Source organism: Xylanibacter ruminicola, from assembly GCF_900107775.1.
GTDB classification, from domain to species: Bacteria; Bacteroidota; Bacteroidia; order Bacteroidales; family Bacteroidaceae; genus Prevotella; species Prevotella ruminicola_C.
This window is the reverse complement of the sequence record NZ_FNRF01000003.1, coordinates 576,713-634,383: the sequence shown is the minus strand read 5'-3', so window position 1 is coordinate 634,383 and position 57,671 is coordinate 576,713. Positions and strand designations below refer to the sequence as shown.

Here is a 57,671-nt window from a genome sequence, read left to right as displayed (position 1 = left end):
AATTTCCCTGACTGTTTGGAAATCACAGCCGTTTCTGACGAAGGGCAGATTATGGCCTTGCGCCACAAAACGATGAACATCCGCGGCATACAGTTCCACCCAGAGAGCGTACTGACACCCGACGGCAAGAAAATGCTGCAAAACTGGATGTTTCTTTAACATTGAACATTGAATATTGAACATTGAACTTTAAATAATATGGCACAAACAATGAAGGACATCCTGAATAGGATGCTGAACCACGAGGAATTATCTCGTGAAGAAATGAAAGAAATTCTGATTGGTATCACCCAGAGCGAGTTTCCCAACGAGCAGATTACTGCCCTGCTCACCGCGCTGCAGATGCGTGGCGTAACAGTCGACGAACTGTTGGGTTTCCGCGATGGTATCTTGGAAACAGGCGTGCCAGCCATTCTGAATGCCGACCGCTACATCGACGTGGTAGGTACAGGTGGCGACCGCAAGAACACCTTTAATATCTCGACCACCAGCTGCTTTGTGATTGCTGGTGCTGGCTACAAGGTAGCTAAGCATGGTAACTACGCAGCCACATCGGTATCGGGTGCCTCGAATGTAATTCAGCACCATGGCATTAAGTTTACCGATGATATCGACAAACTGAACCGCAGCTTGAACGAGGCTGGCATCGTGTATCTGCACGCCCAGCTGTTTGCCAAGGCCATGAAGTTTGTAGGCCCTATCCGCAAGGCCCTTCAGTTCCCTACCATCTTTAATTTGTTAGGTCCACTGGTTAACCCCTCACAGCCACAGTGCCAGTTGTTGGGTGTAGCCAACCTCGACCAGATGCGCCTGTACAACCAGGTATACCAGAAGATTGGTATCGACTACGGTATCGTGAACTCTATCGATGGTTACGACGAGATCTCGCTGACAGGCGACTTCAAGGTAACCACCAAGCATTACGAGCGTATCTTTAAGCCCAGCGACCTTGGCTTTGAAATTGCCAAGCCCGAGGAGTTGGTTGGCGGTGCTACCGAAGAAGAGGCAGCACAGATCTTTGACAGCGTACTGGAGAACCGTGCCCTGCCCGCTCAGAAGAATATCGTACTGGCCAATGCAGCCTTCGGTATCCAGGTTCTGGAGAAGGGCGAGAAGAGCATCGAGGAGTGTGTAGAGATTGCCCGCGAGAGTATCGACAGCGGTGCCGCCCTCCGCACCTTCAAGAAGTTCGTTGAGTTGAACAGTTAATATTTTTCGCAAAGATAACACGGATTAACTTATGCAAGACATATTGCAAGAGATAGTAGCGAACAAGCGCGTGGAAGTTGAGGCCGCTAAGATGGCGGTGGCTCCAGCGGTGCTGCACAAACAAGTGGAGGCGATTCTCGACTTCAGCGTGGTCTCGATGAAGAACGCCCTCACCGAATCCGACTCAGGCATCATCGCTGAGTTCAAGCGCAAGTCGCCATCAAAGGGTTGGATTAAGGAGGAGGGGCAGCCCGACATCATCCCATTGAGCTACCAAAAGAATGGCGCTGCTGCACTGAGCATACTTACCGACCAGAAGTATTTTGGCGGTTGCGACGACTTTATTCGCACGGCCCGTCACAGCGGTGTAAACATCCCCATCCTTTACAAGAACTTTGTGATAGATGAGTATCAGCTGTTCCAGGCACGCTTGTGCGGGGCTTCGGCTGTACTGCTGATTGCCGCCGACTTGTCGATAGCCGAGTGTAAAAGTCTGCTGAACACCGCCCACCAATTAGGCCTGGAAGTTCTTTTAGAGATGCACTCCAACGAAGAATTGGAATACGCTGGGTTAGAACCAGATATGTACGGTATAAACAACCGCAATTTAGGTTCGTTTGTGACCGACGTAGAGAACTCATTCCGCTTGGCAGAGCTATTACCAAAGGATGCCGTAAAGGTGAGCGAGAGTGGTATTTCGAACCCTGATACGGTGAAGGCTTTACGTGAGGTTGGTTTCCGTGGTTTCCTGATTGGCGAGAACTTTATGAAGACAGCCGATCCAGGATCAGCATTACGTGAATTTATTGAGAAGCTATGATAATCAAGGTTTGTGGTATGAGAGAGGCGGAGAACATCCGCGAGGTTGAACAATGTTCAATGTTAAATGATCAATGTTCAATTGATTGGATGGGCTTCATCTTCTGGCCTAAGTCGAGTAGGTTTGTGAGCCAAGTGCCAGCTTACTTGCCAGAGCACTGCCAGCGCGTGGGTGTGTTTGTTGATGCCAGCATCGGCGACATCATGTCGGCCGTTGATAGCTTTGCACTCAACTATATCCAGTTGCATGGTCAGGAGTCGCCTAGCTACATCATTCAGTTGAAGCCACACCTGCCCGCCGATGTAAAAATAATTAAAGCATTCAACATCGCCACTACCAACGACCTGGCGCAGACCAAACCCTACGAAGGATTGGCAGATATCTTTCTCTTCGATACGAAAGGAAAGTGCGTGGGTGGCAACGGTGAGAAGTTCGACTGGACAGTACTCGATGCCTACACAGGCAGCACACCTTTCTTGCTGAGTGGTGGTATCGGTCCCGATGATGCTGAGCGTGTTCGCAACTTCCAGCACGATAAGTGCATAGGTATCGACTTGAACTCACGTTTCGAATCAGCCCCTGCTCTCAAGGATGCCGAAAAACTCAAGGCATTCTTTCAGAATGTAAAAATGTAAAAATGAGATAATGTAAAAATGTAACAAGATGAATAAGATCAATCAACTTTTCGCAAACAGTCAGGACCAGAAACTCCTGTCGCTGTACTTTTGCGCAGGCTGCCCCACACTCGAGGGCACAGGCGATGTGATTCTCGCCATGCAGCGTCGTGGTATTGCCATGATTGAAGTTGGCATTCCGTTCAGCGATCCATTGGCCGACGGTCCTGTTATTCAGACTGCCGCCACCCAGGCCCTGAAAAACGGTATGAACCTGCATATCCTTTTCGATCAGCTGAAAGCCATCAAGGATCAGGTGCAGATTCCACTGGTACTGATGGGCTATCTGAACCCTATTCTGCACTACGGTATCGAGGATTTCTGTCAGAGTTGTGTAGAGGCTGGCGTGAGTGGTGCCATCATCCCCGACCTGCCATTCAAGGATTATCAGGAAGTAATAAAACCCATTGCTGATAAGTACGACCTGCGCATCATCATGTTGATTACCCCCGAGACCAGCGAGGAGCGTATCCGCTTTATCGACGATAATACCGACGGCTTTGTATATATGGTATCGAGTGCTGCCATCACTGGTGCCCAGCAGAGTTTCGACGATGCCAAGCAGGAGTACTTCCGTCGTATCAACGCCATGAATCTGCGCAACCCACGCATGATTGGTTTCGGTATCAGCAACAAGCAGACGCTCGAAGCCGCCCAGCAGAATGCCGCAGGTGCCATTATCGGTTCAAAGTTCGTAACCTTGCTAAGCGAAAGCAAGAACGCCGACGAGGCCCTCGACAAACTGTTTGACGCCCTTGAAAGATAACGTTTACGTAGAATTTTACGTATTGATTAGTTTGTAGTTTAGCGCTTTTGTTGTATATTTGCAGCAAAATTGCGAGACTGCAAACTAATAAACGTTACTAAATACAGATGATTAAAAGAATTTTTCAGATTGCGATGCTCTGTGTGCTGACACCCCTGTTAGCAGCAGCTCAGCAGTGGGACGAGGCTCAGTACCGACAGATTGAGCAGAGTATCCGCACACCGCATTTTGCCGACAAGGCTTATGTGATTACCCAGTATGGCGCCAAAACTACCAACACAGCCGCCAAGAACCAGAAGGCTATCCAGAAAGCCATCGACCTCTGCTCGAAGAAGGGCGGCGGCCGCGTAGTAATTCCCGCAAATCAGAAGTTCCTGACAGGTGCCATCCAGCTGAAGAGTGGTGTGAACCTGGAGGTGCAGGAAGGTGCCGTACTCGAGTTTGCCTTCCAGCCCGAGCTCTACCCCATTGTAGAAACCTCATGGGAGGGTTTGGAGTGCTTCAACCTCTCGCCTTGCGTATATGCTTTCAAGGCTAAGGATATTGCCATTACCGGTAAGGGTACGATTGATGGTGGCGGCAGCAACGACACCTGGTGGCCTTGGAATGGCAATCCCCGTTTTGGTTGGAAAGAGGGCACCATCAGTCAGCGTGGCGGCTCACGTGCGCGCCTGCTTAAGAATGGTGAGGACGGTGTACCTATGTATAATGAGAAAGGTGAGCGTACCCCCGAGCGCGTGTTTACAGCTCAGGATGGTCTGCGCCCACAGCTGGTAAGCTTTAACAAATGCGAAGGCATTCTGTTGGAGGATGTTACGCTGTTGCGTTCGCCGTTCTGGGTGATTCACCCCCTGCACTCTACCGATATCACCGTTCGTCGTGTGAAAATGATTAACGACGGACCTAACGGCGACGGCTGCGACCCTGAGTGCTGCGACCGCGTGCTGATTGAGGACTGTTTCTTTAACACCGGCGACGACTGTATCGCTATCAAGAGCGGACGTAACCGCGACGGTCGTGAGCGTAACATGCCATCAAAGAACATCATCATCCGCAACTGCGAAATGAAGAACGGACATGGTGGTGTGGTAGTAGGCTCAGAGATTTCGGGCGGTTGTCAGAATGTGTATGCCCACGATTGTGTGATGGATTCGCCAGAGCTGGAGCGCGTGCTGCGTATCAAGACCAACAGCTGCCGTGGTGGTATCATCGAGAATATCAACATGCGTAACATTACCGTTGGTAAGTGTAAGGAGAGCGTGCTGAAGATTAACCTCGACTACGAGCACAACGAGATTTGCTGCCGTGGCTACTACCCCATTGTACGTAATGTATATATGGAAAATGTTACCAGTCAGCAGTCGCAGTATGGTGTGCAGATTATCGGACTGGACGAGGATACATTTGTTTACGACATCAACGTTAAGAACTGTCACTTCAACGGCGTAAAGAGCGGCAACTTTATGAGCGGCAAGACCCGTAACGTAAACTTCGACCGCTTGTTTATCAATGGTTCGCTAGCACTGCTCAAGACACCTTACCAGAACTACTCGGAGTGGATGACCTACAGCGAGATACAGCGCAACCCCAAGAGCTACCTGCTTGACTTTTCACAGAAACCCAAGTGGAGCTACGTGATGGGTATCGAACTGGAAGGTATGCTCGACACCTATCTTAAATATGGTGGTGAGGATATCCGCAAGTACTGTCAGGAATATACCGACACGATGATTAACGCCAAAGGCGGCATTCGCAACTATGATATCCTGGATTACAACCTCGACAACGTGCGTACCGGTCATTTCGTTACCCGCATGTATCAGCAGTGGCCCGAGGCAAAGAGCCTGGCTGCCATGAAGACCATGATGAAGCAGTTGCAGAACCAGCCTCGCACCATCGCCGACAAAGTATTCTGGCACAAGGCCATCTACGCCTATCAGGTATGGTTGGATGGCATCTTCATGGGTCTGCCCTTCCGCACCCTTACCGCACCTATCACCACCACCGCCAAGGAGGCAAAGAAAGGTGCCATCAACAAGATTTACGACGATGCTGTAAATCAGCTGAAGATAACCTACGAGCGTACACTCGACCCCAAGACAGGTTTGAACCGTCATGCTTACGACGAAACCCGCAACACCTTCTGGGCCGACAAAACCACCGGTCTTTCACAGCACTGTTGGGGCCGCGCGCAGGGTTGGTATTCGATGGCACTCATCGAGGTGCTCGATGCCCTGCCCGAGGATTATGCCCGTCGCCAGGAAGTAATCGACCTGCTGAAGAAGGATCTGGATGCCGTTATCAAATGGCAGGACAAAAAAACAGGTGTTTGGTATCAGGTAATGGATCAGCCTGGTCACGAAGGCAACTACTTAGAGTCGACCTGCTCGTCGATGTTTGCCTACGTGCTGCTCAAGGCCTACAACAAAGGTTACCTGGGCACAAAATATCGCGATGCCGGTATCAAAGCCTATAAAGGTATCATCAATAACTTTATCCGCATAAACGAGGATAAGACCATCTCGCTCACTCAGTGTTGTTCGGTAGCAGGACTCGGTCCGGCAGCCACACCCGAGGTACAGGCGGCCTTGAAGAAGATAAACCCCAAAGCAACGGTAAATGAGAATACCCGACGTGATGGCGGTTTCAACTATTATCTGTCGGAACCTATTCGCGACAACGATGCCAAAGGTGTTGGCCCGTTTATCTGGGCCTCGCTCGAAATGGAACAGTTAGGATACAATATCAACAACGTGACGGCCTCTATAGACCGTCACGCTGTTGTTAATCGCAATAACCCAATTATCACCCAAGCCGATGCCCTGTCGTCGTTATCTGTGGGTAACGGCCACTTTGTAACTACCGTAGATGTAACCGGTTTGCAGTCGTACCCCGAGGCATACAAACAAGGTGTGCCCCTCTGCGCCATGAGCGATTGGGGCTGGCACCAGTTTCCGAACACCAAAGGATTGAAACCCTCGGAGTCGGAGAAAGCCTTTGATTTCGGACATGGTCATCAGGAGGTGTATGCTGTAGAATACAAGAAGGCCGAGGACGGTCGCCACAAGGAGGCCACTGAGTTTTTTCGTGTCAACCCGCACCGTTTGAACTTAGGCACTTTGGGCTTGCACCTTACCGATGCCAACGGCACACCTGTCGCCTTGAATCAGCTTACCAACATCCGTCAGGAGCAGAAACTGTTGGATGGCGAGATTGAATCGGTGTTTACAGCCGATGGTCAGAAGGTTGAGGTGACTACAGGTGTTCATCCTGCCAAGGATGCGGTGTATGCCCGTATCGTGAGTCAGTTGCTCAAGAACCAGCGTGCCACCATCCGTTTACGTTTTCCCTATCCCACCGGCAAGCATGCCGATGATGCCAACGACTGGAACCAGCCCGACAAGCACCAGTCGGAGATTGTAGAGCAGAGCGCACAGAAAGCCCTGATTAAGCGCACCCTTGATGCCACCACCTATTACGTGCTGCTGCAGTGGGAAGGACTGGCTACACTCAGTCAGTGTGATAATCATGAGTTTGAGCTGGCAGCCAATGAGGATGTGCTCACCGTATCAGCCGAATACCTGAACGCCTTACCCGCCACCCAGGCTTTAGCTTTTGAGTACGACCAGTACCATAAAGCCACGTTGCGCCATTGGAATGCCTGGTGGAAAGCAGGTGCCATTGTAGATTTCTCGCAGTGTACAGATCAGCGCGCCAAGGAATTGGAGCGCCGCGTGGTACTCTCGCAATACCTTACTCAGATCAACTGTGCCAACAACATGCCCCCACAGGAAACCGGACTTACTTACAACAGCTGGTTCGGTCGGCCACACTTAGAGATGACCTGGTGGCATGCCGTAGATTTCACCCTCTGGAACCGTCCCGAGGTAGTAGCACAGATGCTGCAGTGGTATAACCAAGTGGCCTATCCTGTGGCCCGACAGATAGCCCAGCGCCAAGGTTTCAAGGGTGCACGCTGGATGAAGATGACCGACCCCTGGGCGGGCGAAGCCCCCTCTAACACCGGCTCGTTCCTGATCTGGCAGCAGCCCCACTACATCTATCTGGCCGAGGAGATGTATCGCGCCAATCCTACCGCCGAAACACTGAAAGCCTACGGTGAGCAGGTAGAAGCCACCGCCGAATTTATGGCCGATTACGTTACCTACGATGCTAAGCAGAAGTGTTACATCCTGAAAGGCGCCACCGCCATGCAGGAGTGCATGACCAAGGATATCTCCTACAATCAACCCTTCGAACTGGCTTATTGGCAGTACGGTTTGAAGGTAGCCAATGCGTGGCGCGAACGCCAAGGCTTGGCACGCCATCAGAAGTGGGATGACATCACAGCCCACCTGTCGCCCCTGCCCGAAGCAGATGGTGTCTATACCGCAGGCATACAGATTGGCAGCAACAAGCATCATGAGGCTTTCGACCCCTTTGATGCCACCGGTAAGAAAGTGGAGACCTTTGCCGACAAGTGCCGCAACGACCACCCTGCCGTGCTGGGTGCCTGTGGCATGCTGCCATACACCGATTTATATAATAAGGAGAAGATGCAGCGCACTCTGGACTGGGTGATGCAGAACTGGAACTGGCAAACCACTTGGGGCTGGGACTATGGCATGATAGCCATGACCGCCGCCCGTCTGGGTCAGCCCGAGACAGCCCTCAAAGCCCTGCTCATCGATACGCAGAAGAACACCTATCTGCCCAGCGGTCATAACTTCCAGACTGCCGACCGCTTGCGCATCTATCTGCCCGGAAACGGGGCACTGCTCACAGCCGTGGCCATGATGTGTGCCGGTTGGGATGGATGCAGCAATCCTCTGAACCCAGGCTTCCCTCAAGATGGCAGTTGGAACGTACGCTGGGAAGGTCTGCAAAAAATGCAATAATAAGTCACAAAAATCAGTCGCACCGTGCTGTGTGCGATAACACCCCTGCACAACGTAAACGTTTGCAGGGGATTTTATATAAAAATGTATACAACATTTCACAATTAATAATACTTTTGCAACCGAAAGTTCCTCAGTGAGCTTAAAAAACGCTAAATATTTAACTCTATAAAAATAACTTTAAGTACAACTAAAACTTACGTTCGTATGAATCATCAAATCAAAAGAGCCTCTATGGCTTTGCTTTTATCTGTGTTCTGCTTCGTAGCTTATGCTCAGAAGACTATCACAGGTACAGTGAAGGATGCATCAGGTGAACCAATGATTGGTGTAAGCGTTATTGTCGATGGTACCACTATCGGTGGTGTAACCGACTTCGACGGTAATTTCACCATTCAGAACGTATCTGAAAAGGCCGTCCTGAAGATTTCTTACATCGGTTTCAAGGAGCAGAAGATTTCTGTAGCCGGTAAGAACAGTTTTAACGTTACCATGCAGGAAGATGCTGCTGCACTCGACGAGGTGGTAGTAGTAGGTTATGGTACGATGAAGAAGAAGGACCTGACCGGTTCGGTTGCTTCGGTTAAGACCGAGGATCTGGCTAAGGTGGCAGGTGCCAACGCCCTTTCGGCCATGCAGGCCAAGGTGCCTGGAGTTGACCTCCAGCAGAGTGGCGGTGGTGAGGCCGGTGCCGGTGTGAGCATGACCCTGCGTGGTAACCGTTCACTGTTGGCAGGTAACGGTCCTCTGGTTATTGTGGATGGTGTAGAGTATGGTTCTACCCTCGACATCCCAGCTACCGATATCGAGTCGATGGATATCCTGAAGGATGCTGCCTCTACCGCTATCTATGGTACCAAGGGTGCTAACGGTGTTATCCTGATTACCACCAAGCGTGGTTCTGCCGGTAAGACCAAGGTAAACTTCAACGGCTACCTCTCATTCAACGGTGCCACAGGTATTGTTAAGCCAATGTATGGCGACAAGGAAGTTCAGCGCCTGATTGACAAGAAGAACTACGAGACTGCTGCTGCCAACGATTGGAATTTCACCAACACTGCAACTGCAGCCGATGTTCTGACATTCACACTCGACGATCTTACTGAGACACTTGACATCTATAACAATAAGAGCTATACCGACTGGCTCGATATGATTCTCGATAACAGTGTATCGCAGAACTACGAAGTTTCAGTACAGGGTGGTAACGAGAAGACCAACTTCAACGTTTCTCTTTCTGCTATGGATGATAAAGGTTTGATGAAGGGCGATGAGTATAATCGTTATACCGGTCGCGCCAATATCGACCATCAGATTAACCGCATCGTAAAGATTGGTGCTAGTCTGTCATACGCTTATAAGAGCAACGACAAGCGTAACGGCGGTGTTTACAACCAGGCACAGAAGATGACAACTATCACTCACGCTTATCTGAACGATGGCGAAATAAACTATCAGCCCAACCCCTGGTATTCAGCTCACTGCTCTCCACTGCTTGATGAGAATGGTGCATACCAGAAGAACATTGAGAGTACTCGTTTCTTTGGTAGCGGTTACTTACAGTTGAATCCTATCAAAGGTCTGACTTTGAAATCACAATTCACTGCCGACCGTAGCGAGTCACGTACAGGTTCGTACGAGGACTACCAGTGTCAGTCTCGCTATCAGGAAAATAAGGGTAGTTACATTTCAAATTCTCGTAGCGTAAGCACAAAGTATGTATGGCAGAACACTGCTAACTACAATAAGACCATAGGTAAGCACGACATGACTTTCCTGCTGGGACACGAGATGTCTCAGTCGGTATCTGAGTCACTTTCTATCGCTGGATATGCAGGCTATGAGCACTACTACACCAGTTCTTTCTATGATGTAAGTAAGATTGATGATCCTAGCAAATCTTCAGGTTATACCAAGACCTCTATGCTGTCGTTCTTTGGTCGTGCCAACTACTCTTTCGATGGAAAATATCTCTTGCAGGCTTCTGTTCGTGCCGATGGTTCTTCAGTATTGGCCGAAGGTCATAAGTGGGGTTTCTTCCCATCAGTAAGCGCCGGTTGGCGTATTTCAGAGGAAGGTTTCATGAAGAACACCAAGTCGTGGTTGGATAACTTGAAATTCCGCGTATCATGGGGTCTCTCAGGTAACTCAGCAATTTCTGCTTATCAGACATTGGCAACAATTAAGAGCATTGTACCAAACTCTACAGACAAGGCTCCTATGACCATGGCAAATCCAAACCTGACATGGGAAAAGACAGCCGCTCTCGACTTCGGTCTCGACTTCTCATTCCTGAATGGTCGTATCTATGGTAGCATCGACTACTATAACAGTAAGACCTACGATCTGTTGTACTACAAGACCGCTCCTGCCTCATCGGTATTCACCAGCACTATCTCTAACGTTGGTAAGACCAAGGGCCACGGTCTCGAGATTTCACTCGGTGCAGTACCCGTTAAGACCGACGACTTTACTTGGGATTTGAGTGCCTCTGCTACCTTTGCCCGCGACGAGGTTTCTGAACTGGCCGACGGTATCGAGCAGGTGGTATCAGGCACCAGTATCCTGAAGATCGGCGAACCCGTATCTGCTTACTATACTTATGACATGGACGGTTGCTGGGGCATCGGTGAGTTTGAGAAGTACATGGCCGAACATCCAAACTTTGTAAAGCCATTCTCTGACTACGGCGATCCTGGTACACCAAAGGTTATTGATACAAATGGTGACGACCAGATTGACGATAACGACAAGATTGTTTACAATCGCAGTCCTAAGGCTATCCTTGGCTTGAGCACATCGTTCACCTATAAGGATTTCTCACTGAGCATTCAGACAATGGCTCGCTTGGGTGGTTACCTGAACTACAGTGGCTATGGCCTCTACCTGTACGACAATGCCAACTGGGGCGACCTGAGCTACTGGACACCTGACAACCAGGGGGCCGACATCCCATCACCAGGATGCGCAGGTTCTACACCTACCTATTTCAAGAGTGCCATCCAGATTCAGAAGGCCGACTACTTCAAGATTAAGGATATCACATTGGCCTACAATCTGCCGAAGAGTCTGATAAAGAAGGCTTACATAAGCAATGCTCGCGTATATTGCTCACTGAAGAACTACTTCACATTCAGTCACTTCGACAACTACGACCCAGAGCGTGGTGGTTCGGTCAACTTCCCACTGATGAAGCAGGTTGTAGTAGGTCTTAACGTAACTTTCTAATCAAATAATTGATCATTGATATGAAAAAGATATATAGTATGTTATTTGCTGCCGCAGTGATCGGCTTCGGCGCAACCTCCTGCTCAGACTTCCTGGAGGAGGACAACAAGACCGGTGAGACTGCCGACCTGGCTTACAACACCGTATCGGGTATCGACGGACTGATCCAGTCAGCTTACACCTACACACACGGATGGTGGGGTAAGGAACCATCACTGGGTCTTGCAGAAATGGGCTCAGACCTGTTCTACTTTGGCTACGACAACAAGCAGAAGTCGATGCTGAAGTACGATATCTCGGCCGAGGCTCTTGGTAGCAACACAGCCGACAACCCCTGCTTGGACGAGTATTGGGAGATGTTCTACGCTGGCGTAGATGTATGTAACAACGCCCTGAAGTATGTTCCCGAGTGCAGCGTTATCGACGATAACAAGAAGGCCGCCTACCTGGGCGATGCTTACTTCCTCCGCGCTCTGTACTACTCGCAGATGGTAGCATTGTGGGGACCTATTCCTTACAACGCCGAGCCCGTTAGCTCTATCAACAACAATCCTGTTCGTGTACCAGAGGCTGAGGTTTACGGCAACATTTTGGCCGACTTGAAATTAGCTATGGAAAATTACAAGAAGGCAAATGTTATGGAGGTAAATTCTGCTACTGCCGGACGTGCATGTTATTATTCTGCTGAAGCTCTCTACGCTCGTGTAGCTCTGTACGCAGCTTCATGGTTGGGCGCCAATGCCGTTAGCGGTTATGGCAACCTGTATACTGAGGCTCTCAACGCTGCTACCGATGTTATCAATAACTCTGGTGCCAAGTTCTACAGCCGCTACAGCGACACATGGAATATGAAGAACGAGGAGGCAACAGTCAATACTGAAAATCTGTATGCTGTTCATTATTCCAACACCCTAACATCTGGTTTCGATAACTGCGTACCTTATCGTTATAGTGGTGGTGGTACCGATGAGTATAACAGTTTGATTACTCGTACTGGTTATAAGAAGAATGGTGGTAGTGCATCATTGCTGATGTTTGTATCTCTTTGGAACAACGGATGTGATGATCTCGGCAATAGCGGTCAGAAAAACACTCAGGTATTCTGGCGTGTAGCTGCAGGCAAAACTACTATCAAGAGTAAGATGACAGGCAAGGATGTTGAGGTTGGAAAGTACTACTCTCCTTACGGACGTGGATTTACCCGTTACCTGCCCTCACTCTATCTCTGGCAGATTCTTGATGAGATTAAGGAAACCGACCAGCGTTACAACGGCACTCTGCTCACCAGCTATCGTATTCCTTACGAGTTGTCGCAGAATGCAGCCAAGTATCCAAAGATGAGCGAACAGGAATTCAAGGATTATGACGAGGCTTATGCTGAGGATGGCAACTACTTCAATGGTGGTGGTGTTGCTATTATGTACAGTCTGCTTGACGGTAACTCTGATGAAGGTAAGGCTCTGCAGGAATATGCTAAGGATCGTTTCCGTCTGCAGTTTGCGTTCGGTGGTGATATCCCAGTTTACACCTCGGGCGATCCTGCTACAGCTCTGCCAACAGAAGGTGGTAAAGCAAAATCTGACGTTTATGGCGATGCCCGTTACAAGAGTGAGAAGATTGAAGGTCGCCGTTCATACCCTGGTATCAAGAAGTTCCTCGACGATCAGTATGAGGAGGATTATCCAACATACGAAATCTCTCATCGCGACATCATGGTACTGCGTCTTGCTGAGATGTACCTCATCAAGGCCGAGGCTGAGCTGGCTACTGGCGGCGATGCCCTGAAGACCATCAACCAGCTGCGTGCAGCCCGCGCCATCACTGGCAAAGACAACAGCATCAGCGGTACTGTAACCATCGAGACTATCCTGAAGGAGCGCGCTATCGAGCTCTGCGGTGAGTACCAGCGCTGGTTCGACCTGAAGCGTACCCACACCCTGATCGACCACGTGAAGAAGTACAATGCCCAGGCCAGTGGCAACATTGCCCTGAAGCACTACTACCGTCCTATCCCACTCACCGAGCTGGAGTCGGTAACTAACCGTGGCGATGTAGCTGTAACACAGGATGCCAACGGCGTACTGCAGTACAGCGCAACACAGGAAACCATGTGGCAGAACCCAGGTTATTAATCCAATAATAACCCTCAAATAAAAAGTAGCTTTCCGACTATCGGGAAGCTACTTTTCGTTTATCAATAAGTTACTTTTTACTGATCAAAAAGTTACTTTTCAGGGCTGCAAGGTTACGGCCATCAATCCGATCACCACATCGTTGGATAGCGTTCGGATGGTGAGCGACTGCAAGCGTTTCTGCGCATTGAGCGGCATCTCTAACATCTGACCAGCACCACCGGGGATTTCTCTACCGTACTCACCACCAAGTTGGATGATGCTACCTAAGTTACGACTTACATCGCCCGTGCTGAAACAGACACGATACGGACGGGGCTGCGGCGCATTAAACGCCATGCCGTCAACATAGTAATCCTGCTCGATGGAGCACCAGTTATCTGGGTTGCGCAAGGCGAGTGTGTCGGCCGTGCCATCGGTATAGGTCACAATCACCAAGCCATTGTCAATCCTGCTCTGCATGTGGTTGGTAGAACCAGCCATCAGCAGATAAGCCTTCTGAGCCTTGCCCTTCAAAGGGATGGTAACAGCATCGGGGTAGTTATCCCACAAACTGGTGTAGATGATATTTTGTCCCTTTTGCGGGGTACTGAAGGGGATGCCAGCCATGTTAAACACACCGTTCACGATCTTGGTACGGAACACCGAGTCGTTAATCTCGGCTGTCTTTTTAGGATGGCACCACTCGCCAATGCCCTGAACGGGTATCTGCAACGTGGTGGTTTGTGGACGCGGACTGAGATATTGGTTCTTGAAAATATCAGTCACATTGGCATTGTAATACTTCGCAAGCTTGACGGGATTCATCTCCACATCATATTCAAGAACCTGCGTTTTGGCTGTTGAACCAACCACATCCTTGAACGCGCCACCACCTAAGTTCTGACGGAAGATAATTTGCAGAGGCTGACGGAAGTTCTGGGTGATTTCAACACGCACCTTGCCATTCTTTCGCGTGTACTTGTACGACAGGTAGGGCGTTTTTACGCTGGCACTATCCCACTCTGCAGGGAATCCCGGACGGATGATGCACTTGCCATCGAGCGCCTGCGGGATGATGCCAAACAAGCCCTGCAACAGTGTTCGACTGCTGATGCCGATACAATCTCCAAAGTCGCGATAGCACTCGCCACGGGCCGCATCGTAATGACTAATCTGACCGAAGTTAGCCGGACTCTGTCCGTAGTACATCTGATCCATGATGTTAGCCTTCATCAGCTGGTAGCCCTCGTCGGCACGCCCGGCCTCAAAGTAAGCCAATGCCGTGTGCATCACCTCCGCAGCAGCCACGTTGTTAATGCTCCAACTGTAGGGCATCCAGTTGCTGGTGGCTATCGTTTGCAACCCCGACTGCTCCACGGGGATATGCGGGATGTTACGGGTTACCCAGTCGGTAGTCTGGTAAGCCTGTTCAGGGGTGCAGGCACCACAATCGATGGGGGTGTAGATGCTCCACACAGCAGGATTGTCGTGGGTGCGTTTTAAGCCCATCGCATCCTGATACTCGGCCCACACGCCTGCTTTCGACAGCCACAAACGCTGGTTCATGGCCTGCAGGATAGCTTCGGCCTCATCGCGATAGGGCTGCGCATCCTCGCCAATGATTTCGGCGATACGGGCAGCCAACTTGTTGCCACGATAGTTGTAGGCCGAACTGTGAGTAACGGCACCACCACTATAGTAGAGTGCATCGCTGGCCCAGATGCAGCAATAAGCATCGTAAAGATGATCGCCATCGGCATCGTAGTTGCGTTTCTCCCATGCCAGATGCGACTTGAGTACAGGCCACATCTTTCGCATATAAGCGGTATCGGCATCGTATTGGAAGTGCCACAGCAACTCATCGATGTAGTTCAGGTTCATATCGTAATGGTGCATCTGATCGTTACGTTCAGGGTTTCTACAGATGTAGCCATCGCTATACATCTGCGTGCCCCAACGCTTCTCGGCACGAGCCATGTTTAACGTTGAATCTTGTGAGGGATGCGAGATAGTAGCAGGCACATGGGTTACCTGACTCTTGGCGTAGGCATCGAAATGACTCACGGCCCTATCCTGCCAACCCAACACATCGCCCAAGTAACCGGCACGCCAACCAGCCAGCGGCATGCGCCAACCGATACAACCGTGCAACCATGTCTGTCCGTCCCAATCGCCATCGGCAGCCAGCACCAGAGCGCCACCTAAAGTATTGATGTAGGCATCGGGCGTATCAAACTGTATGCGATCGGCCAACTGCTCGTAATACTGCTGGGCAGCGGCAAACTGCTTGGCGCCATCAGCAGCCGCCAGCGGTTTCATCACGTTCACATCTACCAGCATGTAAGCTGTGTTGCCATCCAGCACCACTTCGGCGGTTTGCAGCACCTCGCCTTTGGGTTCCAGCACGCCTGGCTTATCGGCACCGATATCGCCATTGCGACTGAGCTTAGGCTGAGCAATCTCGCACACCAAAGCTTTGATACGAGCCCTGCCAGCCAATGCAGGCGACGAGAACTGCCAGATGGCCGCCTCGCTATCGGGCAAGGCGATAACACGGATGGTTAGCTGCGCCCCACCCCAGCCCGTAAGCTGATAGGTGCGCTGACCATCTACATAGCTGGCCGTACAAGGACTCATCTGTTCCAGCGGATAGTCGATGCCATCCACCTCTGCCACTAGTCGTATGTTGCGATGATAGCCTTTCTTTACCACGGCAAAGATGGGACGGTCGCTGGTTTCCAGGCGCCAGTCGGTATGACTGCCGTAGAGAGCACGCGTGTAACGGTTGTTACCATCTGTACAAACAAAAGCGCCCCCCGCACCTGGCTGGTATTGCAAGGTGCGAGGAGCGGGTGTGCCATGGGTTTGGCACATAGCGGATAGCGGGACCATGCCCACTAGTCCGACTATAGCTATCTGTAGCTTATTCATTAGCAGGGGCGCTTCTTGGGCAGATTGAATGCGTCCTGCACTTCCTTCATCTGTGCATCGGTCATGCCATCGGGCTCCGAGCCCATCGACTTGGCACACATATAGATGTTGGCTGCCTTACAGAGCACGTCGGTCTGGTCGAAGGCATCCATAATGTCGGTACCAACGGCCACGGTGCCATGCTTCTCCCACAGCACCACGTCGTGGGTCTTAATCTGCTCGAGTGTAGCCTCGGCCAGTGCTACCGATGATGGCATAGCGTAAGGTACGATACCGATGCCGAGTGGTGCGAATGCCAGTGTCTCGGGAATCATCGACCATAGCACGCGTGTCATCTCATCGCCCTTCAGGAAACGCTGGATATGACTCATAGCCACCAGCTCGATGGGGTGCGTGTGCAGGGTAGCCTTGTAGGTAGACCCCGTCTCCAACAGATAGTTGTGCAGAGCCAAATGTGTAGGCAACTCGGATGTAGGCGCTACTGGCTCGTCGGCAATAATCTCATAGCTAGCACAATCATCGCAGATGCGAATGATAGAGCCATTCTGCATGGGCTGCTTAGCCAGGTCGCGCATACGCTTACCAGTACCTTTGCAATAAAAATACTTACCCTTAAGCTGAGGCAGTACCATGCCTATCTGTTTAACAGGAGCGATGGCAGGCATCTGCTTGCAGGCATCGTCCATATACTCTGTGACGTTTACGGTAATGTTACCACCGTTACGCTCAGCCCAACCTTTCTGCCAAAGATAGCCTGTTACCTCGGCTATCTGGTCAACAACCGCTTTCAAACCTTCGCGGCCTTCCAATATACTTTTCATATTTCAAAAATATTAATTCTAAATTAAATACTCTCTCCATAACGCTCCTTGGTAATCTGATCGAGCGATTTACCACGAGTGTTAGGCATGCCTATCAAACCTACCACGAGCGAGGCTAACAACAATGCCACCATACAGTAGGCTGCTAAGGTAAAGCCCTCGCCGTTGTCGCCATAGATAAAGGTGAACACCAGTCCCCATACTGCCGACAAGCCACGAACAATGAAGAACATCAGACCCTGAGCACCGGCACGGAACTTGGCAGGGAACAACTCCGAGCCCCACAAGGCGTAGAACACCTGTACCGAACTACCGTTGTTAACACCCCATAGGATGGTGAATACCCAGATACCAGCGATGGTTGATACGCCACCACCAATAATCAGTATCCACGCGGTGAGTGCCGCAGCCAAACCGAACACATAGAAGAAGCGATGTGCCACCTTATCAACCATAAACGAGATAATAAACGTGGTGACCACCACAAACACCCAACTAATACAGCTCAGCATGTTGGCTGCCTCGTTGCTCAGTCCACCAGCGGTTTCGTAGATGTGAGGCATAAAGAATCCCATCACACTGGCCACCAGGTTCCAAGTAAGGTAGATGGCTGCCAGGAAAGCCACTGTCTTTACCGCAATCTTATTGGTAAAAAGCAGCTTGATGTTATCAACTATGCTACTTTGGTCTTTCTCCTTATTGACAGTAAACTCGGCACTCTCCTCCAGTTGGCGCTGCAGGTTCCAGGCAATGAAAGCCACCACAAACAGGGTTGCAAACACCACACGCGAAGAGAACACCTCGACAGCAGCCTGAGCGGCATCGGCGCCGATGATATCGTGGGCGATGGCCTCGACCGGACCGTACAGATAACCGCCCGGCGCAAACAGCATACCAAACAGCAGGATACACATTGGACCTACGCCCCACGACATCTGCGAGATACAGATGTTACGACCGCGGTTGTTCACCTCCGAACTCTCAGAGATATAGGTCCACGAGGCGGGCACACCAATACCTACCGAGATACCCGTTACCAGGAATCCTGCCAGCAGCATGGGGAAGTTCATCGACAGCATGATGATGAGCACACCCGTCATATATACCAGCAGGTTGTAGGTAAAGATAAACTTACGACCGAACTTATCGGCCAGGAAACCACCAATGATGGCGCCGATGGCGGCACCCAATGCATTAGCACTGAGCGCGTTTAGCCAACCTAAGTGAATCTCGCTCAAACCGAGATAGTTCTGCCACAGCGTAACACCACTGGCACCAGCTACGATGGCACCTGCATCGAGATAGTTATTAAGAGACACAGCTAGCGTGCTCTTCAAACTTCCACTTTTAGCCATAATTCTATCTGCAAACTACGTCACACTCAATATTAAAGATCTTAGCCACCTTCAGGATGGTATCGATATGATGACCTACAGCAGCAGCCATGTGGTGGGTAGGACCAGCCTCGCTCCACTTGTTAACGAACTCGCGACAGCTCAGCGAGAACTTGGTGCGCATGTTGGTATCGCCGAAGGTAAAGATCTCACCATCTTCATTCACACCCTCAGCAACCACGAACTTGAATACGCCATTCTTGTCCTGTGTGATAGCCAGATAGGTAACAGGTCCCGTGGGAGGATAGAACTGGGTGAGGTATCCACCACCAGCCTTGCCGTGGAATACAGGCACAATCTTCATGGTTGGCTTCTTGGCCTGAGAGATATCAAAGTCGCCAGAGCCTGAGTGACCGATGATACAGATATCCTTGGGGAAGTCGATAGAGTACATCTCGGCCAGTGTGCCTGTACCAGAGATAGTCTTCAGAATCGACATGGCCATAGCCACCTTCATGTCACCCTCAACGGCACAAGCGGTATGCTGCTTGATGAGCATAGAGAAAGCAGGAATCAGCATCGAGTCGAGTTTGCCGGCAACACCCTGTGCAAAGCCATCGTAGTGCGAGGCAATCATACCCAGTTTTTCGTCCTTTACCCACTGTTCAAAGGCTACTACATATTTGGCCATATCCCAAACCTTCTCGATAGTACCACCACCCTCGATATCGAAGGTTGCCAGAATATCCTCAGCCTTGGCACGGATGGCAGCCTCGTCGGTAATATTGTCGGCAATAGCCCACATCTTCTCCCAATCGAACTGCTTGGTATAAACAAACATACGATGGTAGAGGTTGGTCTCGTCGATATAAAGGTCCATCATACCTGGATATGGACGACCAATCTGGGCGATGTTGGTATCGCGGAAACGACGACGTACCTGAGCAGCACGGCACCAGTCCTCGATCTCAGCCTGACAAGCAGGGTCGCCACCTTCAACCACGCCTGTAATCACAGCCGAACGCTTGCCGGCACGATTCAGGTCGGCCACCATCTCACCGATGGCACCGCAGGCATAAAGCTCGCCCAACCATGTGGGGATGTCGGTCTTGGCATAATCTGGAGCCAACTTCTTCTGCAGGTTCACAATCACTACAGGTACGTCGAGGTCGCGAACGGCAGGCAACATATTATAAGATGTACAATAGGTTAGCATCTGCAGGATAACCAGATCAACGTCGGCTGCACGGAACTTATCACCTGCTGCCATCGACTGCTCCTTGGTGGTTACCATACCGCCATCGATAATCTCGATGGTATCGGGCAGTGTTTTTTTGAATGCCTCATACTGAGCCTCAAACTCTGGAACGAGCTGAGGGAACTGTGGCAGGTAAGCCTGAAGGGCTATACTGAATACACCTACCTTTGCTTTAGTTTCAACTAATGGTTTTGCCATAATTCTGTTTGTTTTTTATTTATTATTCGTTATTCTCAAATATTTCTCGTAAGCCTCATCCCAAGCAGCCTTATCTGCTGGTTCATACTTCACCAGGTCGAGACTGTTAGCGATGATACGACGCATCTCCCAGATATCTTTTACCAATCCGGCAGCCTTAGCCTGCAACATGATGTTACCGATAGCGGTACCCTCCTGTGGACCAGCCAGTACGGTTGCACCGGTGGCATTGGCGGTAAACTGGTTCAGGTACGTGTTCAAGCTACCACCACCAATCACATGCAGCGTCTTTAATTCGAATGGGGCGAATTCCTGCAGCCACTGGAACACCTGCTTATAGCGCAGAGCCAGCGAGTCGAAAATACAACGGCAGATTTCGGCCGGTGTCTCGGGCACGGGCTGGTTGGTATCGCGACAATACTGCTGGATGGCACCAATCATTGATTTGGGCGATGCAAACAGCTGGTCATCGGGATTGATGAGCGAGCGGAAGGGCTCCACCTGCATAGCCGAACCTTGCAGTTCAGGATGCGATAATTTTCGAACCTCCTCAGGCCATTCCAAACGGCAGCGCTCATACAGCCACATACCACAGATATTCTTCAGGAAACGGGTGGTACCTTCTACGCCACCCTCGTTGGTAAAGTTGCGCTCGTAGCTCAAGTCGTTAATGATAGCATCCTTGGTTTCGATACCCATCAGGCTCCAGGTGCCACTGCTCAGGTAGGCAAACTGCTCGTTCTTGGCAGGCACGGCGGCCACAGCCGAACCTGTATCGTGACCAGCCACAGCTATCACGGGCACGGCGCCCAGTCCTGTCAGTTGCTGCACCTCTTCGGTCAGTACACCAATCTGGGTACCAGGCATCACCATCTTACCAAACTTTGAACGATCGAGTCCAATCGATGCCAACAGGCGCTCGTCGAGCTGCTTGGTGCGTGGATCGAGTAACTGCGAGGTAGATGCGATGGTATATTCGCACACAGCCTCGCCCGTCAGCATCCAACTCAGTGCATCGGGCACAAAAAGTATCTGCTTGGCGTGCTTCAGCGCGCTGTTATCCTCCTTGCGCATGGCGTAGAGTTGGAACAGCGAGTTAAAGAACATAAACTGTATGCCTGTTACATCGTACACCTCTTTCTTAGTGACGACGTTCTGCAGATAATCGTCCATCGCCTCGAAGGTGATAGGGTCGCGATAGGCACGCGGATTACGCAGGATAGCGTTATCCTCGCCAATAAACACAAAGTCAACACCCCACGTATCGATACCGATGCTCACGATATCCAGATGGCGGCGTGCCACCTCTTTCAGGCCCTTGATAATCTCGAAATACAGGGCGTAGATATCCCAGTAGTAATGACCGCCCTGCACAATCAGATTATTGGGGAAGCGAGTTACCTCTTCTAGTTCGAATTTATTATCGTTGATACAGCCGATGATGGTTCGACCGCTGGTAGCACCAAGGTCTACCGAAAAAAAGTATTTTTGATTATTCATATATCATATGTTGTAGTTGTTCTTTCGAAACGGGGTTCTTGGCAAAGGCCAGTGGCTTGCCGTCGATAGTAAAATCTACCAGCTCGTACTTATCCGATGTCTTCACGTCGTAAGGCGTCGGGGTGTCCACCTGAATGTTACGCATCACGATGTTGTTGCATCTCGACAGCGGCATATCCTCGCGCTGCTCGGGCTTAAAGAACTGTGTCCAAGGGTGGATAAACAAAAAGCGCTTGCAGTAGCCAGTGATGTTCTCAACCAGCACATACTCGTAGTGCTGCGGCGTGTCGGGGCGCATCTTTAACCACAGCACACGGTCGGCGCGCTCGGTGTAGCAGTTACGCAGAATCACGTTGCGGTCGTGCAGCGACTCCGAACCCAGTGTCAGACAGCCGTGTACTTTACCATAGTGACAGTTCTGAATCAGTATGCGCTCGCAATCGCCGTTGGTCTCGTCCTTGTCGGCCCAGGTTCCCTTACCACCTTTCAGCACCACGGCATCATCGTTCACATGCATATAACAGCCGTTGATGAGCACATCGGTGCAGGCATCGATATCGATGGCATCGCTCGATGGAGCTCCACGTGTGGGATCGGGCTCCCAGATATTCTCGGTGGGGGCATAGATGTAGCAATCCAGATAGCGCACGTGGTTGCTTTTGTACACATGGTTGGTCCAGAATGGCGAGTTAATGAGATGTACATCCTGAATGGTAACATTCTTCGAGTTCGACACATAAGTGAGTCGTGGGCGCTGCGCATCCTTGTTGGTACACTGGGGGTTCCACTTGCGACGAATCCAGAACTCCTGCCAGTAGTTCAGTCCGTTTCCATCGATGATGCCCTTACCACTGATGGTAAAACCATCCAGTCCGTCGGCATTCACCAAGGCACAGAAGTAGGTGCAGGTTTCGCCCTCGATACGGGTCTTAATATAAGGGAAATCGATGATGCGATCGGAGCCCTTCAATCGTCCAATTACATGCAGGTGCGTTCCTTGCTTAAAGAACAAGGCACCAGTAAGGAAAGTTCCCTCTGGGATTACCACCACGCCACCACCCTCTTGGGCCGCACGGTCGATGACAGCCTGGATGGCCTTGGTTTGCACCACGGTAGAATCGCGACGCACACCAAAGTCGGTAATCACATACTGCTTACCCAGCTTAGCCACATCTACTTTAGTAGTATCCTTAAACCACACATCCATCACGGTCTGGTCGGGCCAAACCTCAACGGCGGTTTTCTTCTTGGTTTTTGCAGCCCCCGTAGCAACCATTGCCACAGCAAGCAACAAGAGCACAATTTTTCTCATTTTTCAGTCGTTTGTTTTAATCGCCCACAAAATTACGGATTATTTCCGAATTAGCAGCGATACATATTGTACTAATTGCTATCTTATCGTACGGATTTAGTGATTTTTGGCGTACCGCACGCTTAATTTAACTTAGGTTTCAGTTCGTCGGGACTCTCTTTGGTAAACATATCCACTCTGGGTGCCTCGCGCTCAAACAGATGCTGTATCACCTCGGGGGTTACACGGATAGTTGGACAGAAATCAGCCGATGCCATGTAGCGCAGTATGCTGTAACGCAACTGTCGGGCCACAGGACGGTGGTCCAGATCGCGGGTAATGTCCATCGTAGTCATCAGCAGTCTTCCGTTCAGTACGCGGGCCTCTAACAGCATACCCAACTTACGGCTTACATGCCAGGTATCGATGGGCTGCACGATGGGCTGATAATCGGCAGGGAACTCGGCCATATTGATTACCTGCGCGCGATTGGTCAACTCCCACCAGTTCAGGTTCTGCCAATCATCCGTTGGGAAATAACTAAACACAGGATGGTTGCCCTGGATATAGGCACCGGTGGTGTGCGGCGGACGCATCTTAAACCACGATGTATTCCAAAATACAGGCAAGTACGTATGTTTCACATCGTTGCCATAACGTATTTTTCCTGCAGCCGTCAACAACACATCGCCACCATCTGCCAGCACCTTCAGCGCCTTCGCATCCAGGGTATCCGTTAATAATAAACTGTCACACTGTACACTGTCACATGGAATATGTTTGGGGTACACCCAGAAATCCCACTGGTTGGTATATTCTGTGCCATCGCCGTCAACCACATTGACTGCCAGTGTTAACTTGGTTGGAGTGGTGAATCCTTTCAAGTCGTATTTAATAACGCCCAACTCGATGTTCTTGCCTTCGGGCAATGACTTAGAGCATAGTTCAGCCATATCGGCCATACTATCGCCCAAAACTTCATAGGTACAAGATGCTTGTTGCAGCGTTTTACCTGAGGCATTATAAAGTTCTACAGGCACCTGCAGCATCTCGTCGTTAGTATACACAAACTTGGGGAATTTTGCCAATGGCACTACAGGTGAACAGAACTGCGTCCAATCCTCCTTGGTGCAATAGCCCTTCTCCAGCCAATGCACATTCAGAACGCCCACCAAGGCCGTTCCCTGACCCGAATAGTCGTTCAGACCTAACAGCTGGAAACCAGCATAATCCTTGGTACGCAGGTTGCGCTCTATCTCGTATTTATAACAGAGTGTCTGCAACCTTCCACTTGCCTGCAAGAAGTTCTCTGCCTGCTGAGCCATACCGTTGTCAGAAAGCAAATCGCGGAATATCTCAAAGTTCTTGGCTTTGTAGGCACCGGTGTATTGCGGTATCTCCTTGAAATCGGGGAAAGCGCACCACTGCCCCTGCTCGTGGGCAATGATGGGCGAGTTATTAGGCTCCTTACCTTTGTAATTTCTAGGATATTGTAGCTGCTGATAATAGTCGTCATCGCTATGGGGCGCATGTCGGTCCCAATCCAAACCACGGGCACCTGCCTTTACGTGGTACTCCGAACCATCGTCCCAAGCCCAACCGCCACCTACCGATGCACCGCAGTACAGTCGGGTTGGGTCGTAGGCTTTCATCTGCTGCACCCACTCGTTGGTGTAAGGCACCCAGTTACCCGCAGGCTCGTTGCCAGCCGCCATCATACAGAACGATGGGTGATGACCGTATTCGTCAATCATCCGTTTTCCCTCATCTATCAGGTACTGATCGATAGCCATACCACTGCGCAGTTTTACGCCATGGTTGGGCCACGACGGACCCTCGGGCTGCAGATATAGTCCCAATCTGTCGGCTACGGCAAAGGCAGCCTCGGGTGGACAGTAAGAATGGAATCGGATGTGATTGATGCCCCACGTCTTACACTGACCAAGTACACGCTCCCACGAGGCTTCATCCGTTGGCGGATAGCCCGTTTCGGGGAAACAGCAGTTGCCCACCGTACCACGCAGATACATGGGCCGGTTGTTTATCAGCATCTGGGCGCCATCCACGCGCAATTCACGCAATCCGAATGTTACGTTCACGGGCATGCCCTGATAGTTTACGGTGCGGGTGTATAGCTGCGGATGAAACTCATCCCAACGCACGGTATCTTTACCTAAAGGCAGGCGATAAGTGGTTTCGTTGATGGTGATAGCCACCATACCACTCGCGATATCGGGCACCACACGTTTACGCCAGATGTTCGGTCCCTGGCGCAACTCTATCTTACCCACGATACCATTCCAGTTGCCTTGCGTCTGGTCGGTCACACTGTGCGAATCCTGACCCACGCAAACATTTTCTATGCCGTTGTACACCTGGATGGTAAGCAGGTTGGGCTTGCCATATATAATATAAGGTGTAATATCGTACACATGGGGTGCCGAGAGCGACTGCAGGTGCCCTACCCTCTTACCATTCACCAATACCGTGGTCTCAATATGCGGACGCTCCAGATAAAGCATCACGGGCTTACCTTTCCAACGTTTTGGCACCATCACCGTACGTTCGTACCAGGCATTACCCACGTAATGCTTGTCGGGGGTTAGGAAGAATGGAAACTTCATCTGTCCAGCCTGACGATAGCGTGCCATGTAGGGGTTAAAGTAGAACGATGAATCGTAGAGCGAACTAGTCCACTTGGTGTTCACAGTTACCTCATCGCCCTTACCATTAGTCAGCATCGAGCCGGGCAATCGTACCACACCTGTTTCGCGTTCGCTACGGAACTTCCACTCGCCACTCAGGTCGATATGCTGCTGGGCCAGTGCGGGTAGCACCAGCATCAACAAGCAGCCCATTAACTTCAGCTTCATGTTAATCCAGATGGAATACCTCCTGCAGAGGTTTGGTTACAGGCGAGTTGTCGGGGTTCACATCCATAATGTCAGCCATCATGTCCCACCATTTCTGGGTGATAGGATCTACGTTGTCGGTATCCTGCGAGTTACCCTCGCCCGAGCACTCCTGATAGCCAAACAGAATATTGGTTTCTTTGTCCCAATAAATGCTGTAGTTGCTCACACCACCGTCCTTAATCATCTTCACCAGCTCTGGCCAGATGGCAGCATGCCTGCGCTCGTATTCTTTTTCGCAACCGGGTTTCAGTTGCATCTTAAATGCAAATCGTTTCATCGTTATTCAGTTGTTATTTCTTCTTTAAGTATTTTACTAATGCACTGTTGTTGGCACGCAAACCCTTAGCCACGCACTGGGCATTGGTCTTGGCACCAAGCAGCGATGTGTGGGTATGATCCTGCTTAAAGTATTTCCCGGCCTTAGCCTTGCTACCACATTTCTTGTCGTAGAAGTCGGCTGCCAGATTGTGCAGATCCACAAACTCTACACCCGTTTCTTTTACCACCTGACGGTACCAGGCGCCATACGAGTCGTTACGACGCTCAATCCTACCGTTCTCCCACTCGTTGCGTGGGGTGAGCGATATCAGGATGGGGGTGGCCCCCTTTTCGCGCACGTCCTGAATAAACTTCTTCAGATACCAACCAAACGAATAAACCACCTCGTAAGAGCCAACAATCGTATTCGATTTCAGCTTCTGGTCGATGATGTTCTGCTTGGCCAGATCTTCCTTAGCGGCCTTCATCTGATAAACGTGGCAGCTATCGTTGCCTGTGGCGATGGCTGCACGATATTTGGGCATATCGATAGCGCCTGTATCGTTATGACCGAACTGGATGAGCACGAAATCGCCTGGCTGCAGACTGTTATACACCTGCTCCCAACGGCCCTCGTTCAGGTAGGTACGACAACTGCGACCGGCCTTGGCTGCATTCACAATGCTGATTTTGTTTTCATCAAACACCGTATTTGCCACGGCGCCCCAGCCCCACATACCGTCCTTGTCCTTATCGGCATTCTTCACGGTACTATCGCCAGTAATGAATACCACGGGCTTGCCATCTGTACGATCCACCTGCCAGGTGTTCAGTTCCACGTTCTGCATCATCGCCTTCAGTGGGTTCAGCGCAGGGTTGTGGCTCGCCATCAGTCCCTCGGCAGCCGTACGAGCATTCATCATGGCACCAAAACGACTGGTGTGAATCTTATCCAAATAGAAGTGATAACTTGTTTTCCAAGGCCCATAGCTATCCAACTTACGGCCCGATATCTCGTTCAGGTCGATAAAGGGCACACCCTCTTCGGCAGCCACCTGCATCAGCCACTGGGTATGGGGCTTACGGATGATCTTGCCGTTCTCGTCGTAGGCATTACGCGGAGTGAGCGACATCAGGATAGGGTTACCACCTTGCGCACGTACATCATTAATATACTTACGCATATAGCCGCCATAGGTGTACACGGTCTCGTGCTCGCCCGTTTCCTTAATCACCACGTTCAGCGAGTCATCGCCCACACCGGGGATACTGGCACGCGCGCGGCCCTCGTCGTAGGGGCCGTTATCGTTGTGTCCGATACTGATAATCACCCAGTCGCCAGGACGGATAGCCTGCTTGATAGGTTGCCACAACTTGTTATAGAACGTACGACTACTCATACCGCCAAGTGCCTGATTCTCAACGGTTATCTTTTCTTGATCAAAGAATTCATGCGCATAGTAACCCCAGCCCCACTGTCCGTTGTTACCATTACCCAAGGTACCCGTGCGCATGGTAGAGTTACCTATCAGGAACAGCACAGGGTTGTTACCCTTTCTACTCGAACCGGGCACAGGACGTGCCGTCATCGCTTTGGCTATACTGTCAGGAGTATTATCCACCACCCCGTTCACATCTTTGGGAGCCTCGGCCACCTGTGCTTGTGCGCCCAGCGCGCAAGCCATCATACATATAGATAGTAGTTTCTTCATCTTACAACACATCATCAAACGGAGCTGCGCACACACACTTCAGGTTCTTCTCTAACTGCGCGGTTGAGCTGGCACCTACCAATACCGACGTTACACCCTTCTGGTGCAGCACCCACGCCAATGCCATCTCGGCCAGAGTCTCATCTCTACTGGTAGCTATCTCGTTATATCTCTTCAGCTTAGCCAGCAGTTCGGGTGTCAGCATCTCTTCCTTCAAGAACTTACCCTTCGACATGCGACTGTCGGCAGGCACACCATTCAGATAGCGGTCGGTCAGCAAGCCCTGCGCCAATGGCGAGAAAGCGATAAAGCCCACACCCTTCTCGGCACAGAAATCCAAAATGCCCGTTTCCATCGGCTTACGATCCAGCATGCTCAGTCGGCCCTGATAAATCAGCAGGGGCACGTCGTGTGCCTTCAGATATTCGTAGCCAAACTTCAGCGGCTCCAAAGGCCAGTTCGAGATACCCACGTAGAGTGCCTTACCCTGGCGAACGATATCCACCAGTGCCTGCAGCGTTTCCTCGAGCGGGGTCTCGGGGTCGTAACGGTGACTGTAGAACAAATCCACGTAATCTATCTTCATGCGTTTCAAGCTCTGGTCCAGACTCGCCATCAGATATTTGCGGCTGCCCCAGTTGCCGTAAGGTCCAGGCCACATATCGTAACCAGCCTTGCTCGATATAAACAGTTCATCGCGATAAGGACGGAAGTCCTCATCCATCAGGCGTCCCATTGTTTCTTCGGCCGAGCCGTAAACAGGACCGTAGTTGTTAGCCAAGTCGAAATGGGTGATACCATGATCAAAGGCATAGTGCGTTATCTCACGACTGCGCTCATAGGGGTCAACACTACCAAAGTTATGCCAGAATCCCAGACTCACTTTTGGCAGCAACACACCCGAGCGTCCGCAACGCTCAAACTCCATCCCATTATCGTAGCGGTTCTTATCCGCAAAGTAATTTTCCTTCATAGATAGTTAATGTTTTAGTATTTTTGCTGCAAAGATAGCTATTTTTATGGAATAGAAAATAGGATTATCGTCCATTTTTGTACAAAATTGTATGTTTTCGGATAGTTTTCGAACTATACAACTATGTTTATATCTAAATTTGCACCATGAATTCAACTAAAACGTTATGAACATGAGAAGGCTACTTATTTTTGTTACGCTACAGTTATCACTCATGGCATTGCATGCCGAGGTGGTTTGGTTTGACGGGCAACACCCGATAACCTATTGTGCTCCAAAGAAAACAGAATCTGTGGTGATGACAGCCCTCGATATGTGGAAAAGTGATATGTTGCAGGTGACAGGTATGACACCTGTAGCCTCAACCAAAGCAACCATAAAACTCGTCCACACCCCATCGTTGCCAGCCGATGGTTTTCGTATATACACTAATGGTAAACAGATTATCATCGAAGGCGGCAATGGGCGCGGCATGGCCTATGGGCTATTGGAATTATCTCGACTGGCAGGCGTATCGCCTTGGATATGGTGGGGCGATGTGGTGCCTGAAAAGAAGAATCGACTGGTGATGAATGATGATTTCGAAACCGAACAACACCCTAGCGTGGCATATCGTGGTATTTTCTTAAACGACGAGGACTGGAGTCTGCGCCTTTGGAGCCACAAGAACTTTGAGCCATCGGCAAAAAGCGAGATTGGTCCGAAGACTTATCGCAAGGTATTCGAGTTAATGCTTCGTCTGCGCGCCAACACCATCTGGCCCGCCATGCATCCTGGCACAACAGCCTTCTTCAAGATTCCTGGCGCTAAAGCTATCGCCGACTCGTGTGGTATGGTGATTGGCACATCGCATTGCGAACCATTACTACGCAATAATGTTGATGAGTGGAATACTGCAGAACGTGGTGCCTTTAACTACCGCACCAATCGCGAGCAAGTACACCAGTACTGGATAGAACGCCTGAAAGAGGTCAAGAAGTCAAAGGATAATATGTTTACCATCGGCATGCGCGGCATACACGACAGTTCGATGGAGGGCTACAAGACCGAACAGGAGAAATTTGACGGTCTGCAGCAGGTTATCAACGACCAGCAGGAACTACTGCGCCAACACGTAGGTAATCCAGCAAAACAAATGCAGGTTTTTGTGCCATACAAAGAGGTGCTACAATTATATGAAAAAGGATTACAGGTGCCCGACTACGTCACTTTGATGTGGTGCGACGACAACTATGGTTACATGACACGTCTGTCGAATGCCAAGGAGCAACAACGATCAGGCGGAGCGGGTGTATATTACCACCTAAGTTATTGGGGGCGTCCGCACGACTATCTTTGGCTCACAACCACCCAGCCTGGCCTTATCTATAACGAAATGCGTGAAGCCTATAATCACAACGTACGCAAACTATGGATAGTCAACGTACACGATCCCAAGGTAGCTGCCTACGATTTGGAGTTGTTCCTCGATTTAGCTTGGAACATCAACTGTGAAGATGGTCAAACACTCACCAAACACTTGGAGTCCTGGCTATGCCGACAGTTTGGCCAGGAAGCAGGTAAACGCCTACTACCTGTGATGCACGAGTTCTATCGCCTTTGTGGTGAGCGCCGACCAGAGTTTATGGGTTACACACAGGTAGAACTCGACAAAAAGAAATACCCCCGCGGACTCTCTGCTGTTGGCGATATTCCCCTTTCAGCTATCGAGGCAGCCCAGCGTCTGTCAGCATTCCAACACCTCAAGACCGAAATTATGGCCATTCGTATGCTCGTTCGTTCTGAATTAAACGATGCATTCTTTGCAGCTATCGAGTATCCTGTATCTGCAGCCGCAGCTATGAGCACCAAGATTCTAAGTGATTCCATAGAAAGCCATCGCGCTTACGAAGAGATACAAGCACTTACCAAGCGATACAACGAGATGAACGGTGGCAAGTGGCGCCATCTGATGGATGCCGCCCCACGCAAACTGCCGGTATTTGATAACGTACATGCCCAACTTACTGGTGCCGACCAACCTTGCATCATGATGCTTAAAGCCGCTGATTATCAATCAGCCTCCAATGGCACACGCATCATCCAGATGTTAGGGCATTCTATGAATGCAGTAGCCATGCCAAAGGATGGGTATATGACATACGACATTATGATTGAAGATGAGGGAGATTACATATTGCAAACAGCCCTCATCCCTACCCAACCAAACGATGATGGCGACTTGCGATTCTGCGTAAGCGTTGATGATAGACAATCTGTGGTCTATTCATTCAAAGAGCCTTTCCGTTCTGAACGATGGAAGCAGAATGTTTTGAGCGGACAAGCTGTACGCAATACGAAAGTACATCTGCATCAAGGGCATCACACCATTACGGTGCGTGCCCTCGATAACCATATTGTTTTCGATCAACTACGTATATTCAAATCATTCTAACTTATGATAAAAAAGGAAACGATACTATTTCTATTGATGATAGCAGGTCTGACAGCCCACGCACAGTCAGGCCTTAACAAGCAGCAGTTTGCCAAATACTGGAAAATAGAATCAGAAGCTGCCGACTACCAGTTACATTTCAAGGGCGACACTTGCGAGATACTATCCCCCAAGGGATTAACGCTTTGGCGCAAGGAAAAGATGACTATCGGTACAACGGTAGAATATGATGCCTGCGTGATGGATGAGGGGAAAGCCGGCGACCGTCTGAGCGATATGAACAGCTTCTGGATGGCATCCGACCCTCATGCCAACGACCTTTGGAAAAGAGCAACATGGCGAAGTGGCATTTTTACCCGCTGCTACTCATTACAGATGTACTACTTGGGCTATGGTGGCAACCATAACACCACTACCCGATTCCGTAGATACAATGGCGATGAGGCAGGTATTGATGATGCCGCCAAACGCCCTGCTATTTTAAAGGAATATACCGACAAGCAGCATCTTTTGAAACCCAATCATTGGTATCACATCAAGATAGAGAGTACCACTACTGGTCGCACCCGCTTTTATATCGATGGAGAGTGCATCGTGGATTACCTCGACCCACAACCTCTCCACGAAGGATGGTTTGGATTCCGCACTACCCTCTCGCGAACGCGGATCACACATTTCAAATCCTATCCCACACCAGCTTACTCATACGCCACCACAGGTGTGCCCTTGCATTGGATAGGACAAAAGCCCCAGGCTGCTATTCCTGTTAGCTTTGGTGTACCTTTTGCCCAAGGCGAGTTAAAGGACGTTTCGGCTTTGGCATTATCCAATAACACGCCCATTGATGCTTGGGTAAATGCCCGTTGGCCTGATGGTTCAATAAAGTGGGCTGGTGTTTCGGCTGTTATCCGCCAAGGCGAAAACTATACTATAGAATCTGGCAAGAAGCCACGTAAAAGCGGCCAAACGATGATAGCTTCAAACGATAACCAGCACATCGTAGTAAATACAGGCCGACTGATGGTTTCTATTCCTAAAAATGGCAACCATATCATCGATAGTCTATGCCTGGAGGGCAAGAAGATTGGTGGCGCTGCCAAACTGATAGCCACCACGAACGATGCCACATTCTGCTCACAATTAACAAAGGTTGGAGTTGAACGTACAGGAGCTGTCTGCACCGTCGTCAAATTAGAAGGTAAGCACGCATCGGCAAACAATCGTTCATGGTTACCCTTTACACTACGTCTATATTTCTATACTGGCAGTGAACAGGTTCACATGGTGCATACCTTTATTTACGACGGCGAGGCTGAGAAAGACATGATCCGTTCGATAGGTGTGCAGTTTGATGTACCCATGCGCGAGGCGACCTACAACCGTCATATCGCATTTGCCACCGAGAACGGTATCTGGACAGAACCTGTTCAGCCACTTGATGGACGTAGAATACTCACCATCAATGGCGACAAGAAGAGAAATCTGCAAGCCGAACAGATGGCTGGCATGAGAATTCCTGAGGCCGACGCATTCGATGCCAACAACGCTTTTCTACTCGACCACTGGGCACAATGGGATAGCTACCGTCTGTCGCAGCTAACCGATAATGCATGGTCAATCCGTAAACGAGCCACCGCCGAAAGCCCTTGGATAGGCACCCTTACTGGTAGTCGTGCCACAGGCTATGCTTTTGTTGGCGATGTGAGCGGCGGACTGGGTGTATGCCTGAAAGATTTCTGGCAGTCGTACCCCTCAACCATCCAAATCAACAAAGCCCGCAGCAGCGAAGCCGAACTTACCATGTGGCTATGGAGCCCCGAGGCCGAAACGATGAACCTGTGCCACTACGATACGATTGCCCATGACCTACAGGCCAGTTACGAAGATGTGCAGGCGGGTATGAGTACGCCCTACGGCATTGCCCGCACCAGCACAATCACACTGATGACCTACGATAGCTATCCTGGCAAAGAGACACTCAGCCAGTCGGCACAAGCCTTGGCTGCCAACTATCGTTTGCTCCCCACACCCGAATACCTGCACCAGAAGCGCGCCTTTGGCATATGGTCGCTACCAAAAGACACCACCGATAAGGTAGAACAGCGACTAGATAGTTACATCAAGGCTTATCTGGGATACATCGAACGATATAAATGGTATGGATTCTGGAACTATGGCGACATCATGCACACCTACGACGATGAGCGCCAGGAATGGCGATACGATGTAGGCGGCTTTGCCTGGGACAACACCGAGTTGGCCACACCCATGTGGCTTTGGTACAACTTCCTGCGCACAGGCCGACAGGATATCTGGCGCATGGCCGAAGCGATGACCCGCCATTGCAGCGAGGTAGATACCTACCACATCGGACCATTTGCGCCGCTGGGTAGCCGTCATAATGTCACCCACTGGGGCTGCGGCGCCAAAGAGGCCCGTATCAGTCAAGCAGCATTTAACCGTTTTTATTATTACTTGACTACCGATGAACGTACAGGCGACCTGATGCGCGAACAGAAAGATGCCGATACCTTACTGTACCATCTGGACCCCATGCGATTGGCCGAGCCTCGCAGTCAGTACCCTTGTAACGCGCCAGCCCGACTGCGTATCGGTCCCGACTGGTTAGCCTACGCAGGCAACTGGCTGACGGAGTGGGAACGCTTTGGCGACACCAAATATCGCGAAAAAATACTTACCGGTTTGCGCAGTATAGCCGAGTTGCCAGATGGTATTTTTACAGGCAATCTGGCCAAGGGCTACGATCCTGCCACAGGCCGAATTACCTACGATGGCGCCCCCAAAGTACGCAGCACCAACCACCTGATGACTATCATGGGCGGTTTCGAGGTGATGAACGAGTTACTACCGCTCACACGAGAGGAAAAATTCGCTCACACGTGGAAAGATTTTGCCCGCCGCTATAAACAGATGTCGCACGATATTCGTCACAGCAATTTCCCAGTACGCCGTTTGGAAGCATATGCAGCTTGGCAGGATAGAGATCCACAGCGTACGGCAACCGTATGGGAAGCCCTATGGAAACACGGCGATAGCACATCTAACACCAACGATGCAGCCCTTTGGAGCCTTGATGCCATCTACATGCAGGAAGTACTACAACATAACAAATAGCAAAACTAATAAAAAAAGGAAAAATGAAACTACGAACAACTCTTTGCGCCCTGTTGCTGTTAGGCTGTACATATACCCAGGCAACCGAGCGCACAAAACAGAATTTCAACAGCGGTTGGCGACTGACTGTTGGCGATGTGAAGGAGGCATCGAGGCCCAATTTCGACGATACACGTTGGACACGGGTTACCCTGCCCTATGCTTTTAATGGCGATGAGGCCTTTAAGAAAGACATTGTGAACCTGACCGACACCATCTGTTGGTATCGCAAAAGATTCAAGTTGGCGAATATTGCCAACAAGAAAGTGTTTATTGAGTTCGAAGGTGTGCGCCAAGGCGCCGATTTTTATCTGAACGGACAGCATCTTGGTTTTAGCGAGAATGGCGTGATGGCCTGTGGTTTCGATCTCACTCCTTACATCAAGGAAGGCAGCAACACCATTGCCGTACGTTGCGATAACAGCTGGACCTACCGTTCGCGCCAGTACGACAGTCGTTACCAATGGAACGACCGTAACTTTAATGCCAACTATGGCGGCATACCCAAGAACGTGTTCCTGCACATTACCGACAAGCTTTACCAGACCCTGCCGCTGTATAGCAATCTGGGCACCACAGGTACCTATATCTATGCTACCGATTTCGACATTCCAGGTCACAAGGCCACCATTCATGCCGAATCGCAGGTGCGCAACGAGGATAGTAAGCCCCGTAAGTTTACCTTCTTTGCCAAGGTGCTTGATATGGATGGCAAAGAGGTCGCCCTGTTTCAGGGCCCCCTTACCACCATACAGCCAGGCGAAACACGTACAGTAAAAATACAGCAGCCAGTAAGCGATCTGCATTTCTGGTCGTGGGGCTATGGATACCTCTATACCGTTCAAACCCTGTTGAAAGCCAAGGATGGATCGGAGATCGACCAGGTTACAACCCGTACCGGCTTCCGCAAAACCCGCTTTGCCGAAGGAAAGATTTGGTTGAACGACCGTGTATTGATGATGCACGGCTATGCCCAGCGCACCTCGAACGAATGGCCTGGTGTAGGTATCTCGGTTCCAGCCTGGTTGAGCGACTACTCTAACGATTTGATGGTAAAATCAAACGGCAACCTAGTGCGCTGGATGCACGTAACCCCTTGGAAACAGGATATCGAGTCGTGCGACCGTGTGGGTTTGATTCAGGCAATGCCCGCTGGCGATGCCGAGAAAGATGTGGAGGGTCCACGCTGGCAGCAGCGTACAGCCCTGATGCGCGATGCCATCATCTACAACCGCAACAACCCATCCATCCTGTTCTATGAGTGCGGCAACGAGAGCATCAGTCGCGAACATATGATTGAGATGAAGCAGATTCGCGATGCTTACGACCCCAACGGCGGACGTGCTATCGGCAGTCGCGAGATGCTGGATGTCAACGAAGCCGAATATGGTGGCGAGATGCTGTATATCAACAAGAGCAAGAAACACCCCATGTGGGCGATGGAATACTGTCGCGACGAGGGCTTGCGTAAGTATTGGGACGAGCAGAGCTATCCTTACCACAAGGAAGGCGACGGTCCGCTGTACCGTAATGCCCCTGCCCTTGACTACAACCACAACATGGATGCGTTTGCCATCGAGATGGTGCGCCGTTGGTACGACTACTACATGGAGCGCCCAGGTACAGGCACCCGTGTAAGCAGTGGTGGTGTGAAAATCGTATTCTCGGATACAAACACCCACCATCGCGGCGAGTCAAACTATCGCACCAGCGGTGTTACCGATGCCATGCGTATTCCCAAGGATGCCTACTATGTACACCAGGTAATGTGGAACGGCTGGGTGGAGCCTGAAAAGCAGCAGACCTACATCATTGGTCATTGGAACTACCCCGAAAACACCACCAAGAATGTGTATGTGGTTTCAACCGCCAACGATGTAGAGCTGTTCCTCAACGGCAAATCATTAGGTCACGGCAAGCAGAGCTACCGCTACCTTTACACCTTCGAGAACGTTACCTACGAGCCAGGCAAGCTTGAGGCTGTAGCAGCTGATGGCAGTCGCTACGCGTTAGAAACCGCAGGCCAGCCCTACCAGTTAAAGCTTACTGCCATCCAGAATCCTGAGGGCACGAAGGCCGATGGCGCCGATATGGCTCTGTTCGAAGTTGAGGTGGTAGATAAGCAGGGCCGCCGTTGCCCGCTGGCTAACCAGCTTGTTCATTTTGAGATGTGGGGCCAGGGCAAGTGGATTGGCGGTATTGCCACACGTAACAACAAGGATATGCAACGCCCCGACAAGAACCGTCCGGCAGGCCTGTTGGATGCCGCTGCCACCAAGAACGTTTCCGATAACTATGTAGGAGCCATGAATCTGCCCGTAGAGTGTGGCGTTAACCGTGTATTGGTTCGCACTACCACCACCGCAGGCAAGATTAACCTCTCGGCCTGGGCCGAAGGTCTGCAGCCTGCTTATATCGAGATAAATACTGAAAAGGTTGATGCCGAGAAGTATCTGCCACAGCTCACGCTGAAAGGTAGATTGGATCGTGGCGAGACACCACTTACCCCATCATATACCGAGCTGGCCCACGGCATCGATATCGTGTCGGCTAAGACAGGTTGCGACAACGAACATGCTGCCAACAGTTTCGATGATAACGAGCTGTCGGAGTGGAAAAACGATGGTCGCCTTTCAACCGCATGGATTACCTATCGCCTGGCCAAGAAGACCGTGGTAGATGATATCTGCCTGAAGCTTACTGGCTGGCGCATGCGTAGCTACCCACTCGAGATTTATGCTGGCAAGCAGCTCATCTGGAGTGGCGAAACACAGCGCAGTCTGGGCTATATCCACTTAAAGCCCACCAAGGCTGTAAAGACCAACCAGATTACCATCCGACTGAAAGGTGCTGGTAAGGATAAGGACGCCTTTGGTGGTATTGTTGAGGTGGCCGAGCCTGCTGCTGGCGAACTCGACCTGTATAAAGCCAAGAACGGCGGCGATACGAAAAACGAACTACGAATAGTAGAAATCGAATTCTTGGAAAACAATAAATAAAACAAAAAGAGAATTGATGGGCATTTAGCTCATCAATTTTCTTTTCTATACTTACTGGGCGCTACGCCATAATACTGTTTAAAACACTTGTTGAAGTACGACGCCTCAGGGAATCCCACCTTATAGGCTATCTCCGAGATATTCAGTTCGCCATCTGCCAACATGTCGGCTGCAATACGCATGCGCTCCGAAACCAACAGTTTGTTAGGCGACATACCTGTTAACTCTTTCACCTTACCATACAGTTTGGTACGTCCCATGTGCATCTGTTCGGCCATCATATCGATACTGAATTCAGAGTTACTGATATTCTGTGCCACAATGCTGTATACCTTATCCTGGAATCGCTTATCGGCCTGCGAAGTAATGATTGGCGATGCCGATGGTGCCGACGAAACCGATGAGGGGTCATCCGCGGTTTCGGTCTTTTCGACGGCTGGTGCCAAACGCATCTGCTCCTCTCTCCACTTAATCAGCTGTATGACGCGTGCCATCAAAATACGGTAATTACAAGGCTTTACCATATAGTCTTCGGCGCCAGCCTCATAGCCCTTAATCTGATGTTTCTCGTCGTCGAGCGCTGTCAGCATAATCACAGGTATCTGTTTCAAGGCATCGTTAGCCCTTATCTGCTTTACAATGTCGTAGCCATTGGTATCGGGCAGCATCACGTCGCATATCAGCAGCGATGGAGCCTCGTTCATCAAGCCCTCCAGACCGCTCTTACCATTGCTATAGCCTACCACATTAAAATACACGCCAACCTCGGTCTTAATCTGCTCAAGCATATCAAGGTCGTCTTCGATAATGGCGATAGTCTTATCGTTCAAGGCCTTGGGTAGCATCTCCTTAATCACCTCCTCGGCCTGAGTGTCGGTCTTTTCCTTCGTCTCAATCACCGTGGCCTGCTTGTAGTCGGCTGCGTCGTAAAGTGCCTCGTCGGTAGGCAGCGTCAGCTTAAACTTGGCGCCACCTAATCTGGCCGATGGCTCGTATGTCAGCGTACCTTTATGGGTTTGTGCCATCATATGGGCTGTATATAGACCGATACCCATTCCGCCCTGCGATGCGTAACCATGCATAAAGGGCTTAAACAGCTGCTTCATACGGTTGGCGTCGATACCAGGACCCGAGTCCTCAACCGTCAGCACGGCATTCCCGTCAAATACACCAAAGCGCACCTGCACGCTACCGCCCTGAGGCGTATATTTCACAGCGTTACTCAACAGGTTATAGGTGATGGTATCTACAATATGACGGTCGAAAACCATATCGTATTTCTTCTCCGATGGCATGAAAGTCATCTGCAGTTCCTTCTGCTGCGCCGCATTCCAGAAATCCTGGTAGATATCGCGCACAAAGCTAACCATATCGCCATTTTCTACCCCAAGGCGCAGATTGCCTGTGTTTATTTTTCTGAATTCCAGGAACAGGTTTACCAGCTTGCTCAGTCGCTTTACACCACGTTTAGCCGTTTGCATGGGCTTTCGCTGTCCGTCGCCTGTTGCTTCCAGTTTGTCAACCGCGCCACTGATAATGGCAATAGGCGTGCGGAACTCGTGTGCCACCTGCGTAAAAAAGTTGGTGCGGAATTCGGCCACCTTTTTCTCAACCATAATCTGCTGGCGCATTTTAAACTGCTCACGTTTCTGGCGGTAGAAGATGGCCACGCCCGTACCTATTATAATAAGGTATAGCATCCAGGCCCACCAGGTGTTGTACCAAGGTTCACGAATCACAATGGTCAGAATCGTTTCTTCGCCATCTTCGTTAGTTCGCAGGTGGAAGATGTATTTGCCAGGCAACAGATTACTGTATTCTACGCTATGCTGGGTGGTTTCTTCGCGCCATCCTTGGTCAACTCCCTCCAGATAGAACTGATACCTGGTACGTTCCGCGTGTGCATAATCAAAACACGAGAAGTGAATAATGAGCGAATTCTCATTGTGGGCAAACGATATCTCATCATCCATCATACGCATATCCTCGTACTGCTCATCATGGAATATCGATTTGCCGTTGACATCAATATCCGTAATAGCAGCCTTCTTGGCCTGTGTTTGTTTAAGGCGTTGGCTATTAGGTATCAGCGTAGTAATACCATCGTGCGTACCAAACAGTATCATGCCGTTATCATCAAGCGTCAGGGCACAACGGTCGGAGTAGATATTCCTGAGCAGCGTGCTGCCTACTTGATAGTTTACCACCTGTCGGGTCTTCATATCAATCATCGATATACCATCGTCGGTGGCAGCCCAAACATAGCCTAATCTATCCTCAGTCAGCGAGTGGATGTTATTACTGTTCAATCCCTGCTTGGTCGATACGGTTTCGAGCACAAAATCGCCCTCAGCATTGTAGGTCGTTTTAACCACACCTGTACCCTGACCTCCTATCAGAACCTGTCCGTTTTTAGATGGGAGAATACAGAAGATGCTGTTAGAAGGCAGCCCCTCTTTTACGCCGATATGCAGGAATGCCTCTTCCGAGATAGTCTTGGCCTTGGTATCTATCGCATACACACCATATTCGGTGGCTGCCCAAAGTATATCCTGCTTGTCGATAGCCAAATCGTAGATTCTGCTTTCCGAAGTGCTGCGTGTCAGAAAGTATGTTTCCTGTGTTTTCCCGTTCTTGCCAGGCTGCTGCATAATCAATCCCTTTTCCCAGGTAGCAAGCCAGGTGCGCCCACGCTTATCGGTCACACTGTCGAGCACAGTACTATTCGAAAAAGCCGATTCGGCATTAACGATGGTACTGGCTTTGGGGTTATACAGATACAAGTTTCGGCTCTGCGTTTCTAAGAGCACACGCCCATCCTGCGTTTTGGCCATTCGGGTAATATAGTTGGTCTTCATGCCCGGATGAAGCGGATCGGGCAACAGGTGTGCCGTATTTGGCTGGCGCGACTCAGTGAGGCATACGATACCAGCATCTTCCTGCCCAATCCAGATATTTCCACTACCATCCACATGTATATTAGTAAGGTAGTCGGTACCTATAATAGGATGCAGATCGCTGGCCGAATAATGTGTTATATCGCCGCCTTTAGGGTCGTACACAAACAAGCCGTTACCATACGTAGCTATATAGAATTTGCCAGTAGTCCCCATCACCGTCGAGAAGTTGCGTTTGCGGGTAATGGCAAAATCGTGTTCGTGTAGTAAAGGAAACTTTTTAGGCTGTCCTACAGCCGGAAAGAGTGTCAGCGTGCCATACTTATCGGCTACCCAAAAGTTACCACGGTCCTCGTCGAGCACAATACCGTACTCCATCTGGCAATCCTGTGGCTTTTCAAAGGTCAGCTTTTGGCAGTCCATAGCTATCACCGATGTACGCGTCATCATCAACCACTTGTTGTGCCATACGATGTTGCCGTTAACCCTACCCATGTTACCATACTCATTGGGCACACGCAACTCGCGCAGCAGTTTGCCTTGGTTATTAAATACCAACACACGTCCGTCTCTCGACAGCGCAAAAACCTTATCTTTCCAGTGGTTCAGCATCATAAAATCGCCGCTTTTCACCACTTTCTGCAGGTTGCCGTTTTTATCAGCCCTGAGCAGTCCGCTATCCGTCAGTATCCAGATATTGCCAGCACCATCGGCTTTAAGGCGCCTTACTTTCGATACAGGCAAACTGCCATCGGCCTGCGTATAATCCCTGCAGGTATATTTACCATCACGATAGGTAACATGGCGCATACCGGCATTAGCCTCGTACATCCATATACCACCCTCCTCCGGGTAAAATCGTTCAAATATCTTTTGCGCGTCGCACGTACCTGTATAATCTACAAACTGTTTTCGCCTTAAATCATAGCAGGCATAATTAAAGGTAGCCGAACGTAGCCACATCAGCTGGTTCTTCTCGTCGATATGTATGGTACCCACATTAGCGTTTGTGATGCCGCCACCAGTACCGATGGTAGGGAAAACCAGGAACGAGTAGCCGTCGTAACGGCACAATCCGTTCGAGGTTCCAAACCACAGATAACCATCGCGATCCTGAACCATATCATTCACTCTGTTCGTAGGCAGTCCGTCAATCGTTGTAACCACCTTGCTCGTCAGGCGTTTCTCGCCGTACGATTTTGATAGTAGCATCACGCACAACAATAGTGTCAGTGCAACTTTTAGTTTATTAGTCATAATCAGTAGTATAGTAAGCGAGCGCAAAGGTAACAACTTTTTTTCGAAATAAGAATAAAACTCCAAGTTTTTGGATAATTTTACAAGTTAAAATATATTATATGGTATAATTTTGCAACGAAATTAAAACCTAATGTAACAATTTTAATTAAGTCAAACTAAAAAAAATTATTTATGATGCTAAAACTAAGGAAAGTCTCACTAACTTTTGTGATGTGCCTGCTTAGTGCCGCGGCTTTTGCTCAGACTGCAATCCGTGGTTCGGTAGTAGATTCACAAGGTGAGCCTGTGATTGGTGCCAGCGTTTTGATTGAAGGCGCAAAGGTTGCCACGGGTACGGTAACGGACTTCGATGGTAACTTTGTACTGAATGCCGAAACTGGTGCGAAGTTAAAAATTTCATTTGTGGGCTACAAAACCCAGAGTGTGACAGCCAAGAATGGCATGCGTGTTGTGCTTGAGGAAGAAGCAACCATGCTGAAGGCTGTCGAGGTTGTAGCTTACGGTGTTCAGAAGAAGGTGACGGTAACAGGTGCCCTCTCGAGTGTAAAGAGCGAAGACCTTACCCGTACACCAGTTTCATCAGTTAACAATATTCTGGCCGGACAGCTCTCAGGTGTTACCACTGTGCAGTACTCGGGTGAGCCAGGTAGCGATGCAGCAACAGTATTCGTTCGTGGTCAGGGAACCTGGGCCGATTCAGCTCCTCTGATTCAGGTTGATGGTGTTGAGCGTTCGATGGGCGATATCGACCCAGAGGACATCGAGAGTATCACCGTACTGAAGGATGCATCGGCCACAGCCGTATTCGGTGTACGTGGTGCTAACGGTGTTGTACTGATTACCACCAAGCGCGGACAGGAAGGCAAGGCAAAGATTGATATCTCAACCTCGTTCTCAGCCCTTACGCCAACCAAGATGCTTGAATTGGCCAACTCGTATGAGTATGGTACCTTCTTTAATCAGATGCAGCGTAACGACTTCAACTTTGCTTCGGGCGAGACATTTACCCCCATGTTCTCGGATGAGGTTCTGGAGAAGTTCAAGAGCGGCAGCGATCCTATCCGTTTCCCCAACATGCGTTGGAACGATTATATCATGAAGGATATGACCTTGCAGTCGAAGCACAATGTTAACATCAGCGGTGGTACCAAGAACATGCGTTACTTTGTATCAGCTGGTTTGATGACCCAGGGCGGACTGTTCAAGGAGTTTGGCGACGATTTCCACTACGATTATCGCTACCAGCGCTTCAACTATCGTACCAACCTCGACCTTGATGTTACCCCAACCACCACACTGTCATTCAACGTGGCAGGTAACGTGAGCAACGCTCAGAAGCCTCACACCAGTCAGGGTGCTTCGGGTATGATTATGGCCATGACCCAGTCTACCCCATTCTCAAGCCCTGGTATCATTGATGGCAAACAGGTGGCTACCACTACCGACTATACCGATGGCGTTAACATGCCATTCATCGGCGGTAACGCTATGACCTATTATAATAGTGGTGGCACAGGTGGTTATTTTCACTACAACGACAACAAACTGCAGATGGACTTGCAGTTGCAGCAGAAACTCGACTTCCTCACAAAGGGTCTGCTCTTTAAGATTAAGGGTTCGTACAACAGCCTGTTCTCAGTAAACAAGGAGGGAACCGTTGGTCGTGCTACTTACTATCCAGTTATTCAGGACGATGGCTCAATTGCCTATCGTAAGAGCGGCGAGAACACACCTGTTTCATTCTCTGAGAGCACAGGCAAGGCTCGTAACTGGTACTTCGAGACCTCGCTGAACTATAATCGCACATTTGGCGATCACACTGTAACTGCCCTGTTCCTGTACAACCAGAGCAAGGATTACTATCCCTCAAGCTATTCTGATATCCCTCGCGGATACGTAGGTTTGGTAGGTCGTGTAACTTACGACTGGAAGAACCGTTATATGGCCGAGTTCAACGTAGGTTACAACGGTTCGGAGAACTTCCATCCCGATCGCCGTTTTGGTACATTCCCTGCCGGTTCAATCGGATGGATTGCCAGCGACGAGCCTTTCTTCAAGCCTCTTAAGAGTGTTGTTTCGTTCCTGAAGCTACGTGCATCATGGGGTTTGGTAGGTAACGACAAGGTAGGTGGTAGCCGATTCATGTATCTTTCCGACCCCTATCTGTACAGCACAGCCATGGCTGCCCGTAACGGTTATGCCTATAACTTCGGTATCGAGAACTCTACCCTTATCCCTGCTTACTACGAGGATGTAAACAATAAGAACAACCCCGAGGTTACTTGGGAGAAGGCCTTTAAGCAGGACTATGGTGTAGATGTGAACTTCCTCGACGACCGTCTGCGTGCTACCTTCGATTACTATAAGGAGCATCGTACCAACATTCTGCTGCGCGACTACTCTGCGCCATCAGTAGTAGGTTTCCAGCCACCATACTCAAACCTTGGTGTTGTTGATAGCTGGGGATGGGAACTTTCGCTGAAGTGGAACGATAAGATTGGCAGCGACTTCCGTTACTGGGCAACTGTTAATCTCTCGCACAACCAGAATGAGATTAAGGAGAAGAAAGAGGCACCTTACACCAACGAATATCAGTATGAGAAGGGCCACCGCATTGGTGCACGCTACATGTACAAGTTCTTCCGCTTCTACGATGCCGATACTCCACGCCTGTACGAGGAGACCTTCGGACAGCCATTCCCCAAGCAGCTGGTTGACCTGAAAGATGGTGATGCCGTATTTGTTGACCTGGATGGTAATGGCGTAATTAACGAGGACGATAAGACCCGCGACCTGGGTTACACCGACGATCCTGAGTTCATGGCAGGTATCAACGCCGGCTTTGCTTGGAAGGACTTCGAGTTCAACATGCAGTGGACAGCCGCTTGGAACGTATCACGTGTTATCAGCGACGTGTTCCGCTATCCATTCCTGGATCGTACTACAAAAGACCGTGGTGGACTGCTGAAGTATCACCTTGAGAACACCTGGAACCCCGATGCTCCTGGTCAGGACTACGAGTATCCACGTGCTACCTGGACTAATGGTACTACCAACAACTACCAGGATTGCGCACTCTACGAGAAGGATGCTAAGTATCTGCGCCTGAAGACCTTGATGGTTGCCTACAACATGCACTTCGGCTTCCTCAAGAAGCTGGGTATTAACCGTGCACAGCTGGCATTGAGCGGATACAACCTGCTCACCTTCACACCGTATATCTGGGGCGATCCCGAGACACGTGCCAGCACATCTCCATCTTATCCCCTCCAGAGAACCTATACAGCAAGTCTGAAACTTAATTTCTAAAAGCTACATGAAACTGAATATTAAAAATATAATAGGTGTAAGCCTGCTAACGCTTAGCCTTGGCGCTTGCACCGACACCGTAAAGTTCGGTAATGCTTTCCTTGAGAAGGCTCCCGGCGGAACGGTTACTGCGGATACCGTATTCAGCAATCCCGAATACACCCGCAACTTCCTGGCAGGTATCTATGCTACCCAGTATTACAACCTGCCTACCAACTCAACCAATGCGGCACCTCAGTGCCAGAACTACTGGAAGGGTATGCCCGATGCACTGGGCGACGATTTCCACCTGTTGTTCAATAATACGATTGTGTTTGGTAAGTATTACAATGGCTCGCTCACCTCGGCCATCGATGGTAACAAGAATGGTAACATCTATCCTTACACCAACGAGTATATCTGGGAGAATGTGCGCCACTGCTGGATTCTGATTGAGAATATCGACAAGGTGCCCGATATGACCGATGCCGAGAAGGCTCGCATTAAGGACGAGGCCCGTTGCCTCATGGCTTATGCCTACTTTATCGCCTTCCGCTTCTATGGCGGTCTGCCCATCATCAAAGGTTCGTTCACGGGTTCCGAGGGCAGCTACGACCTGCCTCGCCGCAGCGTAGAGTCAACCGTTAACTTCATGGTCGATCAGCTTAACACCGTTATTAAGAACAAGGCTCTGCCTTGGGCTTACGAGGGTTCGGAGGCTGCCTCTGAGACAGGACACTGGACCTTGGCTGGCGCTATGGCCTTGAAGTGTAAGGTATTGCAGTTTGCTGCTTCACCCTTGTTTAACGATGCTCAGCCTTACTGGCAGGGCAAGTACACCGTAGAGGCCGACACTTGCGCCTGGTATGGTGGCAGCAAGCCCGAACTGTGGCAGCAGCTGAAGCAGGCTTGTGCCGACTTCTTTGCTCAGATGAACGCCAACGGCCATTATCACCTGGTGCAGCCACTTGGCACCACCCAGGAGGATTACCGTTACGCTTTCCGCAGCGGCTATATCCTGCAGAACAGTCCTGAAATTCTGCACAGCATCCGTCGTAGTAACAACTCGCATGGTAACGACTACGGTTGGTACAACCTTGGTTGGGGTGGTAAAGCCAATGGTAGCGGCGGTAACGGCCGTTATGCCTACTGCCCAACTCAGGAATATGTAGAAATGTTCCCTTGGGCCGATGGTACACCGTTTGATTGGGACAAGGCCCAGCAGGAAGGCAAGCTCGACTATATGTTTGTGAAGGGCGATACCGTTAAGGGGCAGCAGCTACTGCAGAACCTGCAGTACACCCGCGACCCACGACTCTACGAGACAGTAATGGTTAACGGCGACCGCCAGACCCTGAACTGGGGCGACGGACGTGCCAGTGGTGCCAACTGGGAGATGTGGGTTGGTGGTACAACAGCTGGCACCCAGCCTATGACCAACGATGGTATATATGGTACCGGCTACCGCATGCTGAAATACATTGTTGGCGAGGTAATGCGCCGTAAGAAGCCACAGTGGAACGCCATCATGCTGAGCGATATCTACCTGACATATGCCGAGGCTCTGCTGCAGGCCGATAACAATGCCACCGAGGCCATCAAGTATGTTGATGCTGTACGTGCCCGTGTAGGTTTGAAGGGCTTGATTGAGTGCAACCCCGGCAAGAACCTTACCAGCAACAAGCAGGCCCTGCTCGACGAGATTCTGCGTGAGCGTGCTTGCGACCTGGCATTCCAGCTTGAGCGCTACTTTGACATGATACGCTACAAGCGTGCCGACCTGTTTGAGCGCACACTTCACGGTTTGCGTATCTACCGCCTGGTTAAGGATAAGAACGATAACTGGGTTCGCGAGGAGAGCCAGTGGTACAATAAGTCGTTCAACAAGAAGTTGAAGGAGGACGATCCTAACTTCTACGAGCCTTCGCACTTCGACTTTGAGCGCTTTGCCATTACAACCGGTGCCCGCAGTTGGTGGACCAGCGGCTTCGATCCCAAGTGGTATCTGCAGCCATTCCCCATCACCGAGGTTAACAAGGGTTACGGCTTAACACAGAATGCCGGATGGTAATTAGGAAATTGAAAATTGATAATTGATAATTGACAATTAAGATTTATGAATAAAAGATATATAGTTGTGCTTTCGGTATTGGCCGGACTTTCCCTGCCTACTATGGCACAGATCGACAAAGAGCTGGCACCCGAGGAGCAAACGGCAGCCGTTTCGGTCATCAAGACCGATAAAACCGACCGCCGTAGCGCCAAGAATATCGGCAACAGCATTCTGGGTGAGGGCAATGGCCTTATCTCGCTGCAGAATGGTGGTCGCTATGCCGCTCAGAACCCTACATTCTATGTACGTGGTTTGCAAACATCAAGCAATAACTCGCCACTCATCCTGGTAGATGGTATCGAGCGCGACATTACCAGCATCGCTCCCGAGGAGGTTGAGAACGTAACCATCCTGAAGGATGCCGCTGCTGTGGCTCTGTATGGTTACAAGGGTACCAACGGCGCCATCAACATCATCACCAAGCGTGGTAAGTACGAAAGCCGTAGCATTAAGGTTACTTACGACCACCTGTTTAACACCATCGCCAACAAGCCTAAGTTTGTTGATGCCTACACCTATGGCATGGCCATCAACGAGGCTCGTATCAACGATGGACTCTCGGCTCGTTACAGCACCCAGGAGCTTAACGCCCTGCGCGATGGCACCAAGCCTTATCTCTATCCAAACGTAAACTGGGTAGATGAAACTTTCCGCAACACCGCTATGACCAACAAGTACAACATCGAGTTCCGTGGTGGTGCCAAGAAGTTCCGTTACTACACCATGCTCGATCTGATTTCGGATAAGGGTTTTGTTAACTCGCCCAATCAGAACGAGGGCTACTCTACTCAGGATAAGTATGTAAAGGGTAACCTGCGCATGAACTTGGATATCGACCTGACTGAGACTACCGATGTACGCGTAAACCTGCTGGGTGTACTGCAGGAAACATCGCGCCCAGGTTCGCAGGCCGACCTTTGGGATATGGTTTACACCGTTCCCGCTGCCGCTTTCCCTGTTAAGGATGCCAATGGCGTTTGGGGTGGTAGCGACACATGGGCTGGCACCAGCAACCCTGTGGCTCAGAGCGTAGGCGCCGCCTACTACAAGAACCACTCACGCTCGCTGATGTTCGACGTTACTCTGAAGCAGGACCTTGGCATGTTTGTAAAGGGGCTGGGTGCTCAGGTACGTGTAGGCTACGACAACACATCGAATATTTACGAGGACCACTCAAAGACCTATGTATATAGCGTAAACGCTCCCTCATGGGCCGATGGCGATGCCGAGCCGAGCGTAAAAACCGCTACCTATGGCAAGGACAGCGAGATGGGAACCGATGCCAAGGTTAACACCTTTGCACGTCGCCTGCACTTCGATGGTGGATTTAACTACGACCGCACCTTTGGTAAGCACAGCATCTACTCGCAGCTTAAGTGGGATTACGAGTACGAGGATCCTAATGGCGTTAATAACACCATCTATCGTCAGAACTTTACATGGTTCACCCACTATGGCTACAACAGCCGCTACTTTGTTGATTTGGCACTGGTTGAGAGCGGCAGCAGCCGTCTGGCTCCTAACACCAAGTGGAGCTTCTCGCCCACCCTCTCAGCAGCCTGGGTTATCTCTAACGAGGACTTTATGAAGCAGGTCAGCTGGGTTAACTTCCTGAAGCTGCGCGCATCGGCTGGTATCATTAATGCCGACTACCTGCCTGGCGATGACGTGTGGACCTACTACGCTCAACAGTATGCTACATCGGGTGGTGTTTATCCATTCGATAGCGGTTGGAACTCAGAGTTCGGTCGCACCTACCTGGGCCAGATGGCAACAACCGACCCTGGTCACGAAAAGGCTTACAAGTATAATGTTGGTATCGATGCCAAGCTGTTTGGCGCACTCGATGTAACCTTCGACTACTGGATGCAGCAGCGCAAGGACATCTGGGTATCATCAGCAGGTAAATACTCAGCCGTACTGGGTATGGATGCTCCTTACGAGAATGCCGGACGTGTAGATAGCCACGGTTTCGAGCTCGGTCTGGATTACACCAAGAACTTCGGTGCCGTTAGCTTCAACCTGGGTGGTAACCTGATGTACACCAAGAATAAGATTAAGGAGATGCTTGAGGAGCCACGCCTGTACGATAACCTTATTCAGACAGGTAACCCTTACGGACAGATCTACGGTCTGGAGGCCATCGGTTTCTTTAAGGACGAGGCCGACATCGCTGCCAGCCCTGCCCAGAACTTCTCTACCGTTAAGCCTGGCGACATTAAGTATCGCGACGTAAACGGCGATAACATCATCGACGCTAACGATAAGGTAGCCATCGGTCATAGCACCACCTGCCCCGAGATCTACTACAACTTCCATATCGGAGCCGAGTGGAAGGGACTGGGTTTCTACGCTATGTTCCAGGGCACTGGAAACTACAGCGCCATTCTTAACACCAAGAGCATGTACTGGCCACTGGTGGGCAACACCAACATCTCGCAGTATGCCTACGACAACCGTTGGACACCTGAGAACCAGAACGCCAAGCTGCCACGCCTTAGCAGCGAGAGCAACGCCAACAACTACCAGACATCTACACTCTGGTTGGCCGACCGCTCGTTCCTGAAGCTGCGCAACCTGGAGGTTTACTACAACCTGCCCGCTTCGCTGCTCGAGAAAACCAAGATTGTAAACGGTGCCAAGCTTTATGTACGTGGTATCGACCTGCTCTGCTTCGACCACATCGACGAGAGCGATCCCGAGGCCTACGACATCAACCCCGTTAACAAGAGCATCGCACTTGGTTTGAGCGTAACATTTTAATTGAGAATTAAGAATTTAGAATTAAGAGAATATGAAACTGAATAAATTATTCATCGGTGCCCTGGCAACACTGGCGATGGCCTCTTGTAACGATAAGATGGATTACAACGAGTATAACATCTACGACAAGGACTACATCACCAAGAACTTCGGTAATGTCGGCGGTTTTATGACCGATTTATATAATACGGTAGATTACGACTTCGGTAACTACTCGAGTGGCGCCATGCAGGCATCGGCTACCGACGAGGCCATGTATAGCAAGCTGGGTAACGGTATCGACGATTTCTACAATGGTGCCTGGAGCCCATCAAACGCAAAGAACTCTATCTGGAACAGCATGTACTCAGGCATTAAGGTGGCCAACCACTTCCTGGCCGAGATGCAGGGCTTGGACTTCGAGGAGTTGAAGTTGAATGCCGACTATGGTGCACAGATGTACCGCTACGAGCACTATCAGTACGAGGCTCGTTTCATGCGTGCTTACTATTACTTTGCACTGGTTCGCCAGTACGGTGGTGTGCCCTTGGTAACATCTGAGCTCTCAGCTGAGGAGGTAAACAGCCTGAAGCGCAGCAGTGCCGACGATGTGTTTAAGTTCATCATCGATGAGTGTAACGACATCCAGGGCAAGATTACCGAGGATTACAGCAACCTGGGCCAGTATGCCACTGGTACCGAGGAGAGCGGCCGCGCCGATAAATTGGCCGTTCTGGCTCTTAAGGCTCGTGCAGCCCTGTATTGGGCAAGCCCCCTCTTCAACGCCAATGGTGATAAGGAGCGCTACCACACAGCTGCCACTTACACCAAGGAACTGCTTGCAGCTGCCGAGGCTCGTGGCAAGGGCCTGACAGCTAAGTATGCCGACCTGTGGGATGCCGCCAGCTTTAACACCCCAACCATCATGAAGGAGATACTGTTTGGCCGTCGTTACTATAAGAATTCGAGTGGCGACAATCTTGTTGAGACCAACAACTACCCCGTTGGTATCGAGGGCGGTACAGGCGGAAACTGTCCTACCCAGAACCTGGTTGACGCTTACGATATGCAGGCTACCGGTCTCTCAATCAACGAGGCAGGTTCGGGCTACGACGCCAAGAACCCCTACGCAGGTCGCGACCCACGCCTGGCAGCTACCGTAGCCGTTAACGGCGATCAGTGGCCCACGTACTCGGGTGCCGCCAAGCTCGAAACCTTCCAGGGTGGTATCAATGGCGAGCCTCTTACAGGCGCCACACCAACTGGTTACTACCTGAAGAAGCTGTGTAACGGTGCCATCTCGCTGGCCAGCAACTCAAAGCTTAAGGAGAGCCGCCACACCTGGCTCACCTTCCGCATGGGCGAGTTCTACCTGAACTATGCCGAGGCTGTATTCAGGTATCTGGGTTCGGCCGATGCTACCAGCGCCGAGTTCCCCATGTCGGCTCGCGAGGCAGCCAGCAAAACCCGCCAGCGTGCAGGCATGCCTGCCTTTGCCGAGGGATTGGATGCTACTACCTTCTGGACCAAGCTGCAGAACGAGCGCTTTGTAGAGTTGGCATTCGAGGGTCATCGTTTCTGGGATGTACGCCGTTGGAAAGAGGCCGACAAGTTCTTTAAGAACATCGTAGAGATGAAGCTTACCAAGAACGAGGATGGCAGCATCAGCTACAAGCGCCAGACGGTCAGCCGCCAGTGGAGCGATAAGATGTACCTCTTCCCCATCCCACAAACCGAGTTGATGAAGAACCCCAACCTGACACAGAACCCAGGCTGGGAGTAAGATAGAGTAAATCTCTTCAACATTTAAATAGCTTGTTTTGCCCGCAACAGAGCAGAACAAGCTTTTTTTACGTATTGACTTGCACTCATGGCTGTCCGAAACATTTTTCCATGTCTATGAAACAAAAACCTATGGTAGTTCCAGGAATTTTGTTTAATTTTGCAGCAAAATGATACGATATGAGACAAATATTACTATCCTTGCTACTAATCTTCATGCCATTGATGGTGCATGGACAGGCAGGCCAATTCTTCCCGTCAGAACGTTTTTCAAGCGGTCTGATTAACGATGTGTGCCAGGACAAATATGGCTACATCTGGATTGCGACCGAGAACGGACTCAACAAGTTCGACGGCTATCGGTTCACCACCTATCTGTCGCTTCCCGACGATTCTACCACATTGAGCAGTAATATCGTTACCAGACTCTATTGCGACAAAAAGGGGCAGCTCTGGGTGGGGACAAGAACCGGCCTCTCGCGTTACGACTACGCCAGCAATCGTTTCATCCAATACACATTTCCTACGCCAAACAAGCCACGCATCATATCCGTCCTTGAACGTAAGAACGGCGAATTTCTGTTTGGCACATCAGGAATGGGACTTTTTGAACTGAAAGACAACACCCTGCACAAAGTGCCGGATGGGCATACCACCCAAAGTGGCAACTGGTATTTCAATCAGATGATGGAAGATAGTCACGGCCGTTTCTGGAAGTGTGGCTATGGCGAAGAAATCACGATGAAGGATCAGCATCAAGTACATCAGTTCTTTGTCCAACAAGGCATTGTGGTCAAGATGGTGGAGATCAATGGCGACATTCTCGTTATTCGTCAGCATGGCATCAATCGCTATCACCAAGGACAAATGACTAAAGCAGATATCGACCTCACAGCCCTTGGAGACGACAATGTGGTTATCAGTAGTGCATTCCAAAGTAGGAATGGCAACATCTATATTGGTACGCGAGGCGACGGTCTGTTCATACTGAAGAAAGGCAGTAAGAAGCTGGAGCGCGTTGAATGCCAACTCAACGGTTTGGATCTGAACACGGCCAAGATCTGGTGTATCTACGAAGACCGCATTGGCAACATTTGGTTAGGCTGCCAGTCAAAAGGTCTGGTCATGATACCTCGCATCCAGCCCCAGTTCTCTTCATGGAGTTTTTCGTCGCAAGGCTATCGCATCAGTTCCACCATTACCTCCATCTGCAAAGGCGATCAGGACATGGTTTGGGCTGTTGTACAAGGCAACGGCGTGTATGGATTCGACAAGCGTGGCCATATTGTGTCACACCCTGCCTCACCGCCATCGGCCGAATTAATCTACCGCGACCGCAAGAAACGCTACTGGATAGGCACTGATAAAGCGCTTTATTCGTACGACCCGCAGACAGGCAGATCGCAATATCAGGCATCCTTTGTTTGCGACAAGCTGAACGACATGACGGATTTAGGCGATGGGCGATTGTTTATTTCCCTATACTCGCGTGGTTTCTGTATTTACAACCCAGAAGACCACTCCGTACGCAAATTTCTGGCCACAGAGCACGATGCTGTAAGAGGACAACTTCATAACAACTGGATTATGGCGATGATGCCCGACAGGAATGGCTATATCTGGATGGCCACATCTGCTGGTATCTCATGCTACGACCCACAAGACGACAATTTCCATCCTTACGGTTGGAATAGTCTACTTGAAGGCACCATGTGCTATTCGCTTTGTGAGACCCAAAACGGCGATATACTCATCGGCACCGACCAGGGGCTTTTCACCTACCATCTTGGCGACCATCAAGTATCCCGATTCGGTTATGGCGAGGGTCTGTCCAACAAAGTAGTGGGTTATATTGTAAAAGCCAACAATGGCGACATCTGGTGCGCCACCTCAATGGGTATCTGGCAGTTCGATCAACAAAGAAAGAACTTCATTGGCCATGTTATCGGTAACGGACTTACCACCAAGGAATACATTAACTGCGTTGGCATGCATACCAGCGACGACATGATATACTTTGCCAACAACGACGGTTTAACGGTGTTCAACTCCACACGTGCAACCGGCTGCCACAAAGATTTGCCCCCCATCAAGCTAACAGGTTTCTTCGTTGCAGGCAACCCCATGACCAACGGCCCCGTGATTGAAACCGACGCCTATCAGGTATCGTATCTTGACAACAGCATTACACTCGAGTTCTCGCTGCTTGATTTCGTAAGTCCCGACAATATTATTTACGAATATCAAATCAACGGTTCGAAATGGATACAGAAAGCCGAGGGCGAGAACAGTATCCAGCTAAACCATCTGCAGCCAGGCATATACAAGATTGAGGTAAGAGCCCTCTCAGCGGGTGTTTACTCTGAGATAAAAACCATAACAGTTAAGGTAACCCCTCCCTGGTATCAGTCAACCTGGGCCCACATCTTCTATCTGTTAGTTGGTGTGTTATTATTGGTAGCCCTGGTGTTGAGCCTTCGCCGCAAGGCCCATCAGCGAATGGACGAAGAGAAGATGAAGTTCCTGATGAATGCCACTCACGACATCCGCTCGCCGCTCACACTGATTATGGGTCCTCTGGCCAAGTTAAAAAGCATTGCCACAAACAGCGAAGAGCAGGTTTATATCGACACGATCGACCGTAATGCCCAGCGCCTGATGGTACTGGTGAACCAGATTCTGGACGAGCGACGTATCGACAAGAACCAGATGCAGCTGCACTGCAGGGAGACTAATCTCGTGGAGTTTATCAGCGGCATCTGTAAGCTATACCAATACAACGCCAACCAGCGTAACATCACCTTCCTGTTCGAACACGAGAAAAACCATGTATTGGCATGGGTAGATCGCATCAACTTCGACAAGGTTATCTCTAACCTACTCTCAAACGCCTTCAAATACACCTTCGACGGCGGCGAGGTAAAAGTGGTTCTGCGCGAAACGGAGAAAGAAATCGAGATACAGGTGATCGACTCTGGTGTGGGCTTCAAAGAAGAAGAGGCCGAAAGACTGTTCGACCGCTTCTATCAGGGACGTAATGCCGACGACCTTGGCATGCAGGGCACAGGAATTGGACTGAATCTCAGTCGCTCCATCACCCAAATGCACGGCGGCAAGATAAAAGCCACCAATCGTAAGGATGGCGAGCGAGGTGCCTGCTTCACGGTAACCATTCCAAAGGGATATGGCCATCTGAAACCTGAACAGATTATCACCGACGCCCCTGCCCGCGAGATTCTGTCTAGCGGTGCAAGCGCCCGACAAGCATTCCACCAGTTCCATATCCTTGTGGTTGACGACGATCAGGAGATTGCCGACTACATCAACAACGAACTGGGCAACCACTACAAATTCGACCATGCCCCGAATGGAAAAGAGGCGCTTAAAATCCTTCTCACCCAACAGTACGACCTGGTTATCAGCGATGTGATGATGCCCGAGATGGACGGACTCACCTTACTGAAACGTATCAAAGATAATCCTCAGATTTCGCAGATTCCAGTAATCATGCTCACCTCGAAAGCCGAAGTAGAGCACAAGCTCGAAGGTCTGAAGTCGGGTGCCGATGCCTATATTGCCAAGCCGTTCAGTATGGAGGAGCTTCATATCCAGATTGACAATCTGATTGACAACGTCCGCCGCCTGCGTGGTAAATTCAGCGGAGCCATGCAACAGGAGGAGCGCGTGGAGAAAATTCAGGTTAAAGGCAACGACGATGCGCTGATGGAACGTGTGATGCACTCAATCAATGCCAACCTGTCGGATCCCGAATACAATATCGACACGCTGGCTGCCGACGTGGGTATCAGTCGTGCACAACTGCATCGCAAGATGAAGGAGATTACCGGCATCTCCAGTGGTAAGTTCCTGCGCAACCTGCGCATGGAGCAAGCCGCCCGCCTGCTGCGCGAAAGCAAGGTAAACGTTTCACAGGTTGCCTTCAAGGTAGGTTATGCCGATCAGGCCCATTTCTCGACCGCATTTAAGACACATTTCGGCATGTCGCCCTCGGAATACATCGAGACACATAAGGAGTAGCATCCTGCAAGAACAGTGACATTTGTATCGGTATTTTGCGATTTTGTTGCAAAATACCGATATATTATATATTGCACAATAATCGCAGGGCTATGCAACAAAATCCTTGCAACAAAAACATATTTTTGCCTTACCTTTGCGGCAGATTTACCCAATTTTACTAATAATTAAAATCATTTGTGTATGAAAGAAAAAACAATGAGAAGAATCTTAATGATGCTCACGCTGCTGGCAGCTCCTATGCTGCTTTCGGCCCAAAGCATCATTAAAGGTGTTGTGAAAGACGATGCGGGCGAGCCCGTTATCGGTGCCACTGTAAGAGAAGTTGGTACATCGAATGGTACCGTGACCGACTTCGACGGAAAATTTGAACTGAAAAACATCACAAAAGGTGAGATTCAGATTTCTTTTGTAGGCTTTCTTACTCAGAAAGTATCGGTAAAAGGCAAGAGCTTTTTGGAGATTAAGATGGAGAACGACCAGAAGCTGCTCGACGAGGTTGTTGTAGTAGGTTATGGTACCATGCGAAAGAGCGATGTTACCGGTGCAGTGAGCCGTGCCAACATCCAGGCATTCGAAAAGAGTCCTAACACAAACCTTCTGCAGTCGTTACAGGGAACAGTACCTGGCTTGAATGTAGGTCAGGCCAGTTCTGCCGGTTCAAGTCCCGAGCTTTCTATCCGTGGTGCCAATACCATCTCGGGTAACACCAGCGTACTGATCATCCTCGATGGTATCATCTTCACAGGTAATCTGTCGAGCATCAACCCTGCCGATATCGAAAGCGTAGACGTACTGAAGGACGCTTCGGCTACAGCCGTTTACGGTGCACAGGCAGCCAATGGTGTACTGCTCATCACCAGTAAGAAGGGTGCCAAAGGCAAGGCCAAGGTATCGTTCTCGAGCAGTTACAGCTTCCAGACACCTACCAAAAAGATGCACACCATGAACCGCAGCGAAATGCTGAACTTCGACAATGAGTGTTTGTGGCAGTATTCTAAGACGGCAGAGTCGGGCTACACCCAGCAGAATCCCAACTTCAAGCTCTCTGAGCGCATGCCGGATGCCTGGATGACCGACGACCAGGGCAACATTGTTCCTGGCGACTACGATTGGTGGAGCGACTTTACCCGCAATGGTTCTATCTGGGAGAACAAGATGAATATTTCGGGTGGTAGCGATGCCATGTCGTACCTGATCTCACTGGGTAATACCAAGCAGAAGAACTATCTGCTTAACGACGACTACAGCCGTAACTCAATCCGCGTTAACTTAGACATCCAGCCAGTAAAATGGCTGAAGGCAGGTGTACAGGCATTCGGTTCGTTCGAGAACCGCGATGGCCAGGAAACCTATCTGCCATTCCTCATCGAGTGCAGCCCACTTACCAAGCCTTACGATGAGAACGGCGATATGATTCACTATCCCGCTCACGATGCCCGCGAGAATCCATACCATGGCTCGCTGGTTGACGACTACGATCGTTCTAACTCATTCTTTGCCAACCTCTACACCGAGGTGCAGCTGCCTCTGAAGGGCCTCACCTATCGCCTTAACTTCGGTAACAACTACCGCATTGGCGAGCATAACTATGCCAGCGAGTTTGCCGAGAACAACAATGGTCAGGCTTACAAGCACCACACTACCTATTATGATTATACGCTTGATAACATTCTGAATTATATGAACGACTTTGGCAAGCACAGTGTTGGTGCCACATTGGTTTACGGTGCTTCACGCCGCAAGTACAGCTACACTGCTGCCGATGCCAAGCTGTTCCCACGCATGACGCTGGGTTACAACTCACTGGAGCTGGCTTCTACTCAGAATACAAATTCGGATGCCTGGCTGGAGACATTGCTCTACCAGATGGCTCGCGTAAACTACTCTTACGACGGCCGTTATCTGCTGACCGCCACCGTACGTCGTGATGGTTACTCAGGCTTCTCGACCAACAACAAGAGTGCCGTATTCCCATCAGTAGCTCTGGGTTGGGTTCTCACCAACGAGGAGTGGTTCAAGGTGCCACAGCTGGATTACCTGA

At 50.3% G+C, this 57,671-nt stretch carries 28 protein-coding genes (2 of these 28 running past the window's edge); 17 read left to right on the top strand and 11 right to left on the bottom strand.

All coding sequences use genetic code 11. From position 1 onward, the window contains the following. The 8 genes from BLU97_RS09995 to BLU97_RS09960 all read left to right on the top strand — a co-directional run. A protein-coding gene (locus tag BLU97_RS09995) for an anthranilate synthase component II (protein WP_073044142.1) crosses the window boundary here: on the top strand, positions 1 to 159 show its 3' end. The gene continues 405 nt to the left of window position 1, outside the view; the window shows 159 of its 564 coding nt (coding positions 406-564); its start codon lies beyond the left edge, outside the window; the stop codon is at positions 157 to 159. 51 nt (positions 160 to 210) lie between these two features. After that, entirely contained in the window at positions 211 to 1,209 is a 999-nt protein-coding gene (gene trpD / locus BLU97_RS09990; RefSeq protein ID WP_074761415.1) for an anthranilate phosphoribosyltransferase, read from the top strand. A 31-nt stretch (positions 1,210 to 1,240) separates the two neighbouring features. Continuing rightward, entirely contained in the window at positions 1,241 to 2,029 is a 789-nt protein-coding gene (gene trpC / locus BLU97_RS09985; RefSeq protein ID WP_074761414.1) for an indole-3-glycerol phosphate synthase TrpC, read from the top strand. Beyond that, positions 2,026 to 2,664 carry a phosphoribosylanthranilate isomerase gene (locus BLU97_RS09980; RefSeq protein ID WP_074761413.1) on the top strand — a complete coding sequence of 213 codons (639 nt, stop codon included), beginning with the start codon at positions 2,026 to 2,028 and terminating at the stop codon, positions 2,662 to 2,664. Before trpC ends, BLU97_RS09980 begins: the two co-directional genes overlap by 4 nt. A gap of 28 nt (positions 2,665 to 2,692) precedes the next feature. Then, positions 2,693 to 3,469, top strand: a complete 777-nt coding sequence (gene trpA, locus BLU97_RS09975; RefSeq protein WP_074761412.1) for a tryptophan synthase subunit alpha — start codon at positions 2,693 to 2,695, stop codon at positions 3,467 to 3,469. Positions 3,470 to 3,576: 107 nt separating this feature from the next. After that, positions 3,577 to 8,367 carry a glycoside hydrolase family 88 protein gene (locus BLU97_RS16385; protein WP_175456357.1) on the top strand — a complete coding sequence of 1,597 codons (4,791 nt, stop codon included), beginning with the start codon at positions 3,577 to 3,579 and terminating at the stop codon, positions 8,365 to 8,367. A gap of 207 nt (positions 8,368 to 8,574) precedes the next feature. After that, complete coding sequence (locus tag BLU97_RS09965; RefSeq protein WP_074761410.1) at positions 8,575 to 11,595, top strand: SusC/RagA family TonB-linked outer membrane protein; 3,021 nt, start codon at positions 8,575 to 8,577, stop codon at positions 11,593 to 11,595. A 20-nt stretch (positions 11,596 to 11,615) separates the two neighbouring features. Continuing rightward, positions 11,616 to 13,727, top strand: a complete 2,112-nt coding sequence (locus tag BLU97_RS09960) for a RagB/SusD family nutrient uptake outer membrane protein (protein WP_074761499.1) — start codon at positions 11,616 to 11,618, stop codon at positions 13,725 to 13,727. Positions 13,728 to 13,826: 99 nt separating this feature from the next. Here the strand turns inward: BLU97_RS09960 and BLU97_RS09955 are convergent, their stop codons facing one another. From BLU97_RS09955 to BLU97_RS09910, 10 genes are all read right to left on the bottom strand, one after another. After that, entirely contained in the window at positions 13,827 to 16,640 is a 2,814-nt protein-coding gene (locus BLU97_RS09955) for a DUF4450 domain-containing protein (protein ID WP_074761409.1), read from the bottom strand. Further along, on the bottom strand, positions 16,640 to 17,461 hold the full coding sequence (gene rhaD / locus BLU97_RS09950) for a rhamnulose-1-phosphate aldolase (RefSeq protein WP_074761408.1): 822 nt from the start codon (positions 17,459 to 17,461) through the stop codon (positions 16,640 to 16,642). The genes BLU97_RS09955 and rhaD overlap by 1 nt, the downstream gene beginning before the upstream one ends. A 23-nt stretch (positions 17,462 to 17,484) precedes the next feature. Continuing rightward, complete coding sequence (locus BLU97_RS09945; RefSeq protein WP_074761407.1) at positions 17,485 to 18,816, bottom strand: MFS transporter; 1,332 nt, start codon at positions 18,814 to 18,816, stop codon at positions 17,485 to 17,487. Positions 18,817 to 18,820: 4 nt separating this feature from the next. After that, a complete protein-coding gene (locus tag BLU97_RS09940) occupies positions 18,821 to 20,251 on the bottom strand; it encodes an arabinose isomerase (protein WP_074761406.1) in 1,431 nt (476 codons plus the stop codon). Positions 20,252 to 20,266: 15 nt separating this feature from the next. After that, entirely contained in the window at positions 20,267 to 21,751 is a 1,485-nt protein-coding gene (locus BLU97_RS09935) for a rhamnulokinase (RefSeq protein ID WP_074761405.1), read from the bottom strand. After that, positions 21,744 to 23,063 (bottom strand): glycoside hydrolase family 28 protein, encoded by a 1,320-nt coding sequence (locus tag BLU97_RS09930; protein WP_074761404.1) that lies wholly within the window; start codon positions 23,061 to 23,063, stop codon positions 21,744 to 21,746. The genes BLU97_RS09935 and BLU97_RS09930 overlap by 8 nt, the downstream gene beginning before the upstream one ends. Positions 23,064 to 23,185: 122 nt before the next feature. Beyond that, positions 23,186 to 25,915, bottom strand: coding sequence for a sugar-binding domain-containing protein (locus BLU97_RS09925; protein ID WP_074761403.1), 2,730 nt, complete (start codon positions 25,913 to 25,915; stop codon positions 23,186 to 23,188). Between the two features lies 1 nt (position 25,916). Further along, positions 25,917 to 26,234: an L-rhamnose mutarotase gene (gene rhaM / locus BLU97_RS09920; protein WP_033149893.1), complete on the bottom strand. Its 318-nt coding sequence runs from the start codon at positions 26,232 to 26,234 to the stop codon at positions 25,917 to 25,919. A 13-nt stretch (positions 26,235 to 26,247) separates the two neighbouring features. After that, positions 26,248 to 27,927, bottom strand: a complete 1,680-nt coding sequence (locus BLU97_RS09915; RefSeq protein WP_139208985.1) for a rhamnogalacturonan acetylesterase — start codon at positions 27,925 to 27,927, stop codon at positions 26,248 to 26,250. A 1-nt stretch (position 27,928) separates the two neighbouring features. Next, positions 27,929 to 28,900: an aldo/keto reductase gene (locus BLU97_RS09910; protein WP_074761401.1), complete on the bottom strand. Its 972-nt coding sequence runs from the start codon at positions 28,898 to 28,900 to the stop codon at positions 27,929 to 27,931. A 166-nt stretch (positions 28,901 to 29,066) separates the two neighbouring features. On the opposite strand from BLU97_RS09910, the gene BLU97_RS09905 reads away from it, so the two are divergent. Genes BLU97_RS09905 through BLU97_RS09895 form a run of 3 tightly spaced genes read left to right on the top strand, consistent with a single transcriptional unit; the run spans position 29,067 to position 37,507 of the window. Further along, entirely contained in the window at positions 29,067 to 31,334 is a 2,268-nt protein-coding gene (locus BLU97_RS09905) for a glycosyl hydrolase 115 family protein (RefSeq protein ID WP_074761400.1), read from the top strand. 3 nt (positions 31,335 to 31,337) lie between these two features. Next, positions 31,338 to 34,469, top strand: coding sequence for a DUF6250 domain-containing protein (locus BLU97_RS09900; RefSeq protein ID WP_074761399.1), 3,132 nt, complete (start codon positions 31,338 to 31,340; stop codon positions 34,467 to 34,469). A 23-nt stretch (positions 34,470 to 34,492) separates the two neighbouring features. After that, positions 34,493 to 37,507 (top strand): glycoside hydrolase family 2 protein, encoded by a 3,015-nt coding sequence (locus BLU97_RS09895; protein ID WP_074761398.1) that lies wholly within the window; start codon positions 34,493 to 34,495, stop codon positions 37,505 to 37,507. Between the two features lie 32 nt (positions 37,508 to 37,539). Here the strand turns inward: BLU97_RS09895 and BLU97_RS09890 are convergent, their stop codons facing one another. Continuing rightward, positions 37,540 to 41,661, bottom strand: a complete 4,122-nt coding sequence (locus BLU97_RS09890) for a hybrid sensor histidine kinase/response regulator transcription factor (RefSeq protein ID WP_074761397.1) — start codon at positions 41,659 to 41,661, stop codon at positions 37,540 to 37,542. Positions 41,662 to 41,874: 213 nt separating this feature from the next. Between BLU97_RS09890 and BLU97_RS09885 the strand changes: the two genes are divergently transcribed. The 6 genes from BLU97_RS09885 to BLU97_RS09860 form a co-directional block, all read left to right on the top strand. Further along, complete coding sequence (locus tag BLU97_RS09885) at positions 41,875 to 44,973, top strand: SusC/RagA family TonB-linked outer membrane protein (RefSeq protein ID WP_254771707.1); 3,099 nt, start codon at positions 41,875 to 41,877, stop codon at positions 44,971 to 44,973. A gap of 7 nt (positions 44,974 to 44,980) precedes the next feature. Further along, entirely contained in the window at positions 44,981 to 47,023 is a 2,043-nt protein-coding gene (locus tag BLU97_RS09880; RefSeq protein WP_074761395.1) for a RagB/SusD family nutrient uptake outer membrane protein, read from the top strand. 45 nt (positions 47,024 to 47,068) lie between these two features. Continuing rightward, a complete protein-coding gene (locus BLU97_RS09875) occupies positions 47,069 to 49,828 on the top strand; it encodes a SusC/RagA family TonB-linked outer membrane protein (RefSeq protein ID WP_074761394.1) in 2,760 nt (919 codons plus the stop codon). Positions 49,829 to 49,859: 31 nt separating this feature from the next. Further along, on the top strand, positions 49,860 to 51,590 hold the full coding sequence (locus tag BLU97_RS09870) for a RagB/SusD family nutrient uptake outer membrane protein (protein WP_074761393.1): 1,731 nt from the start codon (positions 49,860 to 49,862) through the stop codon (positions 51,588 to 51,590). Positions 51,591 to 51,769: 179 nt separating this feature from the next. Further along, a complete protein-coding gene (locus tag BLU97_RS09865; RefSeq protein ID WP_074761392.1) occupies positions 51,770 to 55,627 on the top strand; it encodes a hybrid sensor histidine kinase/response regulator transcription factor in 3,858 nt (1,285 codons plus the stop codon). 198 nt (positions 55,628 to 55,825) lie between these two features. Further along, positions 55,826 to 57,671, top strand: the 5' portion of a protein-coding gene (locus BLU97_RS09860; protein ID WP_081352974.1) for a SusC/RagA family TonB-linked outer membrane protein. 1,169 nt of this gene lie beyond the right edge of the window; 1,846 of the gene's 3,015 nt are visible here — the first part of the coding sequence; it begins with the start codon at positions 55,826 to 55,828; its stop codon lies off the right edge, out of view.

Bases quoted from the DNA above. Each gene is read 5' to 3' on its own strand.
- trpD (WP_074761415.1), top strand. From the start codon at position 211: ATGAAGGACATCCTGAATAGGATGCTGAACCACGAGGAATTATCTCGT.
- trpC (WP_074761414.1), top strand. From the start codon at position 1,241: ATGCAAGACATATTGCAAGAGATAGTAGCGAACAAGCGCGTGGAAGTT.
- BLU97_RS09980 (WP_074761413.1), top strand. From the start codon at position 2,026: ATGATAATCAAGGTTTGTGGTATGAGAGAGGCGGAGAACATCCGCGAG.
- trpA (WP_074761412.1), top strand. From the start codon at position 2,693: ATGAATAAGATCAATCAACTTTTCGCAAACAGTCAGGACCAGAAACTC.
- BLU97_RS16385 (WP_175456357.1), top strand. From the start codon at position 3,577: ATGATTAAAAGAATTTTTCAGATTGCGATGCTCTGTGTGCTGACACCC.
- BLU97_RS09965 (WP_074761410.1), top strand. From the start codon at position 8,575: ATGAATCATCAAATCAAAAGAGCCTCTATGGCTTTGCTTTTATCTGTG.
- BLU97_RS09960 (WP_074761499.1), top strand. From the start codon at position 11,616: ATGAAAAAGATATATAGTATGTTATTTGCTGCCGCAGTGATCGGCTTC.
- BLU97_RS09955 (WP_074761409.1), bottom strand. From the start codon at position 16,640: ATGAATAAGCTACAGATAGCTATAGTCGGACTAGTGGGCATGGTCCCG.
- rhaD (WP_074761408.1), bottom strand. From the start codon at position 17,461: ATGAAAAGTATATTGGAAGGCCGCGAAGGTTTGAAAGCGGTTGTTGAC.
- BLU97_RS09945 (WP_074761407.1), bottom strand. From the start codon at position 18,816: ATGGCTAAAAGTGGAAGTTTGAAGAGCACGCTAGCTGTGTCTCTTAAT.
- BLU97_RS09940 (WP_074761406.1), bottom strand. From the start codon at position 20,251: ATGGCAAAACCATTAGTTGAAACTAAAGCAAAGGTAGGTGTATTCAGT.
- BLU97_RS09935 (WP_074761405.1), bottom strand. From the start codon at position 21,751: ATGAATAATCAAAAATACTTTTTTTCGGTAGACCTTGGTGCTACCAGC.
- BLU97_RS09930 (WP_074761404.1), bottom strand. From the start codon at position 23,063: ATGAGAAAAATTGTGCTCTTGTTGCTTGCTGTGGCAATGGTTGCTACG.
- BLU97_RS09925 (WP_074761403.1), bottom strand. From the start codon at position 25,915: ATGAAGCTGAAGTTAATGGGCTGCTTGTTGATGCTGGTGCTACCCGCA.
- rhaM (WP_033149893.1), bottom strand. From the start codon at position 26,234: ATGAAACGATTTGCATTTAAGATGCAACTGAAACCCGGTTGCGAAAAA.
- BLU97_RS09915 (WP_139208985.1), bottom strand. From the start codon at position 27,927: ATGAAGAAACTACTATCTATATGTATGATGGCTTGCGCGCTGGGCGCA.
- BLU97_RS09910 (WP_074761401.1), bottom strand. From the start codon at position 28,900: ATGAAGGAAAATTACTTTGCGGATAAGAACCGCTACGATAATGGGATG.
- BLU97_RS09905 (WP_074761400.1), top strand. From the start codon at position 29,067: ATGAACATGAGAAGGCTACTTATTTTTGTTACGCTACAGTTATCACTC.
- BLU97_RS09900 (WP_074761399.1), top strand. From the start codon at position 31,338: ATGATAAAAAAGGAAACGATACTATTTCTATTGATGATAGCAGGTCTG.
- BLU97_RS09895 (WP_074761398.1), top strand. From the start codon at position 34,493: ATGAAACTACGAACAACTCTTTGCGCCCTGTTGCTGTTAGGCTGTACA.
- BLU97_RS09890 (WP_074761397.1), bottom strand. From the start codon at position 41,661: ATGACTAATAAACTAAAAGTTGCACTGACACTATTGTTGTGCGTGATG.
- BLU97_RS09885 (WP_254771707.1), top strand. From the start codon at position 41,875: ATGTGCCTGCTTAGTGCCGCGGCTTTTGCTCAGACTGCAATCCGTGGT.
- BLU97_RS09880 (WP_074761395.1), top strand. From the start codon at position 44,981: ATGAAACTGAATATTAAAAATATAATAGGTGTAAGCCTGCTAACGCTT.
- BLU97_RS09875 (WP_074761394.1), top strand. From the start codon at position 47,069: ATGAATAAAAGATATATAGTTGTGCTTTCGGTATTGGCCGGACTTTCC.
- BLU97_RS09870 (WP_074761393.1), top strand. From the start codon at position 49,860: ATGAAACTGAATAAATTATTCATCGGTGCCCTGGCAACACTGGCGATG.
- BLU97_RS09865 (WP_074761392.1), top strand. From the start codon at position 51,770: ATGAGACAAATATTACTATCCTTGCTACTAATCTTCATGCCATTGATG.